Below are 56,539 nucleotides of genomic sequence, written 5' to 3'. Positions count from 1 at the left end.
GCTGCTGCGGGCGGCCCGCGCTGCTGATCAGTTCATCTACGCCGACGTACTGCTCGGCAGGGCTCCCGGGCCAGGGCACCCCAGGCTGACCGGGCTGCTGTGGAGCCTGGGCCTGCGGCACCGATTGCTGCTGCCAGGCCTGGCTGCTCGGGTACTCCGCGTGCTGGTAGGGATCCTGGGGGGCGTAGGGGTCGTGCGCGTAGGTCTGCTCCAGGTACGGGTCGGCTCCGGCCCCGCCGGGCTCCGGGCTGGTCCTGCCGTCACGCGGCCCGCTCATGGCACTCTCTCCGGATTCTCGCCTACTGACAGGTGCCTACCCTCTCAGATCCAGGAGCGGATCCGCAGAGCACGGCAGGTTCAGACGGTGGTTTCTTCTTCCGAGCCGTTGCCCGAGCCGTTGCCTGACCCGTTGTCCGAGCCGCCTGTCGACCCGCCAGCAGGGCCGTTCTCCTCCCCTTGCTCAGGGGTGCTGTCGAAGCTCTGCTGCGCGCTGTTCTTCTTGCGCTTCCAGTACAGCCGCAGGCCGGCCAGCAGGACCAGGAACGCGCCGCCGACGAGCAGCAGAACAACACCGGTGGACACCGACGTGACCTTGACCGTGAAGGAGTAGGACTGGCCGCTTCCGAAAGGCTTGCCGTCCGCCGTGTACAGCTGGGCGACCATCGTGACGGTCCCGTTCGCGCTGGCCTTCACCGGGAAGCGGAAGGTCTTCTTGGTGCCGCCGCCGTCGATGCTGATCCCGGTGACCACCGCGTTCTCGGGCTTGTCGAGGCGCAGTCGCGTCGGCGAGAGCGAGGTCAGGTGCAGTTCCAGCCCGGTCACCTTCTGCTGCAAATTGTTGGTGACGCTGACGGCGACGGTGCCCGATGAGTTGCCGCCGGGGAGGGTCACCGTATTGCCCGGCTTGGGCAGGATGTGCACCGCGTCCAGTTCGCTGCTGAGGTAGCCGACCGTCGATGCCAGGTAGTCACCGGAACCGCTCTGCGTGCGCCACTGGGTGGAAACCGACCGCAGGATGGCGGTGTTGAACGGCGCCTTGAGGCGGGCCGGTTCGGTCAGCACCTTGGCCAGGTCGGCGATGTTCTGCTGCACCGCCAGCACGTCCGGCAGCGAGGGGAGTTCGCTTTTCGCCACCGACTTCGGATAGGTGGACGCGGGCGGGACCTTGGTGGTGACCCCCGGGTCGGGAGTGGCGTTGATCGCCGTGGAAAGGTCCACCGCCTTGGCCCACTTGCCACTGACCGCCTGCTGGAGCGCCTTCAGCAACGTCTCCGCGGTCGCCGCCGAGAGGTTGCGCGGCGGCTCGAGCAGGATGGTTCGCTGCCGGTTGGGCTTCTCCTCGGTGATCTGCAGCGTTTCCGCGAGAAAGCGCTGGGTGGCCGCCGTCTTCTGCGCGGGGGTGCTCAGCTGGCCGGCGAAGATGTCCGCCAGCGTGGCATCGCCGACCAGGGCCGTCATCCCGCCGACCGATCGGGCGGCGTTGGGCGTGTAGTCCAGGTTCTGGGCGTCGGACATGCTGTCACCGCTCACGATGACCGTCCGGTCCCCCATGGACTTGGCCAGGGAGAGGATCGAGCCGTCCAGGTAGCCCTGGTAGGGCCAGGCCACGGTGTGATCCGCGGTCACCTGCAGGCGGTCGAGCCCCAGTTCCTGCGAGGTGCTCAGCAGCGAGGTGAGCGGCTTGGTGCTGCCGGAGCTGTGCGCGATCGACGCGAGGTCGGGGTCACCGTAGGGAAGTGCGACGACCTTCTGCTTCTGCAGGGTGCTCTGCAGCCCGGTGAACCAGCTCTGCGCGGTCTGACTGCCCTTTCCGCTCTGGGTGCACTTGCAGTCCGGCGTCGCGCCCTCGTTGTCGTCCCCGGTGAGCACCTGGTACTTGCCGGTCATCCCCACGACGGTGTTCACCAGGTCGGGATCGATGACCCAGCTCAGATGCAGGGTGCTGGTGTACGCGTTGCCCAGGGCGCTGAGCTGTCCGAGCCGGCCCTCGGGACCCAGGTCGGTGGCCAGTTGATCATCCGTCAGAACGGGCTGTTCGCCGCCCTGGTCGGTGTAGGTCTGCGCCTGCACCTTGGGGGCGGCCACGATCGGCCACAGGGTGGCGATCTGGGTCGGCTTGGCGGTGCCCTTGCTCGGATAGAGGGGCAGGAAGGTACGTGCGGCCCCGAGCGAGTGGAGGTACGCGGCCGAGTTGGTGGTGCCCTCCGCGTCCACCGTGAGCGCGAAGACGCCCTCGTCGGAGCTGAGATGCAGATCCTTGACGGACACCTTGAGAGTGAACGGTGCGCTCGCCCCCGCGGCCAGTGAACCCACGTCCTGGCGGGGCGACTTGAGCTCCAGCCCGTCCACAGAGCTGCGGGCCCCGCGGTCCGCCGTGTCGGCGATCTCGGCTCGGGTCTGCATCGGGTTTCCGGTGGTGCGCAGCCCCAGGTGCAGATCGTGCACCGCACCGGCGCCGGTGTTGGTGACCGCTCCGGAGAGCGTGACGGTGCCGTTCGACTTGGGTGCCGTGGGGCTGACCGTGTTGATGGTCACGGTGACCTGCTGCTTGCTGCTGCTTGCCGCGGGGGCGGCCGCGTCGGCGGCGGGGATCAGCACCGGCCCGCCCAGGACGGTGATGCCCGCGGCCAGCAGAACCGTCCCCGCGGCGCGCCAACGACGCCGACCGTGCTGTGCCGCCTCGCTCACGCGCCCTCGCTGTTCCTCGCTGTGCCCCGTGATTCACCATCTTTGCGTTCTGGCATGGTAACGACGCCGGGACCCGTCCCGTGCCGCTGGGAGCCCCGGATGGGGGCTTGCGAGGCTCTGCGGCCCGTACCCTTGTCTGTCGTGCCGAACGACATTCCTTCCAGCGCCGCTGCCGAGCAGGCCCCCGACCGCGTCCCGCGGGTCGGCGACACCGCCGCCGTCCGCGAGATCCTGCGTGCCTACCCTGTGGCGGAGGAGCTCGGACACCGCTTCCAGCAGGGCGGATTCAAGCTCGCGCTGGTCGGCGGCTCGGTGCGGGACGTCCTTCTGGGCCGTCTCGGCAGTGATCTCGACTTCACCACCGATGCCCGTCCGGAGCAGATCCTCAAGCTGGTGAAGGGCTGGGCGGACGCCGTCTGGGACGTGGGCATCGCGTTCGGGACCATCGGCGCGCGCAAGGGCGAGCTGCAGATCGAGATCACCACCTACCGCTCCGAGGCCTACGACCGCACCTCGCGCAAGCCTGAGGTGTCCTACGGGGACAGCATCGAGGAGGACCTGGTCCGCCGGGACTTCACGGTGAACGCGATGGCTGTGGCTCTGCCCGCCGTCGAGTTCATCGATCCCCACCACGGCCTGCAGGATCTCGCCGCCAGGGTGCTGCGCACGCCCGGAACGCCGGAGCAGTCCTTCGACGACGACCCGCTGCGGATGATGCGCGCTGCCCGCTTCTCGGCTCAGCTCGGCTTCGAGGTGGCCCCCGAGGTCGTGACCGCCATGGCGGAGATGGCCGGCCGGATCGAGATCGTCTCCGCCGAGCGCGTCCAGGCCGAGCTCAACAAGCTGATCCTGTCGCCCCACCCCCGCAGGGGCCTGACCCTGCTGGTCGACACCGGCCTGGCCGAGCACGTCCTGCCGGAGCTCCCCGCGCTGCGGCTGGAGCGTGACGAGCACCACCGGCACAAGGACGTCTACGAGCACACGCTGACGGTGCTGGAGCAGGCCATCGATCTGGAGACCGAGGGGCCCGATCTGACGCTTCGTCTGGCGGCGCTGCTGCATGACATCGGCAAGCCGCGGACCCGTCGGTTCGAGCCGGGCGGTGGCGTCTCGTTCCATCACCACGAGATCGTCGGCGCCAAGCTGACGCGCAAGCGGATGCGGGCGCTCAAGTACTCCAACGAGCTCACCGATGACGTCTCCAAGCTGGTCGAGCTGCACCTGCGCTTCCACGGCTACGGCACCGGCGAGTGGACCGATTCCGCGGTGCGCCGCTATGTGCGCGACGCGGGCCCGCTGCTGGACCGGCTCCACAAGCTGACGCGGTCGGACTGCACCACCCGCAACCGCAAGAAGGCCGCGGCGCTGTCCCGCTCCTACGACGGCCTGGAGCAGCGCATCGCGCAACTCCAGGAGCAGGAGGAACTGGACGCCATCCGCCCGGACCTGAACGGCGATCAGATCATGGCCGTCCTGGGTATCAAGCCCGGGCGGGAGGTCGGCGAGGCCTACCGGTACTTGCTGGAACAGCGCCTGGAGCTCGGGCCGCAGTCTCAGGAGGAGGCGGAGCGGATGCTCAAGGAGTGGTGGGCGGAGCGGCAGAAGTAGCCGACCGCCGTTGCCGCGTACAGCGCTGAGCTGGTCAGCACCAGCGGTGCTGAGCGGCCTGACACGGGCAGCACCAGCGCGCACGCCGCCGCGGCCGTGACCAGCGACACGTTGAACAGGATGTCGTAGAGGACGAAGACACGGCCGCGGTACCCGTCGGCGACGGTGGCCTGGACAGTGGTGTCGACGCTGATCTTGACCCCTTGGGAGACCAGACCCAGCACGAAGGCCGCGATGACGGTCGGCAGGGGTGCGAACAGCAGGCCGAGGACCGGTGTCAGCACGGCCCCGAGGGCGGCGCAGCAGCTGAGCCAGCCGGCGACGCCCAGGCGCCGGGTGGCCCAGGGCGTGATCAGCGCAGCGGCGAAGAATCCGGCGGCGGAGACACCGAGAGCCAGGCCGAGATAGCGCAGCGCGGTGCCCTGGTCATCGGGGGCGGCGAAGCTGTTGCGGCAGAGCATGAGCAGGGTGACCAGCAGCAGCCCATAGCAGAAGCGGCAGATGGTGACCGCCGCGAGGGCGTCGCGGGCTGGCCGGGCCTCGCGGCGCAGGTAGCTGAGGCCGGAGCGCAGGTCCGCCGTGGAATCCGCGAACGTCCGCCGTAGCGCCAGGTGTTGGGGGTGTTCGGGGCCGAGTGCGTCAGGGCCGAGGCGTTGCGCCGTCGCGGCGGAGGCCGCATAGCCCAGCGCGGCGAGCGCGAGAAGTCCGGCGTTGGCCTGGGGCCCGGGGGTCAGGGCGAGCCGCACGACCACCGCGAGACCTGCCCCGACGGTGGTGGCCACGGTTCCGGCCGTCGGTGCCAGGGCGTTGGCGGTGACCAGTGAGCCGGCCGGGACGACATGCGGCGTCCCGGCGGAGAGTCCGGCGAGGACGAAGCGGTTGATCCCGGTGACCACCAGAGCAGCGGCGAAGAAGACCGCGGTGGGCACCCGGGCCAGGACGAGAGCCGCGGTGCCCAGGCAGAGCAGCAGCCTCAGCCCGTTCCCCTGCACCAGCACGTGGCGTCGCCGCCAACGGTCGAGGACGGCTCCGGCGATAGGCCCGAAGAGGGTGAACGGCAGCAGCATGACCGCGAAGGCGGAGGCGATGGCGCCCGGGGTGGCCTGCCGCTCGGGGGAGAAGACGACATAGCTGGCCAGGGCGGCCTGGAACGCTCCGTCGGCGGCCTGGGAGAGCAGTCGGGTGCCCAGCAGGAGGCGAAAGCCTCGGAGCCGCAGGAGCGTTGTGATCACCACGGTGCTAAGCGTGGCATGTTTCACGTGAAACGGTTGACACGCAGGCCGAGGGGGTGCGGGGCGACCTGCCCCGCACCCCCTCGGAGGTGCAGCGTTCAGCGCGGAGCGTGGCTCAGCGCTCGACCTCGCCGCGGATGAACTTCTCGACGTTCTCGCGGGCCTCGTCGTCGAAGTACTGGACCGGCGGGGACTTCATGAAGTAGCTGGAGGCGGAGAGCACCGGGCCGCCGATGCCGCGGTCCTTGGCGATCTTCGCCGCGCGCAGGGCGTCGATGATGACACCGGCGGAGTTCGGGGAGTCCCAGACCTCGAGCTTGTACTCCAGGTTCAGCGGAACGTCACCGAAGGCGCGACCCTCGAGGCGGACGTAGGCCCACTTGCGGTCGTCCAGCCAGGCCACGTAGTCGGACGGGCCGATGTGGACGTTCTTCGCGCCGAGGTCGCGGTCCTTGATCTGCGAGGTGACGGCCTGGGTCTTCGAGATCTTCTTGGACTCGAGGCGGTCGCGCTCGAGCATGTTCTTGAAGTCCATGTTGCCGCCGACGTTCAGCTGCATGGTGCGCTCGAGGATGACACCGCGGTCCTCGAAGAGCTTGGCCATCACGCGGTGCGTGATGGTCGCGCCGACCTGCGACTTGATGTCGTCACCGACGATCGGCACACCGGCCTCGGTGAACTTGTCGGCCCACTCCTTGGTGCCGGCGATGAACACCGGGAGGGCGTTCACGAAGGCCACCTTGGCGTCGATGGCGCACTGGGCGTAGAACTTGGCGGCGTCCTCGGAACCCACGGGGAGGTAGCAGACCAGGACATCGACCTGACGGTCCTTCAGGACCTGCACGACGTCGACCGGCTCCTCGGTCGACTCCTCGATGGTCTCGCGGTAGTACTTGCCGAGACCGTCCAGGGTGTGGCCGCGCTGGACCTGGACGCCGGTGGAGGGGACGTCGCAGATCTTGATGGTGTTGTTCTCCGAGGCGCCGATGGCATCGGCCAGGTCCAGGCCGACCTTCTTGGCGTCCACGTCGAAGGCGGCGACGAACTCCACGTCGCGGACGTGGTAGTCACCGAACTGCACGTGCATCAGACCGGGCACGCGGCTGTTCGGGTCGGCGTCCTTGTAGTACTCGACACCCTGCACCAGCGACGCGGCGCAGTTGCCCACGCCCACGATGGCTACGCGAACCGAACCCATTCCGGTTGCTCCCTAGTGTGTGTTCCGAGGATGCCGCGCCGTGGCGCGGCATCCCTGAATTCTTCGTTGCGGTACGTCAATGCGTGTGCCGGCAGTCCCGCTGCCGCCCGCATACGGCCCGTCCCTCGACACGACTCTGTGACGGGGGTCAGGCTCGGATTCGGCGCCGCCGACTGTCAGCGGCGCTCCGGGCGGTCGGGAGGCCCGCTGGGAGATGTCCCGGTGGGGCCTTGGCCGTCCGAAATCTGTGGGGCGCCGTCCTCGGCGCCGGGGGGTGAGCTGCCTGCCTGCCGCCCGCTCCGGTTGGAGCGCTCGGTCTCGATCAGCTCGTTGAGCCAGCGAACCTCGCGCTCCACCGACTCCAGACCATGCCGCTGGAGTTCGAGGGTGTAGGCGTCGAGGCGCTCGCGGGTGCGGGCCAGGGAGGCGCGCATCCGCTCCATGCGCTCCTCGAGGCGGTTGCGCCGGCCTTCCAGCACGCGCATCCGCACCGCGCGGTCGGTCTGCCCGAAGAAGGCGAAGTGCACGCCGAAGTGCTCGTCCTCCCAGGCGTCGGGCCCGGAGTCGGAGAGCAGTTCCTCGAAGCGCTGCTTGCCCTCGGGGGTCAGCCGGTACACGATCTTGGATCGCTTGCCGTTGAGCGCGGTGGGCGGGATGTACTGCGTGTCGGGGTTGTCCTCCACCAGGTACCCCTGCGCCACCAACCCCTTCAGGCAGGGGTAGAGGGTGCCGTAGGAGAAGGCGCGGAATGAGCCCAACAGCACGTTGAGGCGCTTGCGCAGCTCGTAGCCGTGCATCGGGGCGTCGTGCAGCAGGCCGAGGACAGCGAACTCGAGGATTCCGGAGCGTCTGCTCATGGTCGTCTGCCGCCTCCCTTCCTGCTGCGCCGTTCGCTTCCCACGTCACCGCGCGGCTGCCCGAACCGGGGGCCGATCGGTCTCTCGGTCGAGAGCAGTATGCCACTGCGATGTATCGACTCGATACATCGGGACGATAGGACGCGCGCGTGAATGACGCAAGGGCGACTCCCTGGGCCGGTCGTGGTGGAGCTTTCCTAAGGATTCACAGCGGTTATGTCCCAAATGGGAGTTGACGCCCGCTTAGCTGCCTTACGTCGCTGCGTACTCTGTGCGCTATGCAAAAAGCCGGGAACCGATGTGACGCCTGGGGCGTCGTCGTCCCCGGTGCAATCTGGCCAGACCGGCCGGCGCCTTGGGGGAACAGCACCGTCACCTTCAGGCCGCGAAGCCTGTCCGAGGAGCAGCTGGAAGCATGAGCGAACACCGGCGAAAGCCGCCGCAGAACGCGAGCCGCCAGGAGGGCCTGCCGCCCCGGCGTAGCGCGCGCGCCCACGGTGCCCCGCAGGGGCCCGGCGCCCCGCAGGGCGCGGGGGCCCCTCGCCCCGGCACTGCCGGCGGAACTGCGCAGCAACCGCGCATGACCCGTGCCGAAATGCGGCGCGCTGCTCAGGGCAAGGGCCGCGGCAGTCGGGGCAAGGGCGCTGGTGCCGCCGCACCGGCCGGCCCCAAGCCCAAGCGGTTCATCGACTACCCGCGCTGGGGCAAGACCGGCTTCAAGCGCTGGATTCCCTCCTGGAAGCAGGTGTCCAGCGGCATCCTCGTCGCCGTGGCGGCCCTCTTCGGCCTGGTCGGCTACGCCTATGCGCACGTCCAACTGCCCACGGAGAACGCCGCTCTGAAGATGCAGAGCAACACGTACCTGTGGAAGGACGGCACCCTTCTGGCGCGCCGGGGAACCTACTACCGGGAGAACGTGCCGCTGGACAAGATCCCGCTGGCGGTGCAGAACGACTTCATCGCCGCGGAGAACGAGACCTTCTGGACCGACAAGGGCATCGACCCCCAGGGCATCCTGCGTGCCCTGTACAAGATGGCCCAGGGCGGTGACACCCAGTCGGGCTCGACGATCACCCAGCAGTACATCAAGAACGCCTACCTGGACAGCAACCAGACGTTCACCCGCAAGTTCAACGAGATCCTGCTGTCGATCAAGATCAACCAGACGATGTCGAAGCAGCAGATCCTTGAGGCCTACCTCAACGGCGTCTACTTCGGCCGAGGGGCCTACGGCATCCAGGCCGCCGCCAAGACGTACTACGGCATCGACGCCAAGAGCCTGAACGTCAGTCAGGGTGCCTTCCTGGCCGCACTGGTCAACGGTCCGAGCCTGTACGACCCGTACGGTTCCGACGAGACCGGTACCAATGCCGCGAACAACAAGGCACGGGCCATCGCGCGCTGGCAGTACGTCCTCAACCGGCAGGTCGTCGACAAGATGCAGAGCGCCGCACAGGCCCAGCAGGCGCTCACCGCCAACAAGTTCCCGATGCCCAAGGGTTTCGCCAAGGACAGCAGCAAGTCGGGATACGTCGGCTACCTGGTCGATCTGGCGACCAACAACCTGCTGCGCAGCGGCGTCTCCCGCGCCGACTTGGACAAGGGCGGCTACACGATCTGGACGACCTTCGACAAGAAGGCCATGGACGACATGAAGGCCGCCGTCGACGGCACCTTCAAGGGCAAGCTCGACCCCAAGCGCACGGTGGTCAACACCGTGGACGACAGGGGCACGCCCCAGTACGGCAAGAGCTATCCGGTGGACGCGTGGCTCCATGCGGGCGGCGCTTCCGTCAAGCCCGGTGACGGTGCGGTGACGGCCATCTACGGCGGACCCGACTACCTGAAGCAGCAGTTCGACGACGCGGACAACCCCGGCGTCCTGGTCGGTTCGACCTTCAAGGCCTTCGTGCTCGCCGCTGCCCTCGAGTACGGCGTCCAGTCGAACAACCAGGGAACGGCGTCGCCGGGGACGGGTCTGTCCCTGGACACGCTCTACAACGGCAACAACAAGCTGAAGATTCGTAAGCCTGACGGGACCCTGTGGACGGACAAGAACGGCCCCTGGACCCAGGTCAACGACTCGGGTGAGAACCTCGGCCCGATCAACCTCAAGAAGGCGATGGCCCAGTCCGTCAACACCGTCTACGTCCAGCTGGGCATGGACGTCGGGATGGACAAAGTCAAGCAGGCGGCGATCCAGGCCGGTCTCAGCCCCAGCACCCAGTGGGGTGGCCTCGGCCCGTCCTTCGCCCTGGGCACCTCCACGCCGGGACCGATCCGTCTCGCCGCGGCCTACGCGACCTTCGCCTCCTCCGGTATGGAGGCCGATCCCTACGAGGTCGACCACTACACCGTCAACGGGAAGACCGTCTCGCTGAAGAGCACTCCCAAGCGCGTCTTCAGCCCGGACGTCGCCGACTCGGTGACCACCGCGCTCAAGGCCGTCATCAACGGCGGAACCGGTGAGAAGGCCCGCGCGCTCGGCTGGGACGCGGCCGGCAAGACCGGTACCACCGACTCCAAGCGTTCCGCCTGGTTCGTGGGATACACCAAGACCCTGTCGACGGCGATCGGACTGTGGGACCAGAGCCCTAAGGACCACTCCTTCTGGCCCCTCGTCGGCCTGACCGGCAAAACCAAGATCTACGGTGCCGACTACCCGACCGAGATCTGGACCACCTACATGAAGTCCGTCCTTTCCGGCGAGACCCCGGTGGACCTGCCTGCGGACCCGCACTACGGCGTGGTGCAGAACGAGGCCGGCGTGCGGGCCAGCGCCTCGGCGAGTCCCTCGGCCAGTGCGTCGGCGAGCGCGACGCAGTCGGTCAACCCCAGCCCGACGCCCAGCCTGACCCAGGGGAACGGCAACGGGAACGGCGGTAACGGCAACGGGAACGGCGGCACCGGCACCAGCCCGTCGCCCACCGCATCGACCTGCATCCTCTTCTGCGGCAACGGCGGCGGTAACGGCGGCCACGGCAACGGAGGCGGCACCGGGGGCGGGTCCAGCGGCTCACCGTCCTCCTCTCCCAGTACGTCGAACTCCCCGGCGACCGGGAACTGACGGCTCGGCGGACCGACGCCGGGTCGGCTGAACGGCGCGGCCCCGCTTCGGCGGGGGCCGCGCCGTTCCGCGTGGAACGCCTGGAGTCCGTGGAACGCCTGGAGTCCGCGGGGCGGGTGGAGCGGGTGGAGCGCGTGGAGGCAGTGCCGCGGCAAAGGAACGTACGGCAGGATGTCGGCCATGACGTCGAGCGACCGCACTGACGAGCTCTCCGAGCGCCCCGCCCTGCCCACCCCGCCGCCAGGGGACACCGTTGTCGTCCCGGCGGACGAGGACCCGGTCGCGGCGGCCGCGAGCGAGGTGTTCGGCGGTCCGCCCGGACGCCGGGCGCTGCTGGGCGTCGGCTGGTGGACGGCGGCCCGGGTGCTCGCCGTGTGCACCATCGCGGTCTTCGCCCTGGGCATGGTGCAGAAGGTGCCCTGCTACAACAGCGGCTGGTTCTACGGCGCCACCGCCCAGTACGACCACGCCTGCTACAGCGACATCCCGCACCTGTTCACCTTGCGCGGCATCGCCAACGGCGACTTCCCCTACCTGCACCAGATCCCCGGCGCCTCCGCGGACATGAAGTACCTCGAGTACCCGGTGCTCACCGGCCTGTTCATGTGGATCGCCGGCAAGTTCACCCCGACCACCGGCGGGGACGTGCACCGGGAGCAGATCTTCTGGCTGGTCAACGCCGGCATGCTGCTGGTCTGCGCGGTGATCACGGTGATCGCCCTGTCCCGCACCCATCGCCGCCGTCCCTGGGACGCGCTGCTGTTCGCGCTGGCTCCCGTGCTGGCGCTGGATTCCACCATCAACTGGGACCTGCTCGCGGTCGCGCTGACCGCGGTCGGCATGGCGCTGTGGGCGCGCCGCTCCGTGGCCTGGGCCGGGGTGCTGCTGGGGCTGGCCACCGCGGCCAAGCTGTACCCGGTCTTCCTGTTCGGGCCACTGCTGGTGCTCTGCCTGCGGGCGGGCCGGATGCGGGACTTCGCGCAGGCCTTCGGCGCTGCGGCGCTCGCCTGGCTGGCCGTGGACCTGCCTTTCATGATCGCTAACTTCGACGGCTGGGCCACCTTCTACCGCTTCAGCCAGACCCGCGGCATCGACTACGGCTCCTTCTGGCTGATCCTCAGTCAGAACGGCCTGATCAATCTGGACACCGACACGGTGAACACGCTGATCACGCTGCTGCTGGGGGTCTGCTGCCTGGGCATCGCCTGGCTGGCCCTGGCGGCACCGCGTCGGCCGCGGTTCGCCCAGCTCGCCTTCCTCGTCATCGCGGCCTTCGTACTGACCAACAAGGTCTACTCGCCGCAGTACGTGCTCTGGCTGACCCCGCTGGCGGCTCTCGCTCGACCGCGCTGGCGCGACTTCCTCGTCTGGCAGGCCACCGAGGTCCTGTACTTCCTGGCGATCTGGTACAACCTCGCCTACAACTCGGGCTCCAGCCAGAAGGGCCTGCCCAACGACTGGTACCACGCCGCCATCGCCGTGCACATCCTGGGCACGCTCTACCTGGTGGCCATGATCGTGCGCGACGCGCTGGCCCCGGAGAACGACCCGGTCCGCCTCGACGGTTCCGACGATCCCTCCGGCGGCCCGCTCGACGGTGCGGCTGACGTCCGGGTGCTGGGGCACCGGGGCCACGCCGCCGCCCCCGCACGGTACGGCTTCGACAAGGCGATTGACGGCGCGTCAGAACTGCTGGGGCGCCCCGGGCACGTCCACGATGCGGTCGAACAGGGTGGTGGTGTGGCGTAGCGTCGCCTTGAGCTCGTCGCCCACTGCGGGCGGCGTCACCTCGCCCGGCACCCACAGCATGGAGACCTGCATGTGCGGGGGCTCGGCGAAGGCCAGCTTGGCGCCGTTCCAGCTGAACGGCGAGGCGTTGCGCCCGATGGTGGCCAGGCCCGCGCGGGCCAGGTTCTTGGCCTTCGGGGTGAGCCCGCTGAGGTTCTTCGGGGCCTCCAGGCCGACGCCGTGGGCCGTGCCGCCGGCCACGATCAGCAGGTGGCCGTCCCCGGCGACGCGGTTCTGCCGGTAGCCGAAGCGCTCGCCCTTGACCAGCCGGTGGACCTCCATGACCGTGCCCCGGCAGTCGATCGCCTCGTGGTCGCCCAGCCAGAGCTGGGTGCCGATGCGGGCGCGGAAGCGCACCTCCGGGTACCACGACTGCAGCTGCTCCACCTCGGCCGCCTTGAGGTGGCTGACGAACATGGTGCGTAGCGGCAGCCCGGCGGAACGCAGTTGGTCCACCCAGCGAGCGGTCTCGGCCAGCGGATCGATCCCGTCCGGCCGGTCCATCGGCAGGTGCACAGCGAAGCCCTCGACCCGCACGTCCTCGACCGCGGCACGCAGCTTGACCAGGTCCTCCGGGTGGACGCCGTGGCGGCGCATGCTCGTCATGCACTCAATGACGACCCGCCCGCCGACCAGCCCGCGCACGCCCTCCACCGTGCCGACGGTGCGGATCACCCGGTGCGGCAGCGGCACCGGGTCCTCGCCGATCCGGTAGGGGGTGAGCACCAGCAGGTCGCGGCCGAAGTGGTCCTTCAGCTCGGCGGCCTCGTAGGCGGTGCCGACCGCGAGGATGTCCGAGCCCAGGCGAGTGGCCTCCTCGGCCAGCCGCAGGTTGCGGAAGCCGTAGCCGTTGCCCTTGGCGACCGGTACCAGGCCGGGGAAGCTGCCCAGCACCTTGCGCTGGTGGTCACGCCAGCGGGGGGTGTCCACATACAGGGTGAGCGCCATGCGGGGAGGTCCTTCTTCCTGCGAACTGCTTTGGGGCTGGAGGGATGTGGCGGAGCGTCAGCGGCGCTGCATGTAGATGTCGAGCGCCTTGTGCAGCAGCTTGTTGAGCGGGAAGTCCCACTCGCCCAGGTACTCGGCGGCCTGGCCGCCGGTGCCGACCTTGAACCGGATCAGGCCGAACAGGTGGTCCGACTCGTCCAGGGTGTCGCTGATGCCGCGCAGGTCGTAGACGGTGGCTCCGGCGGCGTAGGCGTCGCGCAGCATCCGCCACTGGATGGCGTTGTTCGGCTGCACCTCGCGCTTGTGCACCGTGGAGGCGCCGTAGGAGTACCAGACGTGCTGCCCCACGGTGATCATGGTCGTGCCCGCCAGCGCGTCGCCCTCGTGGTAGGCCAGGTAGAGGCGCATCCGGTTCGGGTCCTCGGCGGTCAGCGCCTTCCACTGGCGCTGGAAGTAGGAGAGCGGGCGCGGGATGAACTGGTCGCGCTCGGCGGTCTCCAGGTAGAGCTGGTGGAAGACCGGCAACTCGTCGTAGCCGCCCTGGACGATCTGGACGCCGGCCTTCTCGGCCTTCTTGATGTTGCGGCGCCACAGCTGGTTGAAGCCCTTGAGCACGTCGTCCAGCGAGCGGTTGGCCAGCGGCACCTGGAAGACGTAGCGCGGCTGCACGTCGCCGAAGCCGGCGCCGCCGTCCTCGCCCTGCTGCCAGCCCATCCGGCGCAGCCGGTCCGCCGTGTCGATCGCGCGCGGCTCGTACCAGTCGGCCTCGATGTCACGCAGCCGCTTGGCCTCCTTGGCGGCGATGGCGTTCTTGATCGTCTCGGCCTGCCAGCGGCGGATGATCACCGGCGGGCCCATCTTCACCGTGAAGGCGCCCTGCCCCTTCAGGTGGTCCAGCATCGGCCGCAGCCAGCGCTCGAGGTTGGGGTCGAACCAGTCGATCACCGGACCCTCGGGCAGATACGCCAAGTAGCGCTTCACCTTGGGCAGTTGCCGGTAGAGCACCAGGCCGGCGCCGACGATCCGGTCCTGGCCGTCGAACCAGCCGATGGACTCCGACTTCCACTCGGCCTTGACGTCACCCCAGGACGGGACCTGCATGTGGCTGGCGGAGGGCAGGCTGCTGATGAAAGCCAGGTGCTCCTCCCGGCTGATGGTCCTCAGGCGCAGGCTCATAAGGGGGTGCTCCTCGGGCGTGGTTCGCGTCAAGCGCTGAGCCTACTGCCCTGCGGCGCCCACGCCCTAGGCCCGGCTGCCGCGTGTGGACAACCGGGCCCGTGTGGACGAACCGGGAGGAGTAAAGGGAGGTGACGGGGCTCAGATGAGGCCGCCGTGCGCCAGGCCGATGCCGAGGCCGACCGCGGAGGCTCCGCCCGCGATCACGATGATGAACCGTTCCGCCGTGGTCGCGGAGATGTACTGGGCGTAGGCCGCCGTCAGCACGCCGGCCAGGCCGCTCCACGAGGCCACCATGTGCAGCCCGCGGAACGCGCAGGTGGCGATCGAGATGGCGCCGAGGATGAAGGCGATGCCGGTCAGCGTGTTCTGGAGCGGATGGGCGTGGCCGTCCGTGTTGATCAGCGCGGAGACCACGTTGCGCCGGGGGGCAGCGTGGGAGTGGGCCTGGACCTGCGGGTTTCCGGACATGTGAGCCATGGGAACCGCCTCCTCAGTGAGGTCGATCGGTCGCGCACAGTAGTGCGCCCTCTCACCCGATGCGTCCAGATTGAGGCGATTGTGCGGTCGATTTCAAGCCCCCGTTCGGGTGCCTGTAGGCTTGACCGTCTGCACCGGTGCGGGCCCTACCCGCTACCGTTGCCGACGCGTCTTATGACAAACCCTCCTGCCACGGAAAGACCGTGGCCGCTGAGTCCAGAGGAGGTGGGTTCCGCAATGCGTCACTACGAGGTCATGGTGATCCTCGACCCTTCGGTTGAGGAGCGCGCTGTCTCCCCCCTGATCGAGAGCTTCCTGAACGTGGTCCGCCAGGGTGGCGGCAACGTCGAGAAGGTCGACACCTGGGGTCGCCGTCGTCTCGCGTACGAGATCAAGAAGCAGTCCGAGGGCATCTACTCCGTGCTCGACATCAAGGCTGAGCCTGCTGTCGTCAAGGAGCTGGACCGCCAGCTCAACCTGAGCGAGCAGGTGCTCCGCACCAAGGTCCTGCGCCCGGACACGCACTGAGGCAACACCCAAGCGCCTGATGGCTCCCTGCGGGGCCATCGCTGAACGGGCGCTGAAGCACTGTTTGTTCGGAACGACTCCACCGAGAGGTCGATCATGGCAGGCGAGACCGTCATCACCCTCGTCGGCAACCTTGTCGACGACCCCGAGCTGCGTTTCACGCCCTCGGGTGCGGCTGTCGCGAAGTTCCGCATCGCGTCCACTCCCCGCACGTTCGACCGCCAGACCAACGAGTGGAAGGACGGCGAGAGCCTCTTCCTCACGTGCAACGTCTGGCGCCAGCCGGCGGAGAACGTCGCCGAGTCGCTGCAGCGAGGCATGCGCGTGATCGTGCAGGGCCGTCTGCGGCAGCGGTCTTACGAGACCAAGGAAGGCGAGAAGCGGACCGTCTTCGAGGTCGAGGTCGACGAGGTCGGCCCGAGCCTGCGCTCGGCCACCGCGAAGGTCACGCGCGCCCAGCGCTCCGGTGGCCAGGGTGGTGGCGGCGGGTTCGGCGGCGGCTACGGCGGTGGCGGCCAGCAGGGCGGCGGTTGGGGCGGTGGCTCCGGCCAGTCCGGCCCGGCTGACGACCCGTGGGCGTCCAGCGCCCCCGCTGGCGGAGGCCAGCAGGGCGGCGGCTGGGGTGCCCCGGCCGGCGGCGGCTACTCGGACGAGCCCCCGTTCTAGGCGGACAGTGCGCCCGGGTGGGATCGGAACCGGTCCCTCCCACTCAGACTTGATCAACAAAACTGGAGTACACGATGGCGAAGCCGCCCGTGCGCAAGCCGAAGAAGAAGGTTTGCGTCTTCTGCAAGGACAAGATCACCTACGTCGACTACAAGGACACGAACCTGCTCCGCAAGTTCATCTCCGACCGTGGGAAGATCCGTGCCCGCCGGGTCACCGGCAACTGCACCCAGCACCAGCGTGACGTCGCTACCGCTGTGAAGAACAGCCGCGAGGTCGCCCTGCTGCCCTACACCTCGACCGCTCGCTGAATAGGAGGGTGACCGAACCATGAAGATCATCCTCACCAACGAGGTCTCCGGCCTCGGCGCCGCCGGCGACATTGTCGAGGTCAAGGACGGGTACGCCCGCAACTACCTGGTCCCGCGTGGCTTCGCCATCCGCTGGACCAAGGGTGGCCAGAAGGACGTGGACGCGATCCGTCGCGCCCGCAAGATCCACGAGATCCAGACTCTCGAGGCGGCCAACGAGGTCAAGGCCAAGCTCGAGGCTCTGAACGTCAAGCTGTCCGTCCGTGCGGGTGACGCCGGTCGCCTGTTCGGCTCGGTGACCCCGGGCGATGTCGTCGACGCCATCAAGGCCGTCGACGGCCCGGCCGTCGACAAGCGCCGCGTCGAGATCGGCTCGCCGATCAAGACCACCGGCACGCACCAGGTGACCGTCAAGCTGCACGCCGACGTGGCCGCCAAGGTCAACGTCAACGTGGTCGCCGCCTGACGCAGACGCACCGCGTCCGAAGGCCCGGTCCCCCTTCCGTACCAAGGGGGACCGGGCCTTCGCCATGCCAGGGCAGCCCGGCACCCAGGTGCGGCGCTGGGCGCTCGGCGCTCGGCGGGTTCAAGCGTCGGTGGCTCAGACCTCGGCGGGCTCAGGCGCGGACCGCGCCGGTGACCAGCCAGGCCGAGCCGCGCGCCCGGTGCAGCAGGAACAGCATCCGCAGCACCATGCAGAACCCGATCGACAGCCACAGCGCCACCAGGCCGCTGCTGCCGAAGGTCAGCGCCACCGGCGCGTAGCCGGCCAGGGTCCCGAGCATGGCCCAGGCCAGATAGGGGCCGTCCCCCGCGCCCATCAGCACCCCGTCCAGCACGAAGACCACGCCGCAGATCGGCTGCATCAGCCCGGCCACCAGCAGTGCCCGGTCGAGCAGGTGATGGACCGTCAGGTCCGCGGTGAACAGGGGCTCCAGCAGCGGGCGGGCGACCACGAGCAGCAGGCCGAGGACCACGCCGGTACCGACGCCCCACTCCACCATCCGCCGGGTCGCGGCCCGGGTGCCCGAGACGTCGCCCGCCCCCAGGTAGCGGCCGACGATCGCCTGGCCCGCGATGGCGATGGCGTCCAGGGCGAAGGCCAGGAAACTCCAGAGGGTGAGCGCGATCTGATAGGCCGCCATGTCCGCATCGCCCATCCGGGCGGCGACGGCGGTGGCGATGAGCAGTACCGCGCGCAGCGAGAGCGTACGCACCAGGAGCGGAGCGCCCGCGGTGGCACTCGCCCGGATCCCGGCCACGTCCGGTTTCACGCTGGCACCGGTGCTCCGGGCTCCGCGTACGACGACCGCGAGATAGGCGGCCGCCATGCCCCACTGGGAGATCACCGTGCCCAGTGCCGAGCCGGCGATGCCCAGCCCGGCACCGTAGACCAGCACCAGGTTGAGCAGGATGTTCCACGTGAAACCGGCGACCGCGACGACAAGGGGCGTACGGGTGTCCTGGAGCCCCCGCAGCACCCCGGTCGCGGCGAGGACGACCAGCATGGCCGGGATGCCGACCGCGCTGATCCGCAGATAGGTCACGGAGAAGGGGGCCGCGCTGGTCGAGGCGCCGAAGAGACGGGCGAGCTCACCGGCGAGCGGTACCGCGGCGGCGACCACCACCACTGCGATCAGCAGCGCCAGCCAGACTCCGTCGATGCCCTGCTGGATGGCCGCCCGGCGGTCTCCGGAGCCGATGCGGCGGGCCACGGCGGCGGTGGTGGCGTAGGCCAGGAAGACGAAGACGTTGACCAGGGTGGTCAGCAGCGCGGCGGCCACGCCGAGGCCGGCCAGCTGGGCCGTACCCAGATGGCCCACGATCGCCGAATCGGCCATCAGGAACAGCGGCTCGGCGATCAGTGCGCCGAAGGCGGGAATGGCGAGCGAGAGGATCTCGCGGTCATGATCTCGGCGCATGGTCCTACGGTAAGTCATCCACAGGTAATAGGCCTAGGCGGAGCGGGTGCTTACTCACGGGCGCATGCTGCAGCCTTGCGCACACCTTCCGTCAGCTCCACGGCCACCAGCCGGAAGTTTTTCCCGTGCACAGGCGGTGGACGGAGTACCCGCAGGTCAGCGGGTTGACGCTGGGCGGATCTTCGGTTTGTCCACACGTTGTCCCCCGGGCAGTGCACAGGCTGGGGGCAGTTCTCCACAAGCCTGGAGCAGTTGTCCACATGGCCTGTGGATAACCATGTTGGTGCTGAGCCGACGCGGGCCTTAGCGTGGTCGCTCCGCCCACGCGACGCGCCCGCGTGCGGACCCGTTTCGGAAGCCGTGTTGTCACAGCGGTGCCGTAGAAAGAGGAGGCGCACGGAACGGGTACAGGGAGGGCAGTATGACCGGGATCGCGTACGACGACATCCCCCCTCCCCCGGACGACGACTGGGCATCCGGATTCGCCGCCGACACCCCCGGTGACCGCCTTCCCGCCTCCCGTCGCCGCAGCGTTACGGCGACCGCCGAGGACAACCGCGGCAGCAGCGGCGGTGACGACGCCTCCTACGAACGGGTGCCCCCGCAGGACCTCGCCGCGGAGCAGTCCGTGCTCGGCGGCATGCTGCTCTCCAAGGACGCCATCGCCGACGTCGTCGAGGTCCTCAAGCCCGGCGACTACTACCGGCCCGCGCACGAGCTGATCCACAGCGCGATCCTCGACCTCTACGCCCGCGGCGAGCCGGCCGACCCGATCACCGTCGCGAGCGAACTCGTCAAGCGCGGTGAGATCACCCGCGTCGGCGGCCCGGCCTATCTGCACACCCTGGTCAACTCGGTGCCCACCGCGGCCAACGCGGAGTACTACGCCGAGATCGTCCACGAGCGGGCGGTGCTGCGCCGCCTGGTGGAGGCCGGCACCCGGATCGCGCAGATGGGCTACGCCTCCGAGGGCGACGTCGACGAGATCGTGAACCGGGCGCAGGCCGAGATCTACGCCGTCACCGAGCAGCGCACCAACGAGGACTACGCCGTCCTCGGCGAGATCATGGAGGGCGCGCTCGACGAGATCGAGTCCATCGGCTCGCGCAGCGGCCAGATGTCGGGCGTTCCGACCGGTTTCGCGGACCTCGACGCGCTCACGAACGGCCTGCACCCGGGACAGATGATCGTTGTGGCGGCCCGCCCGGCCATGGGCAAGTCCACGCTGGCGTTGGACTTCGCCCGGTCCTGCTCGGTCAAGCACAAGATCCCGAGCGTCTTCTTCTCCCTTGAGATGGGGCGCAACGAGATCGCGATGCGCCTGCTCTCCGCCGAGGCCCGGGTCGCTCTGCACCACATGCGCTCCGGCAACATGACCGACGAGGACTGGACCCGCCTTGCGCGCCGGATGCAGGACCTCAACGACTCCCCCCTCTACATCGACGACTCGCCGAACCTCTCGATGATGGAGATCCGGGCCAAGTGCCGCCGGCTCAAGCAGAGAAACGATTTGCGGCTCGTCGTCATCGACTACCTCCAGCTGATGCAGAGCGGCGGGTCCCGCCGCCCCGAAAGCCGGCAGCAGGAGGTCTCGGAGATGTCCCGCAACCTCAAGCTGCTCGCCAAGGAGCTCGAGCTCCCGGTCATCGCCCTGTCCCAGCTGAACCGTGGCCCGGAGCAGCGGACGGACAAGCGGCCCATGGTCTCCGACCTGCGTGAGAGTGGCAGCATCGAGCAGGACGCGGACATGGTCATCCTGCTGCACCGCGAGGACGCCTACGAGAAGGAGTCCCCGCGTGCGGGTGAGGCGGACCTGATCGTGGCCAAGCACCGCAACGGCCCGACCGCCACCATCACGGTGGCGTTCCAGGGCCACTACTCCCGCTTCGTCGACATGGCGCAGAGCTAGTCCGGCCGGGAGGGAGCCGTGCGGGCCGGGCGCTTGGTCGCGATGGTGCTGCTGCTGCAGAGTCGCGGCCGGATGACGGCCGAGCAGCTGTCGGCGGAGCTGGAGGTCTCCGTCCGCACGGTGTACCGGGATGTCGAGGCGCTCAACGGAGCCGGGGTCCCGGTGTACGGCGATGCCGGGCACGGGGGCGGGTTCCGCCTGCTGGACGGCTACCGGACGCAGTTGACGGGGCTTCAGGCCGAGGAGGCGGAGTCGCTGTTCCTCTCCGGGGCACCGGGTGCCGCGGCGGGGCTCGGGCTGGACCGGGTGCTGGCCGTGGCCCAGCTGAAGCTGGAGGCCGCGCTGCCCGCCCCGCTGCGCGGACGGGCGGGGCGGGTGCGCGAGCGGTTCCACCTCGACGCCCCCGGCTGGTACCGGGAGCAGGACGCGCCCCCGCATCTGGCGGTGGTCGCGGACGCTGTGTGGCAGCAGCGGCGGTTGCGGATGCGCTACCGGCGTTGGGCGGCGCCGCAGGAGGTCGTACGCCAGGTGGAGCCGTACGGGCTCGTGCTCAAGAGCGGCGTCTGGTACCTGGTCGCGGGGGTCGTCGGGGCAGCGGGGGCCGCCGCGCCGGAGGGCGCCGCCGGGGCGGTGCGCACCTACCGGGTCTCGCAGGTGCTGGACGTCCAGGCCGAGGGCGGCTGCTTCGAGCGGCCAGCGGGCTTCGACCTGGCGGCCCACTGGGAGGCGTACCTGGCCGAGTACGACGCCCGGCGGCTGCGGCTGCACGCGGTGCTGAGGCTGCGTCAGGAACTGGTGGCGCGGCTTCCCGACCTCGTCGACGCCGCGGTGGTCCGCGCTGTCGCCGAGTCGGCCGCGGGCGCGGCCGCCGGGGACGCGGATGCCGAGGGGTCGGGAGCCGACGGCTGGGTGACGGTCACGGTGCCGGTGGAGTCGGTGGCGCTGGCGGTGCCGATGGTGCTCGCCTGGGGTGCGGACGCCGAGGTGCTGGGGCCGCCGGAGCTGCGCCAGGCGATGGTCCTGGCCGTGCGGAACCTGGCCGAGCGGTACTCCTGAGCCGGGGCCCGGCGGGCCGGGCCCGGGGAACCGCGGTGCAGCAGCAGAGCGGAGAGGCTGGCGGCGGCGCCGAGAACGGCGAGCAGCGCGAAGCCGTGCCCGGCGTCGGTCCGGTCGGTGACGGTGGCCACGAGCAGCATGGTGAGCACGGTCGCCGCGAGTCCGCCCGCATTGGCGAGACCGAAGGCGCGGCCGGCCGCAGCTGGGTCGGCGGCGGCCATCAGCAGGTTGCGGGAGGCGATGCGGGCCTGGCCGAAGACGAAGGCGCCCAGCGGCACCAGCACGAGCAGACCGGGGACCCCGAACTGGCCTTGTGCCAGCAGGAGCAGACTGCACGTCAGGAAGCCCGCCAGGGCGATGCGCAGGTCGGGAAGCCGACGTGCCGCGAGCCGGTAGGCGACGGCGGCGGCCAGGAATCCGAGGCTGCCCAGGGCGTCGACGGCGCCGAAGAGGGCGGTCCCTCGGTGGAGTTCGGCCAGCACGTAGGTGGGCAGCAGGGCGTTGAAGACGGTGACCACGACGCTGCCCTGGGCGTAGAGCAGGATCAGCCGCGCGAGGCGCGGGGCCGGAGCGGTCGGCGCGGGAGCCGGGTGGGGCGCGGCGTCGTCCGGCGTCGGGGCGGTCCCGGTCGCGGAGGCCCGGCGGCCGAGTCCGGTGACGCAGAGCGCCGACACGGCGAAGGTGGCGGCGTTGAAGACCAGCAGTGGAACGGCACCCACGGCCTGGACGGCGATGCCGCCGACGGTGGCCGAGAGCAGCATGCCGGCCTGGGTGGCCATCTCGTAGCCGCTGTTGAAGCGGCGCAGCGGCTCGCCCCCGGGGATGCGCTCCTTGACGAGGGCGGCGCTGACCGGGAAGAAGAGTGCCGCGATCAGCGCGAGCGCGAAGTTGGCGAGGTAGATGCCGGGTTGGGCGGCTCCGCCGTGGGTGAGCCAGAGCGGGAGGGCGAGGGCGACGGCGGCGCTGAGGCTGTCGCAGGCGATCCACAGGGTGCGCCGGTCGAGTCGGTCGGCGAGCCGGCCGAAGGCGGGGGAGAGCAGCGCCTGCGGCAGGGCAACGGCGACGAAGAGCCAGCCCACGGAGGTCATCGTGTGCTGCTCGCGGACCAGTAGCAGGGCGCCGGCGATGAGTTGGACGTTGTTGCCGAGGGCGGTGGTGAAGGCGGCGGCGACGAGCAGCCTGGCGGTGCGGGCCGGATGGGTCATGGGGTTCAGTCTTCGGAGCTTCCCTGACAACGACTGTCAGGGAAGGGAGCCGGGCCGAGTCAGGAGTGGTCAGGAGCCCGGGAGCGGCTCGCGGTAGCGGGGCCGGAGCGGGACGGCGTCGGGGAGGCAGAGGGGCCGGCCGAGTGCGGCCTGAGGTTCGTCCGGGGCGAGCCGGTCGTGCCGGCTGCTCGCCTGGGGGCGGGGCTGGTGTCGGCGGGGACCTGGACGTGGTGCACGCCCAGCCGTTGTGGGCTGATCGCGCCTTGGCACAGGTGGGTGGAGAGCCGCCGGGGGCGGGTGCGCACGCCACCCGGCTCCTCCGCCAACTCCCTTGCGGCTGGCTGCGAATGGCCTTTCCCACCGGGTCGACCCCCGCCCAGGAGCCGGTTGAGGCGGCCGGGGAAGCGGCGGTGGACGGCTGCCGGTGCACGAGGATGCGGCCGTCGGGCGCGTTTGGCAGCCGCTCGTCCCACCGCGGCGCCGGTAGTGCCGGGCGACGGCCGTGGCCCGGGCGACCAGGCCGATGACCGGTCCCGTGCGGCGACGGGCGTGATCCGCTCGGCCATCCGCCCAGCATGCTGGGGGAATTCGGGATGCGGGGGCGATTCGGCCGAGCCGACAATGGCGCATGCTGAGCGATCACTGGCCCCTGCTGGGGCTGCGTCTGCGCACGGAGCGCCTGGAGCTGCGGCTCCCCCAGGGCGAGGAACTGGCCGAACTCGCGGAGTTGGCGGCGCGCGGGGTGCATCCGCCCGAGCGGATGCCGTTCCTGGTGCCGTGGACGGATCTCGAGCCCGGGGCGCGGGCGCGCTCGGTGGTGCAGCACTTCTGGCGCTGCCAGGGCGAATGGACGCCCGACAGCTGGGACCTGAACCTGGCGGTCTTCGCGGAGGGCCGTGCGGTGGGGCTGCAGAGCATCGGGGCACGGGACTTCGCGGTGCTGCGGGAGGTCGGTACCGGCTCCTGGCTCGGGCTCGACCACCAGGGCCAGGGCATCGGCACGGAGATGCGGGCGGCCGTCCTGGAGTTGGCCTTCGCCGGGCTGGGCGCGGAATACGCGCTCTCCGGCGCGTTCAGCGACAACGCGGCGTCCTTCGCGGTCTCCCGCAAGCTCGGCTATCTCGACGACGGCGTGCACCGGGCGGTGGTCCGCGGCGCCCCGGTGACGGAGCGTCGGCTGCGCCTCCCGCGGGCGCTGTGGCAGGCCCGGCCCCGCCGCCCGCACCTGGTCATCGAGGGGCTGGAACCGTGCTACGACCTCTTCGGCCTGCAGAGTGAGGGATGACGCGCCCTGAGACAGCCCCTTCGCAGTGCGTCGCGGCGCGCTTGCGGGCGCGTGCGCTGCCCCCGCGTCAGGCCGCGCAGCCGGTGTCCTGGAGAACGGGCTCGGCCGGCGAGTGCCGTGCCCGAGCGCGGCGGCGCCATCGGGCACCCTGCCCCACGCCGACCGGTGAACGTCCATTGTCAGTCGGCCGAGGTCTGCCCGCAGAGCAGGGCATCCAGGCCCTGCGGACACTGGGCCGTCACCTGGGTCAGGATGCGGCTCACCGGCATCCCGGCTCGGCTGCGCTCAGGGGTCAGAGGGGCAGCGTGAAGCGGCGGCAGACGTGGACGCGGCGGAATTCGCGGCGCAGTTCCGCCTCCCGTGCAAGCGGGGCGTGAAGGAAGGCGGTGACGGGTCGGAGGCCGGGGCGCGGGCCGGGGACCGCACGGGCCAGCTCCGCCGGGTCGGTGTAGTGGTTCGCGTAGACGTGCACGTAGTGCTCGCTCTCGGCGAAGCCCCGGGCCCGATACCAGGCGAGGGTCTCCGGCTGGTCACGGGTCCAGGCGTCCAGATGATCCGCACCCGCCGCACGGGCGCGGGCGCGCGCGGCGTGGAGGAGCGCGCGGCCGAGGCCTGTGCGCTGATGGTCCGGGTGTACGGCGATGGTCTCGATCGTGGCGAGCGTGCCGTCGATGGCGACGTCGATCACGCCCGTGATCTGCCCGCTGCCCTCGCCGTCCTGCGCCATGACCAGGCTGAAGCCCGGTGGGGCGATGGTCGGCTTGGACGTCAGGACGTCGTCGAAGTAGGGCGTGCTCAGAAAGGCGAGCACCCGGCAGTGGAGCCAGGAGCGCTCGTCGGCAGGCCGGTAGTCGCGGAGCTGCATGGTCGGTGGTCCTTCGGGCGAAGCGGATGGGAACCCAGCGTGTACACGGATGTCGTAGAGCGTCGCGTGCGTCGGCTGCGCTTCGTCGGAGTCACGGGAGGCACCCTGCCCCCTGCCTGACGTGCCGTCAACCGGATTGGCCGGGGCGGGCGCTGGTCACCCGTTCGCGTCGTTCCGCTGGGCCGTCGGCCGGGGTACGGCGGAGGCTGGCGGGCAGGGGCAAGGACGGGTGCGGCGGGCGAGGAGCGGAGCGGCGATGGCTGTCGAGGTGGACGTGTTCACCGGGCCCGAGGGGGCGTACTTCACCACGTCCGCGCTGGTGCACGGGGACTCCGAGGCGATCCTCGTGGACACCCAGCTCACCCGCAGCGCCGGGCGGGAGCTGGCCGAGTGGGTCGCCGGCAAGGCGCGGCGGCTTACCGCGATCATCGTGACCAGCAGCTACGCCGACCACTACTTCGGCACGGAGGAGGTGCTGCGGCTCTTCCCCGGAACGCCCGTCTACGCCGCGCCGGAGGTGATCGAGGCGATCACCCGCACCGGCCTGGGCGAGGTCGCGCGGTGGCAGTGGGTGCTGGGCGACGACATCACGTCCTCCCCCGTCGTGCCCGGCCCGTTGCCCGCGGACACGCTGCCGGTGGACGAGGCCGAGCTGACGGTGCTGCACCTGGGCCGGGGCAGTGCCGTGCACGTCCCGCAGGCGGACACCGTCATCGCGGGAGACCTGGCCTTCAACGGGACCCACGTGTGGACGGCGGACACCGACCCCGCGCAGCGGGCCGACTGGCTCGCGGACCTGGAGGTGCTGCGCGGCCTGGGCACGGCCAAGGTCGTCGCCGGGCACCGGACGCCGGGGCGGGCGGACGACGCGGCGCAGGTGCTCGACTTCACCAGCGGCTACCTGCGTGACTTCGACGCCCGGCTGGCCGAGCACCCGGACGATCCGCAGGCGCTGGTCGACGCCGTCAACGCGACCTACGCCGAGCTGACCCTCCCGGCCCTGCTGCACGCGGGTGCCGAGGCGAACACCGGCCGGCCCGGGAGCGAGCCCCGCGAGGACTGACGCCGACGCCCGCTCCTGGCGCCCGCCCCTGACGCCCGCCCTGACGTCTGGACCTGACGCCTGGACCCCACGCCGACACCGGCGCTGGCCTTGACGTCGGAGTCAAGGTCTACGGTCGGAGCATGCGGATCGGCGAACTGGCCGAGCGCGCCGGGACGACCACCCGGACGCTGCGGTACTACGAGACGCGCGGGCTGCTGCCCGCGCGGCGGACCGGCAACGGCTACCGGCAGTACGACGAGGAGGACCTGCGGCTGCTCGAGCAGATCCGGCTGCTGCAGGACTTCGGCTTCGAGCTGGAGGAGACCCGCCCCTTCGTCGACTGCCTGCGGGCCGGGCACCCGTCCGGCGACGTGTGCCCGGCCTCGCTGGAGGTCTACCGGCGCAAGCTCGCCGAGCTGGACGCCTGTATCGAGCGGCTGCAGCAGGTGCGGGCGCAGGTGGGTGCGCAGCTGCTCCGCGCGGAGCTGGAGCTGGACGCGTCCCAGCCGCCGCAGCCGGTCTGCGAGTTGACGGAGCAGCAGCGGAACAGGAAGGGGAGGGGCTCGGATGGCTGACGTGGATGTGGTGACGGACGCGGACTTCGCGGAGCGGGTGCTGGCCGAGAAGCTGCCGGTGCTGGTGGAGTTCACTGCGGACTGGTGCCCGCCGTGCCGGCAGATGGCACCCGTGCTGGAGGAGTTGGCGCGAGAGCGGGAGGGGCGGCTGCGGGTGGTCCAGCTGGACGTGGACCGCAACCTGGAGACGCAGGCGGCCTACGCGGTGCTGTCGATGCCGACGTTCCTGCTCTTCGAACGCGGCCGGCCGGTGAAGTCGCTCGTGGGCGCACGGGCGAAGCGGCGTCTGGTAAGGGAGTTGGGCCTGCCGGAGGAGTAGCGGCCGCGGACGCGCCGATGCGGTCCCGAGGCCGCCCTCGAACGGCGGCGTGCGGGCGCGCGGCAGAGTAGCGCGTCCGCGACGCGCGCGCCCCATTCTTCACCCTATTTGTCGGATCAGCAGTTTGTCCGTGCCACGCTGCGAAAGGCAGTGGACCCCGCTGACACGACGGGAGAAGAAGCTTCAGGTGGCGATCGGAAGCGCACTCAATTCGAAGAAGCACGGTGACGTCCCGGAGGAGGTCGCGGCCCCGGCCGCGGCCGCCGAAGCGGACACGGCGGCGCTGCCGGAGATCCCCGAGCGGCCCGCGTACCAGCCGAGTGCCCTGCCCGCAGCGGTTCCTGACGATGCGTGGACCCGGGCCTGGGCGGCCGCCCCGGTGGCCCCGGCCGGGGCCCCGCCACTGCTGCCCGCGCCCGGTGCGGTGGTGGCGGTCATGCCCCTGAGCGCGCGTGCGCCGAGGGGGGCCGCGAGGGCCGCGCAGAACCGTTCCGCCGGGGCGGCGCCGGTGCCCCCCGCGACGGCACCGGACCGGGACGACGGGCTGGACCAGGACGGCGAGCGTGACCAGGACGACGGGCTGGACCGGGACGGCGGGTCGGCACAGGCGGACGGGCCGTTGGGGCCACAGCAGGACGCCCCCGCTGCGCCGGAGACGCCCGCCCGACCGCTGCGTCGGAGCGCGGCGGCCGCACGGGCGGCCTCGACCGGACACAAGAAGCAGCGGGCCCGCACGCCCAAGGGGTCCGGTGGCCGGGGCAACTCCGGTTCTGGAAGCGGGCGTTCCGGCACATCGGCAGGGAAGCGGACCGACTCGTCGCGGCGCGGGGGCGCGACGGAGGTTCCACCCCTGACGATGGCCGTGCCGCAGGTGTCCCCGGCCGAGCTCCCGGCCACGTTCTCCGCCCCGGTGCGCACCTTGCCGGGCAACGCGGCGCACACCGCGGCGGGCGTCGCCGCCTCCCGCGGCGCAGTGACCGCGCTGGCTCAGCCCGTTCCGTCCGCCGAGACGGAGCCGGGCACCGCCTGGGCGGCCCCGACGGCGGCCGTCGGGGCCCCGCCCGCTCAGCCCGCGCCCACCGCCGACGCGGCACCGGAGCCAGACTCCGCCCGCCCGGCGAAGGCGGAGGCGGACGCGAAGGCGGAGGCACACGCGAAGGCCGAGGCGGAGGCACACGCGAAGGCCGAGGCGGAGGCACACGCGAAGGCCGGGGCCGGGCTGGGCAGCCCGGTGTCGGTGGGGGCGGGGACCGCCATGCCTCCCGGACGGGAGAAGCGGCGGCGCCGCCCGCTCGGGGTGCTGCCGGGACCGGAGATCGCGCCTGAGGCATCGGGGACCGCCGCCCCCGGCACGCGACCGGACGACGACGGGATCGCCCAACTCGGGCTGACTCCCGTCGCCTTCACCGGTGTCCCGACGCCCGACGCCGTGCTGCCGGGCGGGACCGCGGCCACCGCGGACCCGCAGGCGGGAGTCACGCTGTCCGCGCGGCTGCTCGCGGCGGCCACCGCCCCGCCGCTGCCCGAGCAGCCGCCCCTGCCGGGCCCGCCGCCCACCGACACCGGGCTGCCCAGCCCGGAGGAGATCACGCTGCTGCGCCGCAGCCTCATGGTCGTCGAGCCGGTGGCGGACCGGGCGACCGCGCACTTCTACGCGGTGCTGTTCCTGGCCAGGCCCGAACTGCGGGCGCTGTTCCCGGCAGCCATGGACGTGCAGCGCGACCGGCTGTTCCGGGCCCTGCTCGCGGCAGCCCGCACTGCGGACGACGTGCCCGCGCTCAGCAGCTACCTCTCCCGACTCGCCGTCGTCCACCGCAAGTTCGGCGTGCGCGACGAGCACTACGGCCCCGTGGGCGCCGCCCTGCTCGCCGCGCTGGAACGTTACTGCGGAAGCCGCTGGGACGGGCCGACCCGCCAGGCGTGGGTCCGCCTCTTCGGGCTGATCAGCCGCGTGATGATCGCCGCCGCGGCCGAGGACGCCCGGCACTCGCCGGCCTGGTGGCAGGGCGAGGTGGTCTCCGTGGACCGCCGTACCTCGGACGTCGCCGTGGTCACCGTCCGCACCGACCAGCCCTACCCCTTCCGGGCCGGGCAGCACACGCAACTGGAGGTCCCGTGGTGGCCGCGGGTCTGGCGGCACTACTCGATCGCCAACGCCCCCAACCGCGCCGGGCTGCTCAGCTTCCACGTCAAGGCGGTGCCCGCCGGGTGGGTCAGCAACGCGCTGGTGCTGCACGCCCAGCCGGGGGTGCGGCTCCGACTCGGGCCCCCGCAGGGCGGGATGACGCTGGATCAGGACACCGCCGACCCGCTGCTGCTGGTCGGCGGAGGCACCGGGATCGCGCCGCTGCTGGCGCTGGTCGAGGAACTGGCGGCCCAGGGCGGCACCCGCAAGGTGGAGCTGTTCTACGGAGCCAGGCGCCCCCGCGACCTCTACGCCGCCCCGTACCTGGTGGAGCTGACCCGGCGTCACTCCTGGCTGTCGGTGCGCACCTGCGTCTCCGAGGCCGGCGGCGACGGCGGTCCGCACGTGGACGCGGTCGGGCGGCTGCCCGAGGTGGTGGCCGGCTACGGGCCGTGGGACGGCTACCGCGCCTGCGTCTCCGGGCCGCCGGCGATGGTCCGGCGCACCGTCACGGCGCTGGGGCATGCGGGCGTCCCCGCGGAGCTGGTCCGGCACGACCTGGCGGATCTGCCGGAGGAGTCGACCGCGCTCAGAGGCCGAGGTCGTCGCTGAGCAGGGCGGTGAGCCCCTCGATGTTGGCGGCCAGGTAGGCGCGCAGCGCGGGGGGCACCACGTTGACCGAGGTGACGCCCTCACGGGTGAAGGGGACGCGGACGATCTCGTACTCGCCGTTGGGCTCGTCCACTTCGGGCCCGTGGCGTTTCGCGGGGTCCATCGAGTCCAGTCGGCACAGGAAGAAGTGCTGGACCTTCACCCCGTGCGGGTGTGCGTCCTCGAGGTGGTCGTGGAGGGTGTGCGGGACGGTGTCGACGAAGGCGGGGACGACGTCGACCGCCTTGCCGCCGAGCTCCTCCGCGATCTCCCGGTGCAGCGCGGCGACCACGCTGGTGTCACCGGGTTCTACGCCGCCGCCGGGGGTGATCCAGTACGGCGGCCGGTCGGGCTTGGTGCGCTTGATCAGGACCAGCTCCGGAGTCCCGGTGCTGGTGTCGAGCAGGATGGCGCGTGCGGTGCGCTTGACCACGGGTCGGACAGCCACGTGGTGAGTGTGCCGCGAGCGACCGGTGGTGAAACCCCCGCCGAACGGGGGACGACCGGTCCGTCCCCGGAGGGGGACAAGGCGCCGACACGCAGGGCAAGATGTGGAGCTGTCGCGTCCGAATCGCCTATGCAAGGTGATGAGGCCCGAAGCCCGAAGGGGGGACCACCATTGGCGCAGGCCGAACGGACACCGACGTTGATCGGCTCGGTGCAGCGGGCGCTGCGCCTGCTGGAGGCGGTCGGCCGGCACCGGCAGGGCGCCACGGCCAAGCAGTTGGCGCGCGCCGCCGACCTCCCGCTGCCCACCGCCTACCACCTGCTGCGCACCCTGGCCCACGAGGGATACCTGGTCCGCAGCGCCGGGCTGTACCGGTTGGGCGAGTCGGTCTCCCAGCTGACGGGGCGTCACGAACAAGCGCAGGGGCACGAGGCGATCCAGCGGCTCCTCCACGAACTGCGGGAACAGCTGGGCGCGGCCACCTACTTCGGCGTCTACCGCCACGGGCGGCCGGAGATCGTGGCGCTGTCCGAGACGGCCGCCACTCCCGCGGTGGACGTCTGGGCCGACATCGGGGCCACCGGGCACGCCCACGCGATCGGCCAGTGCCTGCTCGGCCAACTCGACCGGGAGGGACGCCTTGACTACCTGTCACGTCACCGCCCCGAGGCGCTGACACCACGCTCGGTGACGGATCCGTCGGTGCTGCTGCGCCGTTGGGAGGCGCGGCATCCGGGCCGCCCGGTGATGGAATACCAGGAATACGCACCCGGGGTGGTGTGCGCGGCGGTCCCGGTGACGGTCGGCGCGGCTCTGTGCACCGTGGCGCTGTCCCTTCCCGCCGAGCAGGCGCACCGGCTGCCCTCGGCGGCGGAACGGCTGAGCCAGCGGGTGGGGGCGGTGCTGGAGCGCTTCGCTATCACCATCTGAAAAAGTCACTCTTGGTCGGATTGATACGCAAAGCGACCATGGAGACACAGGGGGAAGCGGGGGACCACGGGGACCACGGGGAAGACCGAGGCGAGAGGCGGCGCGATGCAGATGCACAGCTTGGTCAAGGGGCAGCTCGTCATGAACCTACTGGCGTCGGAGGACCTGGCCTTCGAGACCGATGTGCAGCTCTCCTACGACGCTGCCGACCCGTTCGCCGTCAGCCTGACCTTCCACCTGCCGGGGGACCCGCCGGTCACCTGGGTCTTCGGCCGGGAGCTGCTGCTCGACGGGATCAGCCGGCCCAGCGGGGAGGGTGACGTGCGGATCGCCCCGGTGCCCGGCCCGGACGCCGACTTCTGCGACGTCGACATCAAGCTCTGCTCGCCGGGCGGCGCGGCCGTGCTGCGCTCGCCGGCGGTGCCGCTGATCGCCTTCCTCGGACGAACCGACCGTGTGCTCCCGATGGGACAGGAGCACACGGAGGACTCGCTGGACCGGAAGCTGGAGGAGATCCTCGGCGCGGCCTGAGCGGGCCTGAGGCGCCGTCAGTGCCGGTTCAGTCCTCGTCGCGCACCACCAGGTGCATCGCCCAGGCGACGACGGAGATGATCAGCGAGCCGACCAGCGCGGACACGAAGCCGTCGACGTGGAAGTCGAGGTGCAGCCTGCCCGAGGCCCAGGAGGTCAGCCACAGCATCAGCGCGTTGATCACGAAGGTGATCAGACCCAGCGTCAGCACGAAGAGCGGGAACGAGAAGAGCTTCACGATCGGCTTGATCACGAAGTTGACGACGCCGAAGACGAGGGCGACCAGGATCACGGTCAGCGCCTGGTGCCCCCAGCTGCCGTTGGTCAGCGTGATCCCGCTGACCAGCCAGGCGGCGATCCAGATGGCGACCGCGTTGATCAGGGTCTTGAGGACGAACTTCATCATGCGGTGATCGTGGCAGGCGCCCACCGTGCCGGGGAAGACCCGGAAGGTTCGTGTCCCTGTCCTGGTACCGGACTGTTGCGCGAGGCGGCTCCCCGGGACCGCAAGCCGGAGCCCTGCCGGGACGCCCGCCTCCCCGCTTCCGGCGCCGGGCCGCCCGGGGCCGTCTGGTTGGATGGCCGCCATGAAGGTATTCCGCCTGGACGACCTCGACGCCGAGAGGGCCGCGAACGAGGGCGCCTACCTCAGCTTCCTGCGCGAGCCGCACATGTCCGTCGGCCTCTACGCGCTGGACGCGGGCGCCACCGACCCGCAGCAGCCGCACCGGCAGGACGAGGTCTACCTCGTCGTCAGCGGACGCGCCTACCTGACCGTGGGCGAGGAGACCACCACGGTCGGCCGGGGCACGGTGGCCTACGTGCCGGCCGGCGTGCCGCACCGGTTCCACCACATCAGCGAGGACCTGCGGGTGCTCGTCGTCTTCTCACCGCCGGAGAGCTGAGCATGACGTTCACTCAGGAGCTGTGGGCCTCCGCCGAGGAGGTCTACGCGGAGATCCTCGCCCACCCCTTCCTGCGCGGACTCACCGACGGCAGCCTGCCACGTCCGGCCTTCCGCCATTTCGTCCAGCAGGACTCGCACTACCTGCGCGACTACGCCCGGGCCCTGGCGGTCTGCGCGGCCAAGGCGCCGACCGACGCGGACGTGCGGGCCTTCGCGGACGACGCGGTCGGGGCCATCGCCGCCGAGCAGGGCATGCACGCCGAGTTCACGGCGGAGCTGGGCGAGGGCCCGGAGCAGCCGGTTCTGCCGACCACCTTGGCCTACACCAGCTACCTGCTCGCCACCGTCTACTCGGGCTCCTTCGCCGAGGGCCTGGCCGCCGTGCTGCCGTGCTACTGGATCTACGCCCGGGTCGGCGAGGCTTTGCTGGAGAAGTCCTCCCCCGATCCGCTGTACGCACGGTGGATCGCCGCCTACGGCGCCGAGGAGTTCCAGGGCGTCGTCCGCCGGGTGCTGGACCTGGCCGACCGGATCGGGCCGGAGCTCTCCGACAGCGAACGCGCCCGTGCCGCACGGCACTTCGCCACCACCGCGCGGTACGAGTGGATGTTCTGGGACGCCGCCTGGCGCGGCGAGGCCTGGCCCGTCCCGACCGCTGACTGAGGGTCACCCCGAGTCGGCCGGATAAGGGTCTTCTCCGGGTGTTCTCAGGGGCATCAACCCTTCGGGAGCGCGGGGTCCCGCCCGTACGATCGGTGATGTCAGCAAGTGATCCCGAGGGGGAGGACGGACAGCATGAACGAGTTCTGGAAGGCGCTCCCCGGCTGGGGTCGACTCGCGGCCTTGGCGGTCGGTGTGATCCTCGCGCTGTGGATCGTGTTCGCAGTCATCGGAGCCATCATCGGCATCGCCAGCTTCCTCTTCGGCTTCGTCTTCAAGGCCCTGGTCATCGTGGCCCTCGCCGCGGCGGTCGTCGTCCTCGTCAAGAAGGCGACCCGCTAGGGCGTACCCCAGGCCGGTCGGCCGGAGCCCGGAGGCCCCGTCGCAGCGAGCGGCGCGGGCCTCTTCGGTTCCTGACCCTCCGTCAGTGCTTGCGGCGGCGGCCGCCGCGCCGGGCCGGGGGACCGCCGGCCGCGGCCACCGCGGCCGCCAGGGCGGTGGTCAGCGGGACGGAGGCGACCAGGCCGATCGCCCCGACCAGGGTGCGCACGACCTCCTCCGCCACGATCTCGCTGGTCGCCACCGTCCAGACGCCGCGGTGGGACAGCGAGAAGAGCAGCATCAGCGGCAGGCCCGCTCCCGCGTACGCCATCACCAGGGTGTTCACCGTGGACGCGATGTGGTCCCGGCCGATCCGCATGCCCGCCCGGTACAGGGCTCGGGCGCCCATCCCAGGGTCGGCCGCGCGCAGCTCCCAGACGCTGCTGGCCTGGGTCACCGTCACGTCGTTGAGGACGCCCAGCGAGCCGATGATGATGCCCGCCAGCAGCAGGCCGGGAAGCTGGATGCCGGGGAAGAGCGAGTGCACCAGACCGGTCTCGTCACTGGTGTTGCCGGTCAACCGGGTCCAGCCGATGGAGAGTTGGCCGAGCACGCCGATGAGCGCGAGCGAGGCGAGAGTGCCCAGCACCGCCACCGAGGTGCGCGCGGACAGGCCGTGGCAGAGGTACAGCGCGACGAGCATGATCAACCCGCTGCCGACCACCGCCACCTGCAGCGGGTTCTCCCCGTGCAGGATCGCCGGGAGCACGAATACCGACAGCACGCCGAAGCTCACCGCCAGCGCGACCAGCGCGGCCAGCCCGCGCAACCGGCCCACCAGCACCACCAGCAGCGCGAAGACCCCGGCCAGCAGGGCGAGTGGGATACCCCGGTCGGCGTCGCCGATGGTGTACTGCAGGTCGCGCGGGGCGTTCGCCGAGTAGAGCAGCACGACCTTCTCGCCCGCGCTGTAGACCGCGGTCTGATCCGGCGTCATGGTCTGCGTGCTCACCCGGCCGTCGTCCTTGCCCGAGGTCACCCGGAAGGTGACCAGGGTGCAGCCGGCCGTCCCGCCGACGCAGTCCACGGACTTGGTCGCGGTGACCACCCCGCTCGCCGTCGGCTGGTCGAAGCCGAGCCCGGTGGCCGCGTGGTCGGGCAGCCTGCCGGGCCACAGCAGCACCAATCCGGCCAGAACCGCGAGGGCGAACGGCACCAGGACGGCGGCCAGCAGCAGCCGCAGCCGCCGTGGAGCGGGGCTGGCCGGGCCGTGTTCGTGGTGATGGGGGTGGTGGGGCTCGGCCACGGATGTTCCTCTGCGACGGCCGTCGGGTGCGGCTGAACAGTACCCCTGCTCACTTGGCAGCGGGGAGGCCCCCCGCTACGGTGGCGGCATCTCGTTTGCAGACGCGGGAGCTCGGAGCACCGGGCTGAGAGGGCGCTGACAGCTGCGCCGACCGCAGGAACCTGACCGGGTAATGCCGGCGTAGGGAGTAGAGCTCGCATGAGCACGCACGAAGCACAGCAGGAGCAGTCTGTCCGCAGCGCCCGCGACGGCCGGAACGGCTACCCCACCGCGGCCTGGCACAAGGCCTACCAGCAGGGCTCCCGCCCGGACCTTCGGGTGCCCTACCGCGCCGTCCACCTCAGCAACGGTGCGACCGTCCCGCTGTACGACACCTCGGGCCCGTACACCGACCCGGAGTTCGAGGCCGACGTCCGGCGCGGCCTGCCGCCGCTTCGGGACGGATGGATCCGGCAGCGCGGCGATGTCGAGGAGTACGACGGCCGCGCGCCCCGGCCCGAGGACGACGGGTTGCGGCACACCTCGCCGCGCGGCGGCCTGCGCAACCTCGACGCGGTCTTCCCCGGCCGCCCGCGCCGTCCGCTGCGGGCCCAGGAGGGTACCGCGGTCACCCAACTCGCTTATGCCAAGCGTGGGATCGTCACCCCCGAGATGGAGTTCGCGGCGCTGCGGGAGGGGCTTGACCCGGAACTGGTCCGCGCCGAGCTGGCGGCGGGGCGGGCGGTGCTGCCGGTGAACGTCAACCACCCGGAGGCGGAGCCGATGGTCATCGGCGAGCGCTTCCTGGTCAAGGTCAACGCCAACATCGGCAACTCCGCCGTGACCTCCTCGATCGAGGAGGAGGTGGAGAAGATGACCTGGGCGACCCGCTGGGGCGCGGACACCGTCATGGACCTCTCCACCGGCCGCAACATCCACAGCACCCGCGAGTGGATCCTGCGCAACTCCCCCGTGCCGATCGGGACCGTGCCGCTGTACCAGGCGCTGGAGAAGGTGGACGGCCGGGCGGAGGAGCTGAGCTGGGAGGTCTACCGGGACACCGTGCTGGAGCAGTGCGAGCAGGGCGTCGACTACATGACCGTGCACGCCGGCGTGCTGCTGCGCTACGTCCCGCTGACGGCCGGGCGGCGCACCGGCATCGTCTCGCGCGGCGGTTCGATCATGGCGGCGTGGTGCCTGGCGCACCATCAGGAGAACTTCCTCTACACGCACTTCGAGGAGCTGTGCGAACTGCTGCGCGCCTACGACGTCACCTTCTCGCTCGGTGACGGCCTGCGGCCGGGCTCCATCTCCGACGCCAACGACGAGGCGCAGCTGGCCGAGCTGCGCACACTCGGCGAACTCGGCCGGGTGGCACGGGAGCTGGACGTCCAGACGATGATCGAGGGCCCCGGGCACGTCCCGATGCACAAGATCAAGGAGAACATGGACCTGCAGCGGGAGCTGTGCGACGGCGCCCCCTTCTACACCCTGGGCCCGCTGACCACGGACGTCGCCCCCGGCTACGACCACATCACCTCCGGCATCGGCGCGGCGATGATCGCGTGGTGGGGGACGGCGATGCTCTGTTACGTCACCCCGAAGGAGCACCTGGGCCTGCCGGACCGGGATGACGTGAAGACCGGCGTGATCACCTACAAGATCGCCGCGCACGCGGCGGACCTGGCCAAGGGCCACCCCACCGCCCAGGCCTGGGACGACGCCCTGTCCGACGCCCGCTTCGAGTTCCGCTGGGAGGACCAGTTCGACCTGGCCCTCGACCCGGAGACGGCCCGCGCCTTCCACGACGAGACGCTGCCGGCGGAGCCGGCGAAGACGGCGCACTTCTGCTCCATGTGCGGCCCGAAGTTCTGCTCGATGCGGATCTCGCACGACATCCGCGCGCGCAGCGAGCAGGAACAGGGCATGAAGGAGATGTCCGACCGCTTCGCCGCCGAGGGCAACCGCGTCTACCTGCCGGTGGCCGACTGACGCCCCTGCGAGTCCCGCGAGGTGGCGGGATCCCTGCTGTGCGTGCGCGGGATCCCGCCACCTCGGTATGGGTCGGCGGCGTCGCCGGCGACCGGACACCTGAGCACCGACCGGGTGCAGGGCACCCCGCCTGGCCGCCGCCCCCGCCTTCCGGCCCGGAGGATCTCCAGGACGACGACAACCCGTGGTCCACCGGCCCATGGGTACTCCGACTCGCCCGAGCGGTTCGGGGCACGCTGGCCGCGGACCCCGACGCGGAGCTGACCACCGCCGTCTTCCTGTGGATGCGGACAGGAGAACTCCGCCCGGCGACCACCGACGCCATGCTGCCCCGCCCGGCAACTCACCCACCTGGCCCGGCGGGCCCGCGATGCGGACGAGCAATTCCTCTGCCGGATCTGCCCGTGACAGACCCGAGCGTCGGACGGGGAATGTCCGACCCGAGAAGCGGAGGCGAGGATTTCCACAGGCTCTGACCTGCGTAAGGGACATGATGTCCCTTACGAACGTGCCCACTGAGCGGCAGCTCGCGGCTCAGTGGGCAAGTTGTCCACAGCCCTTACCAGCCGGGCCGGTTGAGGCCGTACCGCAGGTGGGTCAGGTCGGTGCCCATCGCGTTGATCACGCGAGCGTGGGCGTCGAGACGCTGGTCGATACCGTCGAGCCGGGATTCGACCGTCGGCTCCTCACGGCTCACCTGGACCTCGCCGTCGATGACCTGGCGCCAGGCCTCGTTCTCCGGGTTGCGGGTGCACGCCTCCCACTCGTCCCAGTGCGGGCCCGGCCCGAGGGGCCGGGTGCGGCGGGGCGGGCTCGCTGTGCGCTGCGCGGGCAGGACTCCGAGGACGATGTCGAGCAGGTGGCTCCGGACCGCCCGGGCGACCTCGCTGTCGCGCAGCAGCATGGCCACGTTGAGTACCGTGCGGCGTTCGTACACCGCGATACCGCGGCCCCTGACGTGCGTGGACCGCAGATTGAGGTCCACGAACCGCGCCATCTCGGGGCCGGTCAGCACTCGGAGCCCGTTGTGCTCCATCTCGTCCCGGTGACGTTGAGTCAGCTTCTTGACGGCCTCGAATTCGACCTCGAAGTAGTCGGCCACCATCTGGGTCGTCACGTACAGCCCGTCCGGCAGCATCAGCAGCACCTTCACCCGGTCCAGGGCTTCGGTGCGGTTGCGGGCGAGGTCGCGCAGCGCGCGCGACTCGACCAGGGCGATCTCAGGAGGCATGGGTGTGCCACCTCTCCGTTCGGAAGTTGCGGGGATGAGCGGGTGGCGCAGGCGGCCTCGTCGGTGGGCCCCGTTGTTCTGCTCGGGTCTGAGCTTTGCCAGGGGCGGCGGGATTCACAGAAAGTTCGAGTCGGCTTCGTCGGCGGGCCTGCGCTCCACACTGCTGAACGATGTCCTGCCGGGCCGGTTACGCCGCCGGAGGTACTTCTCCGACGGTCTGTTTTCCACAGGAGTTTTTCCACAAGGCGCTGGTCTGTGGACAGTCTCCGCGCTTGTCCACAGGCCGGATATTGCTCCTGGGCACCGCCCGGCTCCGCCTACGCTGGGGGCATGAGGATTGGAATTGTGGGTGCCACGGGTCAGGTCGGCGGCGTCATGCGCCGGATTCTCGAGGAGCGCGAGTTCCCCGTCACGGAGCTGCGGCTGTTCGCCTCCGCCCGCTCCGCGGGCAAGACGCTGCCGTGGAAGGGTGGCGAGGTCGTCGTCGAGGACGCCGAGACGGCCGACTGGAGCGGGCTGGACATCGTGCTGTTCTCCGCCGGCGGCGCCACGTCCAAGGCACTCGCGGAGAAGGTCGCCGCGGCCGGGGCCGTGGTGATCGACAACTCCTCGGCCTGGCGCTCGCACCCGGAGGTGCCGCTGGTGGTCTCCGAGGTCAACCCGCACGCGATCAAGGACCGCCCCAAGGGCATCATCGCCAACCCCAACTGCACCACCATGGCCGCCATGCCGGTGCTCAAGCCGCTGCACCAGGAGGCCGGGCTGGAGGCCCTGGTCGTGGCGACCTACCAGGCCGTCTCCGGTGGCGGGCTCGCCGGCGTCGCCGAGCTCCACGAGCAGGCCCGCGCGGTCACCGAGAAGGCCGACCAGCTCGCCTTCGACGGCGGCGCGGTCGAGTACCCTGAGGCGAAGAAGTTCGCCAAGCCGATCGCCTTCAACGTGCTCCCGCTGGCCGGCTCCGTCGTCGACGACGGGGAGAACGAGACCGACGAGGAGAAGAAGCTCCGCAACGAGAGCCGGAAGATCCTGGAGATCCCCGGCCTCAAGGTCTCCGGAACCTGCGTCCGCGTCCCCGTCTTCACCGGGCACAGCCTGCAGATCAACGCCCGCTTCGCCGCCGAGATCACCCCGCAGCGCGCCTACGAGCTGCTGGCCGACGCCCCGGGCGTCGTCGTCTCCGAGGTGCCCACCCCGCTGGAGGCCGCCGGGCAGGATCCGTCCTACGTCGGCCGCATCCGCCGGGACGAGACCGTGGACCACGGCCTGGCCCTCTTCGTCTCCAACGACAACCTGCGCAAGGGCGCCGCGCTCAACGCCGTGCAGATCGCGGAGCTGGTCGCGGCCGAGCTCGACGCCGCGCGCTGAACCGGCGCAGCCCCGAGTGCTTGCTCAACTGTCCGCTTCCTCCCCCTCGTTGGGGAGGAAGCGGGACCGCGGCGCCTCCTCCGGGCCGCGGTAGTTGGGGCTGGTGAAGTCGGGCGAGCTGTAGCGGGGGGCGGTGAAGTAGGGCGCGCCGCCGCGCTTCCCCTCCGGAATCTCCGCACCGCTCCCGTCCGTGATGCCCTCCACCCCGGGGCTGGTGAAGCCGGGGCTGGTGAAGTAGCTGTCCTCGCGCTCCTCCTCCGGGATCTCCTCGCCCTTCGCGTCGGTGATGCCCTCGGCCCCGGGACTGGTGAACCCCGGGCTGCTGAATCCGAGCTTGGCCTTCTCACGCACGAGGCTCACCGGCTTCCTGGGGGCGGGGACAGGGGGTGTCGCGCGGGTGTCGTCGATGCCGAGCTGGCGGTGCAGGTAGGGCAGCAGCGCCTGGTCCCGCAGCGCCGCCCGCCAGGCGGCGCGCGCCGCGAGGAAGTCCTGGAAGAGCTCGGGGTGGTGCTGCTCCGGCACCGCGCCGATGTCCCGGCGCCAGGTCAGCACCAGCCCGATGGTGTCGGCCAGCAGCACGGCCACGCCGACATAGGCCGCCGCCCGTGCCGCCGTGGTGAGTTGGCGGCCCAGCAGCAGGTGCGGGTCGCTCGCGTGGACGGCGGCGCCGATCAGCCACAGTGCCAGCGCGCTCAGCCAGGTCAGCACGGTCGCTATCACCGCGAGCAGCGGCACGAGCCCCGCCTGCTCGGCCGCCGCGAGCGGCGAGTCGGGCTCCGTCCGTTCCCAGTCCTCGGCCGCGGCCGAGCCGGAGGCGCCGGTACGGTGCTGATCCGGGCCGGGCACCGGGGCGCGGGTGCCGTGCAGCTTGTCGCGCAGTTCGACGAAGCGGGCGTACTCCGGGGCGGCCTGCGCGGCGACGAGCGCCATGTCGCGCAGGGCGCGGCTCTGCAGCTGGGCCGGGGTCGGCTCGCCGTCGGCCGCGCGCAGGGCCTGGCGGACGCGCTCGTCCCGGAGCGCCTCCTCCAGCAGTCGTTCGAACTCCGGCCGGTCCTCGGCCTGGAGCGGTGGTGGAGATTCGGCCATCGGTCTCGCTCCCCCGATAGAGGCCGTCTGTGACGGGAGTCTGAGCCGATGGTAGGCGCGGGTGGCGATCCGGTGACAGTCAGTTTCCGGATTTTCCGTGCCGGGTGGGGCTGTTGATGCCGATGGCACATGCCAGCGGCGTGACGTTCCGTCAGTACGCCCCGGCCCCGGTTCAGTTCAGCGGAAGCCTGGCCACCAGCAGGCGGCCGCCCTCACCCTCCATGGTGACGCCGCCGTCCATGGCCACGGCCAGGTCGTCGGCGTAGACCATCGGGCCCAGCACCGGGTTGGCCGGCCGGCCGTCCTCGCCACCCACCTCGCCCAGCAGGTAGGGGATCGGGCTGTGGCCGTGCACGACCCGGCTGCCGCCGTAGGTCTCCAGCAGCTCCCGGGCGGCCAGCGGGCCGGCCTCGCCGCGGAAGCCGAATCGCTTGGTCATCCGGCGGAACGCGTCCCACCACTCGTCCGCGTCGCCGTGCAGCAGCACCTCGTGGATGGCGTCGTTGACCGCATCGACGGAGGTGCCGAACTCCAGGTAGGCGGTGGTGTCCGAGTGAACGAGCAGATGGCCGTCCTCGACGGCCATCGCGGGCAGGCGGGTGAGCCAGGCGACGTGGTGGTCCTCCAGCCGCTCCATGTCGAAGGGCTGGCCCCCGTTCAGCCGCCAGGCGGCGAGGAAGGAGGCGGTGCCCGCGCTGGAGTGCACCGGCTCGTCGCCGAAGCGGTCCGCCCCGAGCAGCAGCAGTTCGTGATTGCCCATCAGGGCCCGGCAGTAGCCGCCGGACGCGGCCGCCTCGGCGGCGAGCCGCATGACGAGGTCGATGACGCCGATGCCGTCCGGCCCGCGGTCGGTGAAGTCCCCGAGGAACCACACTCGGGCCCGGCCCGCGCACCAGTGGCCCTCGGCGTCGATGAGGCCGCTGTGGTGCAGGGCGTCGAGGAGTTCCTGCAGGTAGCCGTGGACGTCACCGATGACGTAGAGCGGGCCCCAACCGTCCGCGGCGGGCGCCGGCGCGGGCGCGCCGCCGGGTGCGGGCGTGGCCAGGGGCGCGCCCAGGTCCATGGTGGGCGGATCGACGGGCGGGGGCGCGGGCGTCGGGGGCGGTACCGGCGAGGCCGCCGGGGCGGTGGGCGGAACGGCCGCGCCCGGGGGGGTGAAGAAGTCGAACCCCGGGGACTCCAGCGGGTGGACGGCAGGTGCACCGGTGTCCGGCTGGTCTGGCCAGGCGTAGGAGTCCACGGGTGTCATGGCGCCCATCGTATAAAGCCTTGCCCTTCCCCAACTAGGTCAACCCCCAACGGGCCCCGCACCGGCGGCTGTGCCGACGGCCGGGGCCCGGCGGGCCGGGCGAGCCGGCTCAGGGTTCGACGGACGGGCGGGGCGGCGGGGTGGTGGTGCGCGGGGCCCGTCTCTGCGACGAGCGCCGGATGATGAGCTCCGTCGGCATCAGCTGGCCTGACGCCGCGTCGGGTCCCGGGTCGCCCCCCTCGATGGCGTCGATGAGCAGGTTGACGACGGTCGTCCCGATCCGACGGGGCTTCAGGGACAGGGTGGTGATGGGCGGTTCGGTCGTCGCGTAGACGTCGCTCTCCGAACAGCACACCAGCATCAGGTCGTCTGGCACCCGCAGCCCGTAGCGGCGGGCGGCCGCGAGCAGGTCGGTGCCGTTGGGGTCGAAGAGGCCGTAGACCGCGTCGGGCCGGTCCGGGCGGGCCAGCAGGCGGTCCGCCGCGATCGCGCCCGCGCAGGGGTCGTGCGCGGGGTAGGCCTCGACGAGCGGCTCCTGCCCGACGGCGGTGCACCACTCCAGGTAGGCCTCGGTGCTGAGCCGGGTGTAGGTGTCCGTGCTGGTCCCCGTGAGCAGGCCGATCCGGCGCGCCCCGCCCTGGGAGAGGTGCTCCAGGATGCCGCGGACCGCGCTGGCGTGGTCGTTGTCCACCCATGCGGTGACGGGGCAGTTGCCCGGCTTGCCGTCGCTGACGACGGGCAGTCCCTGGCGGTAGAGCTCGGCGACCATCGGGTCGTGGTCCGAGGGGTCGATGACGACGGTGCCGTCCAGCGCCACGTTGCTCCACACGTCGTGGCGGGAGCTGGCGGGCAGGACGACGAGGGCGTAGCCGCGGTTGAGCGCGGCCGAGGTGGCCGCGCGGGCCATCTCCGCGAAGTACGCGAACTCGGTGAAGGTGAAGGGCTCCTGGCCGTAAGTGGTCACGGTCAGGCCGATCAGGCCGGACCGTCCGGTACGCAGGGTGCGCGCCGCGGCGGAAGGCCGGTAGCCCAGCCGCTCCGCGACCTCGCGGACCTTGCTGCGGGTCTCGTCGGGCAGGCGTCCCTTGCCGTTCAGGGCGTCGGAGACGGTGGTGATCGACACGCCGGCCGCCGCGGCCACGTCCCTGATCCCCGCGCGCTCCGCCCGGCGGGCATGACTGGTGCGCCGACCGCTGTGATTGGCTGCTGCTGCTGTCATGTCAGGCCGATCGTACGGTTCACTGCGGGCATGTGCGGGCGGTCTGTGCACATTGGCCGGAGATGCCAGAGATACGTTTCTCCATGAGCATTCGTGCGTTTTCTCCATCGCTCCGGTGACCACTTCCACCCGGTCACCTGCGTTTCGTCCAGGCAACACCCTTGCCGGTCGCAGGCCGTGTGCGCAGAGCCTCGCTCCGATGTCACCCGCACGGGTGAGCTTGGGCCGGTCGGCTCGTATGGTGATCCCGAACGGCGACGCAGTGGTGGCGCCGGAGCGCGCGAGGAGGACGAGCACGGTGAGCGGACACGACCAGACCGGCCCCCGGCTGCGGGACGCCCTGCAGGGCATCCCGACCTATAAGCCCGGCAAGCCCGCCCAGGCCGAGGACGGTGCGCCGGCGTTCAAGCTGTCGTCGAACGAGAACCCCTACCCGCCGCTGCCCGGCGTCCTGGACGCCGCGATGGCCGCCGTCCACGAGTTCAACCGCTACCCGGACATGGCCTGCTCCGGCCTGCACGCCGAACTGGCCGACCGCTTCGGCGTGCCGGTCTCCCACATCGCCACCGGCACCGGCTCGGTGGGCGTGGCCCAGCAACTGCTGCAGGCGACCTCCGGTCCCGGCGACGAGGTGATCTTCGCCTGGCGCTCCTTCGAGGCGTACCCGATCATCACCAGGATCAGCGGCGCCACGGCGGTCCCGGTGCCGCTGGACGCCGACGAGGTGCACGACCTCGACGCGATGCTGGCCGCGGTGACCGAGCGGACCCGGCTGATCTTCGTCTGCAACCCGAACAACCCCACCGGGACGGTGGTCCGGAAGGACGCGCTGGTGCGCTTCCTGGACGCGGTCCCGAAGGACGTGCTGGTGGTGCTGGACGAGGCCTACAACGAGTTCGTGCGGGACGAGGCGTGCCCCGACGGCATCGAGCTCTACCGGGACCGGCCCAACGTGGCGGTGCTGCGCACCTTCTCCAAGGCCTACGGCCTGGCCGGCCTGCGGGTCGGCTTCGCCGTGGCGCACGAGCCCGTGGCGGCGGCGCTGCGGCAGACGGCGGTGCCGTTCGGCGTCAGCCAGATCGCCCAGGAGGCGGCGATCGCGTCGCTCCGCGCGGAGGACGAACTCCTGGGCCGCGTGGGCGCGTTGGTCGGGGAGCGGAACCGGGTCGTGGCCGCGCTCCGGGCGCAGGGCTGGACGGTGCCGGAGACCCAGGCCAACTTCGTCTGGCTGAGGCTGGGCGAGCGGACCACGGATTTCGCCGCCGCGTGCGAGGCCTCCGGCGTGACGGTGCGCCCCTTCGCCGGCGAGGGCGTGCGCGTGACGATCGGCGAGACGGAAGCCAACGACCTCTTCGTCCGGACCGCGGAACTCTTCCGCAAGGAGCTGTAGTTGCGCTTCCCGGCGTGGGTGCGGCCTCGGCGGACGCCGGCCGGTGACGGATGCGCCGCCCCGGGCCGGAGCCCGGGGCGGCGCGCGGTCGTGCGGAGCGGTCAGGCGCTGGGGCTCGCCGAGGCGGAGGGGGAGGCCGCCGGCCGGGACGGCAGCAGCGCCTTGCAGATCGCGTAGGCCTGGGCCGTCTTGGGGTCCGCGGTGTTGACGGCCCGGAGCCGGGTGTCCGCGGGCAGGGTCACCCCGTGGTCCTTCATGCAGCTGGTGAACGCGGCCAACGCGGTGCTGCCGATGGTCCCGCCGCCACCGAAGCGGCCCTGTGGGCGGAGCGAGGCGCAGGCCTGCATGGCTGCGGCCATGGTCGGGTCCGCCGAGGCGCCCGGACCGCCGAAGCCCCCGAAGCCGCCCCCGAACCCGCCGCTGGGCCGACCGCTCGGGCGGCCGCTGGGGAAGCCGCTGGGGCGGGCGCGCATCGAGGGCAGCGTCACGCCGTGCCGGCTCAGGCAGTCGCGGTAGTCGGTGAAGGCCGCGGCACCGGATGCGGCCGGGGCCGCGGAACCCGTGGACGACGCAGCCGGGGCCGAACCGCTCGAGGACGAGCAGCCGGACAGCAGCAGGGCGCCGAGGCCGAGCGCGCCCACGGCGCAGGCGGTACGGGTGCTGAGTCTGGTCATGGGGAGAAGGAACCGCACGGTGGTGCGGGCTGGCTGCGTGCTTTCCGGGAACTTCCTGGGAGTTGCTCGCAGCTCCGGCAAGGATTCCTCTTACGCTGCGGACAGTTCGGCACGCTATGGGGGTGGATGCCCGCTGTGCGCTGCCAGTGAAGTCCCAGGGTGCTCCCAGTGCCCTGGAGGTCCGGGCCGCCAGGGTGTGCGCCATGAAGGTGCTTCCACGACGGCGCAGGACCGTCCTGCTGAACTGCCTGCTCGCCGCCGCCCTCGCGACGGGGGCCGGAGTGGCGTACGCGACGGTCGGGGAGAGCAGCGCGAGCGGCAAGTCGGCCGGCACGCGCACCGCGACCGTGCAGCGCGGCACGGTGACCGCGACCGTCTCCGGCTCCGGCTCGCTGGTCTCCCCCAGCGACGCCGCACTGAACTTCACCACCGGCGGCACGCTGACCGAGGTGGACGTCAAAGCAGGGGACCACGTGACGGCCGGCGAGGTGCTGGCGAAGGTCGACCCCACGTCCGCGCAGCAGACCCTGGACCAGGCCGAGGCCCAACTGACCTCCGCGGAAGCGAATCTGACGGCCGTGGAGAACGGCGAGAGCACCAGCCAGTCGGGCGGCGCCCAGAACAGCCAGAGCAGCCAGAACGGCGGCGGCAGCCAGGGCAGCGGCACGGGAAATGGCAACTCCGGCGGGAGCGGCGGCACTCCCCGGTCGTCGCAGCCCAGTGCGCAGCCCTCGGCCTCGGCCTCGCCGCGTCCCAGCGCGAGCGCCGACGCCCCTCCCAGGCCCAGCGCGTCCGCCGACGCGAGCGCGTCGGCCACGGCCACCCGGACCCCGCACGCGGTGAACGCCGCCTGGATCCAGGCCGCCTCGGCCACCCCCTCGGTCAACGCCGCGCAGCTGGCGCAGGCGCAGGCCCAGCTGGTGTCGGCGCAGAACGCGGTGACCGCCGCGCAGAAGGCGGTGGACGGGACCGTGCTCAGGGCGAGCGTCTCGGGGACCGTGGCCTCCGTCGGGGGCAAGGTCGGTGACACCGTGTCGGGTTCGGGAGGCTCGGGTTCGGGAGGCTCGGGTTCGGGAGGCTCGTCCTCGGGCAGCGGCAACGGGGGCTCGGGCGGCTCGACCGGCACCGGTTCCGGCTCGCTCTCCGGCTTCGTGGTGATCACGAACCCGACCGGGATGGAGGTCACCGCCGACTTCTCCGAGTCCGACGCGCTCAAGCTGAAGTCCGGCCAGGCCGCCACGGTGACCCTGAACGCGGACACCAGCAGGACGCTCAACGCCAAGCTGGTATCCGTCAGTTCGCTCCCGGTGTCCAGCTCCGGCGGGGGCGGCTCGTCCTCCAGCGCGGTGCAGTACGCCGCCACGCTGCAGCTCACCGGCGACACGAGCGATCTGCGCACCGGGCTCAGCGCCAGCGTGCAGGTGACCACCGGCGAGGCGGACAACGCCCTCTGGGTGCCCACCAGCGCGGTCACCGGGACCGGCGGCAACGCCTCGGTGACCGTGGTCGACGCGAACGGCACCACGCATCGGCAGCAGGTGACCACGGGCGTGCAGGGCGACACGGAGGTGCAGATCGTCTCCGGGTTGACGGAGGGTCAGCGGGTCCAGCTCACCCTGGTGGCCAGCAGCGGGAACAACGGCTTCCCGGCGGGCGGTTTCCCGGGCCTCGGCGGTGGCGGGTTCACCGGCGGAGGCCGGCTGCGGACCGGCACCGGCGGGGGAGGCCGGGGATGACCCCGACTCCGGTCATCGCGGCACGGCGCCTGGTCAAGTCCTACGGCGCCGGCGATGCCGCCGTGCACGCCCTGAAGGGCGTCGACCTGACCGTCCAGCCGGGCGATTTCGTGGCCATCATGGGCAGTTCGGGTTCGGGGAAGTCGACGTTGATGAACATCCTGGGGTGCCTGGATGTGCCGACGAGCGGACGGTACCTGCTGGACGGCGTGGACGTCGGACATTCGGACGAGCATCAGTTGTCGTTGGTGCGCAACCGCAAGATCGGGTTCATCTTCCAGTCGTTCAACCTGGTGCCGCGGACGACGGCGGTGGCGCAGGTGGAGTTGCCGCTCGCGTATGCGGGGGTGCGGGGCAGGGAGCGCAGGCGGCGGGCGTTGGCGGCGTTGACGCTGGTGGGGCTGGCGGACCGGGCGGATCACAAACCGAACGAGTTGTCGGGCGGTCAGCAGCAACGGGTGGCTGTGGCACGGGCGTTGGTGACGTCTCCGGCGATGCTGCTGGCGGACGAACCGACCGGAAACCTCGACACGCAGAGCACCGACGACGTGCTGGGGATCATGGACCGGTTGAACGCGTCCGGCCGTACCGTCGTGATCATCACGCACGAGGACGAGGTCGCCCGCCACGCCAAGCGGGTCATCCGCCTGGTGGACGGCCTGATCACGGAGGACGTGCGCCATGCCCCGGCCTCCGGGCTGCCGCCCGCGCTGCTCGACCCGGAGGGCTTCGCCGCCCACAGCCTGCATGCGATGGGCCGAGCCCGGACGGGGGGAGTGCTGCGGTGAACCCCCTTGAGACCCTGCGTTTCGCCTTCGGCGGGATCGCGGCCAACAAGGTCCGCTCGGGACTGACCATGCTGGGCATCCTGATCGGCGTGGCGGCGGTCATCCTGCTGCTCGCGGTGGGCAACGGCTCGTCCCAGGCGGTCAAGGACTCCATCGACGCCCTGGGCACCAACGCGCTCACCGTCAGCGCGGGCGCCGGCTTCGGCGCCAACTCCACGGCGACCAGCACCAAGCCGCTGACGCTGGACGACGCCAAGGCGCTGGCGGACCAGTCCCAGGCGCCCGACATCAAGGGCGTCGCGCCCGAGGTGACCACCTCGCAGACGGCGCTGTACGAGGGCACCTCGCACAGCGTCGGCTCGGTGGTCGGCACCTACCCGGCCTACTTCGAGGCGTCGAACAGCAAGGTGGCCACGGGCGACTACTTCAGCGACGACGACGTGTTGGACTCCCGCAAGGTGGCGGTGATCGGCTCGACGACGGCAACCGACCTGTTCGGGGCGGTGGACCCGGTGGGCAAGCGGATCACCCTCGGCGGCACGCCGTTCACGGTCGTCGGCGTCCTGAAGACCAAGGGCGGCACCGGGTTCCAGGACCCGGACGACGTGATCGTGGCCCCGCTGCCGACCGTGCAGAACGCGTTCACCGGCTTCGGATCGCTCAACCAGATCCTGGTCGAGGCGGCCTCGGCGGACGCGACGACGGCCGCGCAGAACGAGATCACCACGATCCTGATGGGCCGGCACGGCATCCGCTCGGTCTCCGCGGTCGACTTCCGGGTGAGCAGCCAGAGCACGCTGCTGAGCACGCGGTCGTCCACGACGCAGACGTTCACGGTGCTGCTGGGCGCGGTGGCGGCGATCTCGCTGCTGGTCGGCGGCATCGGGATCACCAACATCATGCTGGTGACCGTCACCGAGCGGACCCGGGAGATCGGCATCCGCAAGGCGCTGGGCGCGCCGCGCGGGGTGATCCTGGGTCAGTTCCTGGCCGAGGCCACGCTGTTGTCGCTGATCGGAGCGGGCCTGGGGGTGGTGGCGGCGCTGGTCGGGGCGCGCTTCACGATCGTCGGCATCAAGCCGGTGGTGATCCCGGCGTCGGTCTGGGCGGCGTTCGGGATCGCGGTGGCGATCGGCCTGTTCTTCGGCAGCTACCCCGCGGGGCGGGCCTCCCGGCTGAGCCCGATCGAGGCGCTGCGTCATGAGTGACCGTCAGGGAGGCGGGGAGATGGAACTGGTGCAGGACCCGGAGGAGATCCTGGCCCGCGCGCCCGAGGGCGCGGAGGACATCGCGGACGAGCTGGCGGCTCCACCGCGCCGGAAGCTGCCCTGGCTGACCCTGGTGCTGGCGGCCGGGGTGATCGCCGCCGGCGGCTTCATCGGGGGTGTCGAGGTCCAGAAGAGCCAGGGTGGCGGCAGCGCGACCGCCCCTGGGGTGGGTGCGTTCCGCACCGGGGCCGGGGGTTTTGCCGCCGGCGGTGCCGGCTTCGCCCGGGGAGGCGCGGGCGCGGGCTCCGGCTCGGGCCTTGTGGGCGGCGGCGGTACGGACACCGTGGGGACGGTGAAGCTGGTGGACGGCAGCACGGTCTACGTGTCCACGGCGGACGGCAACATCGTGAAGGTGACCACCAACGGTTCCACGAAGGTCCGCATCGCCAAGTCCGCGAAGGTCTCCGACCTCCAGCCCGGCCAGCAGGTCACCGTCGCCGGCACCCAGGACTCCTCCGGCTCGCTCACCGCCACCACCCTCACCGGCTAGGGCCCCGCAGGGGCCCTCCGGGGGGCTCCGTGGTGGCGCTGCACCGGGCGTACGAGCTCGCCCGGCGTCTTCCCGCGGACGCCCCCGACCACTCCCCACCCTCCGGGCAGGAGGTGCCCCACCGCGACAGCCCACCACTCGGAGAGGTTCGACCCCGTGTGTGGGACGGAGCTCCGGGAGGCGGTGGGCTGGTCGCGCAGTTCCTCGCGCCCCCGAAGGGGCCCCTGAAGGGGACTCATCGGATCCTCAGAAACGGGCGTTAGCCTGCCGCCGCCCACCACACTGCGACCTTCACGGGGGCGACCCGCCAATGGACACTGCCGAAGCACGACTCCTGGTCGTCGACGACGAACCCAACATCCGCGAACTGCTCTCGGCCTCACTCCGGTTCGCGGGCTTCCAAGTCGCCTCCGCGGCCAACGCCGCGGACGCCCTGCGGCAGGTCGCCGCCCAGCGGCCGGACCTCGTCGTGCTCGACGTCATGCTGCCCGATGCAGACGGCTTCTCCCTGGTCAAGCGGTTGCGGGAGGAGCCCGACCAGGACCGGCTGCCGGTCATCTTCCTCACCGCCAAGGACGGCGTCGAGGACAAGATCAGCGGGCTGACCGCGGGCGGCGACGACTACGTCACCAAACCGTTCAGCCTTGAGGAGCTGATCGCCCGGATCCGGGCGATCCTGCGCCGCACCGGCGGCCCCGCCGAGGACGGGCGGCTGGTGGTGGGGGACCTGGAACTGGATCCCGTGGGCCACCAGGTGCTGCGCGGCGGGGTCCCGGTCTCGCTCTCGCCCACCGAGTTCAAGCTGCTGGAGTACCTGATGGCCAACACCGGGCGGGTCGTCTCCAAGATGCAGATCCTCGACCACGTCTGGGCCTACGACTTCGGCGGCGATCTCAGCATCGTCGAGTCCTACATCTCCTACCTGCGCCGGAAGATGGACAACGGCGCCGAGGGTGCGCCCAAGCTGATCCACACCGTCCGCGGCATCGGCTATGTCCTCCGCCGCCCGGCTGCTTAGCGCCGCCTCCCGCGCGCGCGAGGGCTGGCCCCAGGGCGTCCTCGGGGGCCTTCGACGCTTGGCCGCGCCTGCGGCCCGCGTGGCCGACCGGATGTCGCTGCGGGCCCGGCTGGTCGTGCTGACCGTGGTCCTGGCCGTGATCGGACTGACCGTCAGCGACGCGCTGGTGCTGTCGACCGTGCGCGGTCAGCTGGAGCACCGGGTGGACCAGCAGCTGCTCCGCTTCGGCCAGCGGTTCGTCGACGGACCGATGCCCGGCCGACTGCTGGGCGGCCAGCCGCACTCGGGCAGTGTCTTCCTGCCGAGCCAGTACGTGCTCACCACCTTCTCCCCGGACGGGAGTTACGCGCCGCTGCTGCGCTCGCCGGTGACGGCGGGCGATCCGCAGCCGCAGCTGCCCCGGCTCAGCCCCGCGCAGCTGCGGCAGCGGCTGGCCCGTCCGTTCACCGTCCCGGCCGACCACGGCGGCGGCAGCTGGCCCCTGCTGCTGCTGGCCGCCGCCGGCTCCGACCCCGACAACGCCGGGTCCGCCTCCCTCGACGGCGGCGGCCTGGTCGTGGCGACCTCGCTGGACGACACCGACGCCACGGTCAGCCGGCTCTCGGACGGCTTCCTCGGGATCGGACTGGCCGTCATCGCCGCCCTGGCCCTTGCCGGTTGGCTCGCGGTCTGGGCGGGGCTGCGCCCGCTGCGGCGGATCGGGACCACGGCCGAGGAGATCGCGGACCGGCTGCCGCTGTCCCACCGCCTGCCGGAGGCGTCGGGGCGCACGGAGATCGGCAGCCTCGCCCGGTCGCTGAACTCGATGCTGGCCCAGATCGAGTCCGCCTTCGCGGCCCGCGCCGAGTCGGAGGGCCGGATGCGACGCTTCGTCGCCGACGCCAGCCACGAGCTGCGCACCCCGTTGGCGGGCATCCGCGGCTTCGCCGAGCTCTACCGGATGGGGGCGCTGCGGGAGGAGGCGGACGTCAAGCGCACCATGGCCCGGATCGAGAGCGAGGCGGTCCGGATGGGCGGGCTGGTGGAGGACCTGCTCACCCTGGCCCGGGCCGACGAGCAGCGTCCGCTGCAGCTCGCGCCCATGGACCTGCGCACCCTGGCGGCGGACGCCCTGCACGACACCACGGCGCTCGATCCCTCACGACCCGTCAGCCTGACCGGTCCCGGCGGCGCTTCGGTCGCCGGGGCCGCCTTCGTGCTGGGCGACGAGGCGAGGCTGCGCCAGGTGGTCACCAACCTGGTCGGCAACGCGGTCACGCACACGCCGACCGGGACGGCGGTCCGGATCGGGGTGGGCACGCGGGAGGACGGCCGGGCGGTCATCGAAGTGGCGGACGAGGGGCCCGGCCTGACGGCGGAGCAGGCGGAGCGGGTCTTCGAGCGCTTCTACCGGGTGGACGCCTCGCGCTCGCGCCAGGACGGCGGGGGAGCGGGACTCGGTCTCGCCATCGTCGCGGCGCTGACGCAGGCGCACGGCGGAGCTGTGGAGTTGGACACATCGCCGGGGGCCGGCTGCGTCTTCCGGATACTGCTGCCGAGCGCCTGACGCTCCGTCATACGGCCCGCCGCAGGCGGCGGACAAGCGCCTACCTGGTCTGTTCGGGTGCGCACGCTTGTCCGAAGCGGCGCTTTGGCCGTTCCCGGCGGCCCGCCATGCTGGGCCCACCACACCCCACCCCCTGCACCGAGCCCGACGGGGATGTGCACATAATGCTCTCGTGAATGTGTTCACATTCACAAGTGCACACAGTGTCGTGTCATGTCAGGACATGCAGCAGGTTCAAGGCAAAAGGTGCGTTGATAGTCATGGTTGTCGTCGAGGAGAGGATCTGACGTGGATCTGGCGCTCGCTCACGAGACGGTGGCGCGCTGGCAGTTCGGTGTCACCACGGTGTACCACTTCCTCTTCGTGCCGCTGACGATCAGCCTGGCGGCGCTGACCGCCGGCCTGCAGACCGCGTGGGTCCGCACGAACCGGGAGAAGTACTTCAGGGCCACGAAGTTCTGGGGCAAGCTCTTCCTGATCAACATCGCCATGGGCGTGGTGACCGGCATCGTGCAGGAGTTCCAGTTCGGCATGAACTGGTCCGACTACTCGCGCTTCGTCGGCGACATCTTCGGCGCGCCGCTGGCGATGGAGGCGCTGATCGCCTTCTTCTTCGAGTCCACCTTCATCGGGCTGTGGATCTTCGGCTGGGACCGGCTCCCCCGCAGGATCCACCTGGCCTGCATCTGGATGGTGGCCATCGGCACGGTGCTCTCCGCCTACTTCATCCTGGCCGCCAACTCCTGGATGCAGCACCCGGTCGGCTACAAGGTGGTCAACGGGCGGGCGCAGCTCACCGACATCGGCAAGGTGCTCTTCCAGAACACCACCCTGGTCGTCGTCTTCCACACGCTCACCGCCGCGTTCCTCACCGGCGCCGCCTTCATGGTCGGCATCGCCGCCTATCAGCTGCGCCGCAGCAGCCGGCAGCCAGCCGAGGAACGGGACCGGGTCAAGGTCGCCTCGATGCGCACCTCGCTGCGGCTCGGCCTGGTCGTCGCGCTGCTGGCCGGCCTCGGCGCCGCCGTCAGCGGTGACGCGCTGGGCAAGGTGATGTTCGAGCAGCAGCCGATGAAGATGGCCGCGGCCGAGGCGCTGTGGGACGGTCAGTCGCCCGCGCCCTTCTCGATCTTCGCGGTCGGAGACGTCTCCAAGGGCCACAACAGCGTCGAGGTCACGGTTCCCGGCCTGCTCTCCTTCCTGGCCAAGGGCAACTTCTCCGACGAGGTGCCCGGCATCAACGACACCAACGCGGCGGAGAAGGCCAAGTACGGCGACCTGGCCCGCAACGCGGACTACCGCCCCAACATCCCGACCACCTTCTGGGCCTTCCGCTGGATGATCGGCTTCGGGATGACCTCCTTCGTCATCGGCGCGGCCGGCCTGTGGCTGACCCGCCGCCGGTTCTGGCTCGCGCCCGAGTTCCGCCGGGACGGCGACGAGGTCCCGCTGCTGATGCTGACCAGGACCAAGCCGCTCAGCCCGTTCCTGGACAAGTGGGCCTGGCGGCTGGCCGTCTGGACCATGGGCTTCCCGCTGATCGCCAACTCCTGGGGCTGGATCTTCACCGAGATGGGCCGTCAGCCGTGGGCCGTCTACGGCCTGATGACCACCGCCTCGGCCGTCTCCCCCAGCGTCTCCGTCGGCGAGCAGGTCACCTCGCTCACCGTGTTCACCGTGCTCTACGGCATCCTCGCGGTCGTCGAGGTCAAGCTGCTGGTCAAGTACGCCAAGGCCGGTCCCACCGACGAGCAGCCGCCCACCCGCGACCCGCGGCTGCGCCCGCCCGGCGGCGGAGCCGACGCCGACGCCGACGCCGACAAGCCGCTCGCCTTCGCGTACTGAGGAGCCGTCACATGCACCTGCACGACTTCTGGTTCCTGCTGATCGCGGTCCTGTGGACCGGCTACTTCTTCCTGGAGGGCTTCGACTTCGGCGTCGGCATCCTCACCAGGCTGCTGGCCCGCGACGAGCGGGAGCGGCGGGTCCTGATCAACACCATCGGCCCGGTCTGGGACGGCAACGAGGTCTGGCTGCTCACCGCGGGCGGCGCGACCTTCGCCGCCTTCCCCAACTGGTACGCCACCCTGTTCAGCGGTTTCTACCTGCCGCTACTGCTCATCCTGGTCTGCCTGATCGTGCGCGGCGTCGCCTTCGAGTACCGGGGCAAGCGGGACGACGAGCGCTGGCGCCGCAACTGGGGGACGGCCATCTTCTGGTGCTCGCTGCTCCCCGCCTTCCTGTGGGGCGTCGCCTTCGGCAACATCGTCCGCGGCGTGAAGATCGACCAGCACATGGAGTACGCCGGCGACGTCTGGGACCTGCTCAACCCCTACGCCCTCCTCGGCGGCCTGGTCACCCTGGTCCTGTTCACCTTCCACGGAGCCGTGTTCACCGCGCTGAAGACGCTCGGCGACATCCGTGAGCGGGCCCGGCGGACGGCGCTCGGACTCGGCGCGCTGACCGCGGTGCTGGCCCTGGGCTTCCTGAGCTGGACCCAGGCGGACCACGGGGACGCCTGGAGCCTGGCAGCGATGATCGTGGCCGTGGCGGCGCTGCTCGGCGCCCTCGGCTGCAACCAACTCGGGCGCGAGGGCTGGGCGTTCGTCCTGTCCGGAGTGACGATCGTGGCCGCGGTCGCGATGCTGTTCCTCTCGCTCTACCCGGACGTCATGCCCTCGACCCTGAACCCGGCCTGGTCGCTGACCGTCTCCAACGCCTCAGCCTCGCCGTACACCCTGAAGATCATGACCTGGGTGGCCGGCATCATGACCCCCGTGGTGCTGCTCTACCAGGGCTGGACCTACTGGGTCTTCCGGCGCCGGATCGGCGTCCAGAACATCCCCGCGTGACCGCAGTATCGGATGGTGCCTGACCCATGAAGCCCGTCGACCCCCGCCTGCTCCGGTACGCCGGAGCCACCCGCTGGTTCCTCGCCGCGAGCGTGGCGCTGGGGGTGGCCGGGGCCGCCCTGGTCATCGCCCAGGCGCTGCTGATCGCGAGGATCGTGGTCGGCGCCTTCCAGCACGGCGAGGGACTGTCCGGCACGGCGTGGCCCCTCGGCCTGCTGGCGGCGGTCTCGGTGGGCCGGGGCCTGGTCTCCTGGCTCACCGAGCTGGCCGCGCACCGGGCCTCGGCCTCGGTCAAGTCCACGCTGCGGCGTCAGCTGCTGGCCCGGGCGGGCGAGTTGGGCCCGGGCTGGGTCGCCGCGCAGCGCAGCGGTGAGCTGGTCGCCCTGGCCACCCGGGGCGTGGACGCGCTGGACGACTACTTCGCCCGCTACCTGCCCCAGCTGGTGCTGGCGGTGGTGGTCCCGGTCGCGGTGCTCGGCCGCATCGTCACGGCCGACTGGCTCTCGGCGGCCGTCATCGCCGGGACGCTGCCCCTGATCCCGCTGTTCATGGTGCTGATCGGATGGGCCACGCAGAACCGGATGGACCGTCAGTGGGCGCTGCTGGGCCGGCTCTCCCACCACTTCCTCGACGTGGTGGCCGGCCTGCCCACGCTGAAGGTCTTCGGCCGGGCCAAGGCCCAGGCCGAGGCGGTGCGCCGGATCACCGACCAGTACCGGCGGGCGACGCTGCGGACGCTGCGGATCGCGTTCGTCTCCTCCTTCGCGCTGGAACTGCTGTCGACGCTGTCGGTAGCCCTGGTGGCGGTGGCGATCGGCATGCGGCTGGTGCGCGGCGAACTCGACCTGTCCACGGGGCTGGTGGTGCTGGTCCTGGCCCCGGAGGCGTACCTGCCGATCCGGCAGGTGGGCACGCACTACCACGCGAGCGTGGAGGGACTGGCCGCGGCGGACCGGATCTTCGCGGTCCTGGAGACGCCCGCGCCCGCGCGCGGCACGGCCGCGGTTCCGGCGGGCCCGTCCCTGGTCCTCGCGGGGCTGACGACCGGTCACGAGTCCCCCGTGGTCGAGGACTTCTCGCTGACGGTCTCTCCCGGCGAGATCGTCGCGCTGACCGGCCCGTCGGGCGTCGGCAAGTCCACCCTGCTCGACACGGTGCTGGGCTTCGTCCGCCCGAGCGCCGGGACGGTCTCCATCGGCGGCGTCGGCCTGGCGGACGCGGACCCGGCGGCCTGGCACGCCCGGATCGCCTGGGTCCCGCAGCGCCCCTACCTCTTCGCGGGCACGGTCGCCGACAACGTCCGGTTGGCCGCGCCGGAGGCCTCGGCGCGGCAGGTCCGGACGGCGCTGGAGGCCGCCCATGCCTGGGACTTCGTCGCCGCACTCCCCCAGGGCCAGGACACGGTGCTCGGCGAGAACGGCCAGGGCCTGTCGGCGGGACAGCGCCAGCGGATCGCCCTGGCCCGTGCGGTCCTGGCCGACCGCCCGATCGTCCTGCTCGACGAGCCCACGGCCAACCTGGACGGCGACAGCGAGGCCGCGATCGTCGCCGCGGTCCGCGCCCTGGCGCGTGACCGCGCCGTCCTGCTGACGGCCCACCGCCCGGCGCTCGCCGCGCTGGCGACCCGGGTGGTGCCCCTCCGCCCACGCCCCACCCCAGCCACGCCGACGCAGGCCCGGTGCCCTGAGGGGCCCTCGGCCACCCGCGTGCTGACGCGGGTCCCGGCCCCCGAAGCTGCGGATGACTCCCTCCCCGCGCCGCTGGACGCGCAGCGCCCGGGCACGGGGCCGGTGCGCACCCACGTCTCGGGTCGGGCCGTGCCCGGGCCGACGGAGGTCAACGGGCTGGTGGACACGGGCGGTTCACGCGTGACGCCCTCCCGCTCGGCGGGTGCATCCGCGGGCGTGGGCACGGGCGGTTCGGGCCCTGGGCTGGTGCAGGCTGACGTCTCGGGTCGGGCCGTGCCCGGGCCGACGCAGGTCAACGGGCTGGTGGGCACGGGCGGTTCACGCGGGACGCCCTCCCGCTCGGCGGGTGCATCCGCGGGCG

49 protein-coding genes, 1 pseudogene and 1 riboswitch (1 of these 51 cut by a window edge) are annotated in these 56,539 nt (G+C 71.3%); of the genes and pseudogenes, 31 read left to right on the top strand and 19 right to left on the bottom strand.

Annotation, left to right across the window (positions count from 1 at the left end):
* Positions 1-277 carry the 5' portion of a murein biosynthesis integral membrane protein MurJ gene (gene murJ / locus ACFP3V_RS09700; protein WP_380581978.1) on the bottom strand. It extends 2,012 nt beyond the left edge of the window, so 277 of the gene's 2,289 nt are visible here — the first part of the coding sequence; its start codon is at positions 275-277; the stop codon falls past the left edge of the window.
* 80 nt (positions 278-357) lie between these two features.
* Positions 358-2,688: a DUF6049 family protein gene (locus tag ACFP3V_RS09695; protein WP_380581975.1), complete on the bottom strand. Its 2,331-nt coding sequence runs from the start codon at positions 2,686-2,688 to the stop codon at positions 358-360.
* 141 nt (positions 2,689-2,829) lie between these two features.
* Here ACFP3V_RS09695 and ACFP3V_RS09690 point away from each other — a divergent pair, with 141 nt between their 5' ends.
* Complete coding sequence (locus ACFP3V_RS09690) at positions 2,830-4,296, top strand: CCA tRNA nucleotidyltransferase (protein WP_380581973.1); 1,467 nt, start codon at positions 2,830-2,832, stop codon at positions 4,294-4,296.
* Here the strand turns inward: ACFP3V_RS09690 and ACFP3V_RS09685 are convergent.
* The 3 genes from ACFP3V_RS09685 to ACFP3V_RS09675 all read right to left on the bottom strand — a co-directional run bounded on the left by ACFP3V_RS09685 (position 4,242) and on the right by ACFP3V_RS09675 (position 7,583).
* Positions 4,242-5,531, bottom strand: coding sequence for an MFS transporter (locus ACFP3V_RS09685; protein ID WP_380581970.1), 1,290 nt, complete (start codon positions 5,529-5,531; stop codon positions 4,242-4,244). The genes ACFP3V_RS09690 and ACFP3V_RS09685 overlap by 55 nt on opposite strands.
* Positions 5,532-5,643: 112 nt before the next feature.
* Positions 5,644-6,726: an inositol-3-phosphate synthase gene (locus ACFP3V_RS09680; protein WP_380581968.1), complete on the bottom strand. Its 1,083-nt coding sequence runs from the start codon at positions 6,724-6,726 to the stop codon at positions 5,644-5,646.
* 176 nt (positions 6,727-6,902) lie between these two features.
* On the bottom strand, positions 6,903-7,583 hold the full coding sequence (locus tag ACFP3V_RS09675; protein ID WP_380581966.1) for a PadR family transcriptional regulator: 681 nt from the start codon (positions 7,581-7,583) through the stop codon (positions 6,903-6,905).
* A 580-nt stretch (positions 7,584-8,163) separates the two neighbouring features.
* Here ACFP3V_RS09675 and ACFP3V_RS09670 point away from each other — a divergent pair.
* Positions 8,164-10,650 carry a transglycosylase domain-containing protein gene (locus ACFP3V_RS09670; protein ID WP_380581964.1) on the top strand — a complete coding sequence of 829 codons (2,487 nt, stop codon included), beginning with the start codon at positions 8,164-8,166 and terminating at the stop codon, positions 10,648-10,650.
* Between the two features lie 180 nt (positions 10,651-10,830).
* Positions 10,831-12,399 (top strand): glycosyltransferase family 87 protein, encoded by a 1,569-nt coding sequence (locus tag ACFP3V_RS09665; protein WP_380581962.1) that lies wholly within the window; start codon positions 10,831-10,833, stop codon positions 12,397-12,399.
* On the opposite strand, the gene ACFP3V_RS09660 is transcribed toward ACFP3V_RS09665, so the two are convergent.
* From ACFP3V_RS09660 to ACFP3V_RS09650, 3 genes are all read right to left on the bottom strand, one after another.
* Complete coding sequence (locus tag ACFP3V_RS09660; protein ID WP_380581960.1) at positions 12,334-13,386, bottom strand: alanine racemase; 1,053 nt, start codon at positions 13,384-13,386, stop codon at positions 12,334-12,336. The two genes, ACFP3V_RS09665 and ACFP3V_RS09660, sit on opposite strands and share 66 nt — an antisense overlap.
* 57 nt (positions 13,387-13,443) lie before the next feature.
* Positions 13,444-14,562, bottom strand: a complete 1,119-nt coding sequence (locus tag ACFP3V_RS09655; protein ID WP_380581958.1) for a lipid II:glycine glycyltransferase FemX — start codon at positions 14,560-14,562, stop codon at positions 13,444-13,446.
* 141 nt (positions 14,563-14,703) lie between these two features.
* Positions 14,704-15,042, bottom strand: coding sequence for a hypothetical protein (locus tag ACFP3V_RS09650; protein ID WP_380581956.1), 339 nt, complete (start codon positions 15,040-15,042; stop codon positions 14,704-14,706).
* 237 nt (positions 15,043-15,279) lie between these two features.
* Between ACFP3V_RS09650 and rpsF the strand changes: the two genes are divergently transcribed.
* The 4 genes from rpsF (at position 15,280) to rplI (ending at position 17,013) form a co-directional block, all read left to right on the top strand.
* Positions 15,280-15,570 (top strand): 30S ribosomal protein S6, encoded by a 291-nt coding sequence (gene rpsF, locus ACFP3V_RS09645; protein WP_380581954.1) that lies wholly within the window; start codon positions 15,280-15,282, stop codon positions 15,568-15,570.
* Between the two features lie 96 nt (positions 15,571-15,666).
* On the top strand, positions 15,667-16,236 hold the full coding sequence (locus ACFP3V_RS09640) for a single-stranded DNA-binding protein (protein WP_380581952.1): 570 nt from the start codon (positions 15,667-15,669) through the stop codon (positions 16,234-16,236).
* A 74-nt stretch (positions 16,237-16,310) separates the two neighbouring features.
* Positions 16,311-16,547 (top strand): 30S ribosomal protein S18, encoded by a 237-nt coding sequence (rpsR, locus tag ACFP3V_RS09635; protein WP_030254746.1) that lies wholly within the window; start codon positions 16,311-16,313, stop codon positions 16,545-16,547.
* A gap of 19 nt (positions 16,548-16,566) precedes the next feature.
* A complete protein-coding gene (gene rplI / locus ACFP3V_RS09630) occupies positions 16,567-17,013 on the top strand; it encodes a 50S ribosomal protein L9 (RefSeq protein ID WP_380581950.1) in 447 nt (148 codons plus the stop codon).
* Positions 17,014-17,164: 151 nt separating this feature from the next.
* Here rplI and ACFP3V_RS09625 read toward each other — a convergent pair whose 3' ends face one another.
* Positions 17,165-18,487 carry an MATE family efflux transporter gene (locus ACFP3V_RS09625; RefSeq protein WP_380581948.1) on the bottom strand — a complete coding sequence of 441 codons (1,323 nt, stop codon included), beginning with the start codon at positions 18,485-18,487 and terminating at the stop codon, positions 17,165-17,167.
* A 403-nt stretch (positions 18,488-18,890) separates the two neighbouring features.
* Between ACFP3V_RS09625 and dnaB the strand changes: the two genes are divergently transcribed.
* Entirely contained in the window at positions 18,891-20,378 is a 1,488-nt protein-coding gene (dnaB, locus tag ACFP3V_RS09620) for a replicative DNA helicase (RefSeq protein WP_380581946.1), read from the top strand.
* A gap of 18 nt (positions 20,379-20,396) precedes the next feature.
* Positions 20,397-21,434 (top strand): helix-turn-helix transcriptional regulator, encoded by a 1,038-nt coding sequence (locus ACFP3V_RS09615; RefSeq protein WP_380581944.1) that lies wholly within the window; start codon positions 20,397-20,399, stop codon positions 21,432-21,434.
* Positions 21,435-21,658: 224 nt separating this feature from the next.
* Here ACFP3V_RS09615 and ACFP3V_RS09610 read toward each other — a convergent pair.
* Positions 21,659-22,639, bottom strand: a pseudogene (locus tag ACFP3V_RS09610) (MFS transporter); the annotation flags it as partial.
* A 628-nt stretch (positions 22,640-23,267) separates the two neighbouring features.
* On the opposite strand from ACFP3V_RS09610, the gene ACFP3V_RS09605 reads away from it, so the two are divergent.
* A complete protein-coding gene (locus ACFP3V_RS09605) occupies positions 23,268-23,924 on the top strand; it encodes a GNAT family N-acetyltransferase (RefSeq protein WP_380581942.1) in 657 nt (218 codons plus the stop codon).
* 292 nt (positions 23,925-24,216) lie between these two features.
* Here the strand turns inward: ACFP3V_RS09605 and ACFP3V_RS09600 are convergent, their stop codons facing one another.
* Positions 24,217-24,789, bottom strand: coding sequence for a GNAT family N-acetyltransferase (locus ACFP3V_RS09600; RefSeq protein WP_380581940.1), 573 nt, complete (start codon positions 24,787-24,789; stop codon positions 24,217-24,219).
* 256 nt (positions 24,790-25,045) lie between these two features.
* Here ACFP3V_RS09600 and ACFP3V_RS09595 point away from each other — a divergent pair, with 256 nt between their 5' ends.
* The 4 genes from ACFP3V_RS09595 to ACFP3V_RS09580 all read left to right on the top strand — a co-directional run bounded on the left by ACFP3V_RS09595 (position 25,046) and on the right by ACFP3V_RS09580 (position 29,465).
* Entirely contained in the window at positions 25,046-25,852 is an 807-nt protein-coding gene (locus ACFP3V_RS09595; RefSeq protein WP_380581937.1) for an MBL fold metallo-hydrolase, read from the top strand.
* Between the two features lie 122 nt (positions 25,853-25,974).
* The gene (locus ACFP3V_RS09590) at positions 25,975-26,409 is read left to right on the top strand and encodes a MerR family transcriptional regulator (RefSeq protein ID WP_380581935.1); all 435 of its coding nucleotides are present in this window, start codon (positions 25,975-25,977) and stop codon (positions 26,407-26,409) included.
* Positions 26,402-26,728, top strand: coding sequence for a thioredoxin family protein (locus tag ACFP3V_RS09585; protein WP_380581933.1), 327 nt, complete (start codon positions 26,402-26,404; stop codon positions 26,726-26,728). The genes ACFP3V_RS09590 and ACFP3V_RS09585 overlap by 8 nt, the downstream gene beginning before the upstream one ends.
* A 187-nt stretch (positions 26,729-26,915) precedes the next feature.
* Complete coding sequence (locus ACFP3V_RS09580) at positions 26,916-29,465, top strand: globin domain-containing protein (RefSeq protein WP_380581931.1); 2,550 nt, start codon at positions 26,916-26,918, stop codon at positions 29,463-29,465.
* Here the strand turns inward: ACFP3V_RS09580 and ACFP3V_RS09575 are convergent.
* Positions 29,443-29,952: an NUDIX hydrolase gene (locus ACFP3V_RS09575; protein WP_380581929.1), complete on the bottom strand. Its 510-nt coding sequence runs from the start codon at positions 29,950-29,952 to the stop codon at positions 29,443-29,445. The genes ACFP3V_RS09580 and ACFP3V_RS09575 overlap by 23 nt on opposite strands.
* Before the next feature lie 171 nt (positions 29,953-30,123).
* Between ACFP3V_RS09575 and ACFP3V_RS09570 the strand changes: the two genes are divergently transcribed.
* Positions 30,124-30,882 carry an IclR family transcriptional regulator gene (locus tag ACFP3V_RS09570; RefSeq protein WP_380581927.1) on the top strand — a complete coding sequence of 253 codons (759 nt, stop codon included), beginning with the start codon at positions 30,124-30,126 and terminating at the stop codon, positions 30,880-30,882.
* A gap of 111 nt (positions 30,883-30,993) precedes the next feature.
* Complete coding sequence (locus ACFP3V_RS09565; RefSeq protein ID WP_380582037.1) at positions 30,994-31,413, top strand: SsgA family sporulation/cell division regulator; 420 nt, start codon at positions 30,994-30,996, stop codon at positions 31,411-31,413.
* A gap of 28 nt (positions 31,414-31,441) precedes the next feature.
* Here the strand turns inward: ACFP3V_RS09565 and ACFP3V_RS09560 are convergent, their stop codons facing one another.
* Positions 31,442-31,819 (bottom strand): phage holin family protein, encoded by a 378-nt coding sequence (locus ACFP3V_RS09560; protein ID WP_380581925.1) that lies wholly within the window; start codon positions 31,817-31,819, stop codon positions 31,442-31,444.
* 181 nt (positions 31,820-32,000) lie between these two features.
* Here ACFP3V_RS09560 and ACFP3V_RS09555 point away from each other — a divergent pair, with 181 nt between their 5' ends.
* The 3 genes from ACFP3V_RS09555 to ACFP3V_RS09545 all read left to right on the top strand — a co-directional run bounded on the left by ACFP3V_RS09555 (position 32,001) and on the right by ACFP3V_RS09545 (position 33,322).
* Positions 32,001-32,318, top strand: a complete 318-nt coding sequence (locus ACFP3V_RS09555; RefSeq protein ID WP_380581923.1) for a cupin domain-containing protein — start codon at positions 32,001-32,003, stop codon at positions 32,316-32,318.
* Positions 32,319-32,320: 2 nt separating this feature from the next.
* On the top strand, positions 32,321-32,983 hold the full coding sequence (gene tenA / locus ACFP3V_RS09550) for a thiaminase II (protein ID WP_380581921.1): 663 nt from the start codon (positions 32,321-32,323) through the stop codon (positions 32,981-32,983).
* A gap of 132 nt (positions 32,984-33,115) precedes the next feature.
* Positions 33,116-33,322, top strand: a complete 207-nt coding sequence (locus ACFP3V_RS09545; protein WP_380581919.1) for a hypothetical protein — start codon at positions 33,116-33,118, stop codon at positions 33,320-33,322.
* A gap of 82 nt (positions 33,323-33,404) precedes the next feature.
* Here the strand turns inward: ACFP3V_RS09545 and ACFP3V_RS09540 are convergent, their stop codons facing one another.
* A complete protein-coding gene (locus ACFP3V_RS09540) occupies positions 33,405-34,667 on the bottom strand; it encodes a YibE/F family protein (RefSeq protein WP_380582035.1) in 1,263 nt (420 codons plus the stop codon).
* 33 nt (positions 34,668-34,700) lie between these two features.
* Positions 34,701-34,811: riboswitch (TPP riboswitch) on the top strand.
* On the opposite strand from ACFP3V_RS09540, the gene thiC reads away from it, so the two are divergent.
* Positions 34,806-36,578: a phosphomethylpyrimidine synthase ThiC gene (thiC, locus tag ACFP3V_RS09535; RefSeq protein WP_380581917.1), complete on the top strand. Its 1,773-nt coding sequence runs from the start codon at positions 34,806-34,808 to the stop codon at positions 36,576-36,578. Its footprint overlaps the riboswitch before it by 6 nt.
* A gap of 559 nt (positions 36,579-37,137) precedes the next feature.
* On the opposite strand, the gene ACFP3V_RS09530 is transcribed toward thiC, so the two are convergent.
* Positions 37,138-37,809 (bottom strand): hypothetical protein, encoded by a 672-nt coding sequence (locus ACFP3V_RS09530; protein WP_380581915.1) that lies wholly within the window; start codon positions 37,807-37,809, stop codon positions 37,138-37,140.
* Positions 37,810-38,139: 330 nt separating this feature from the next.
* Between ACFP3V_RS09530 and ACFP3V_RS09525 the strand changes: the two genes are divergently transcribed.
* Entirely contained in the window at positions 38,140-39,174 is a 1,035-nt protein-coding gene (locus ACFP3V_RS09525) for an aspartate-semialdehyde dehydrogenase (RefSeq protein WP_380581913.1), read from the top strand.
* 24 nt (positions 39,175-39,198) lie between these two features.
* Here ACFP3V_RS09525 and ACFP3V_RS09520 read toward each other — a convergent pair whose 3' ends face one another.
* The 3 genes from ACFP3V_RS09520 to ACFP3V_RS09510 form a co-directional block, all read right to left on the bottom strand.
* A complete protein-coding gene (locus tag ACFP3V_RS09520; protein WP_380581911.1) occupies positions 39,199-40,260 on the bottom strand; it encodes a hypothetical protein in 1,062 nt (353 codons plus the stop codon).
* A 172-nt stretch (positions 40,261-40,432) separates the two neighbouring features.
* Positions 40,433-41,509 (bottom strand): metallophosphoesterase, encoded by a 1,077-nt coding sequence (locus ACFP3V_RS09515; RefSeq protein WP_380581909.1) that lies wholly within the window; start codon positions 41,507-41,509, stop codon positions 40,433-40,435.
* Positions 41,510-41,618: 109 nt separating this feature from the next.
* Positions 41,619-42,728, bottom strand: a complete 1,110-nt coding sequence (locus ACFP3V_RS09510) for a LacI family DNA-binding transcriptional regulator (RefSeq protein WP_380581907.1) — start codon at positions 42,726-42,728, stop codon at positions 41,619-41,621.
* A 298-nt stretch (positions 42,729-43,026) separates the two neighbouring features.
* Here ACFP3V_RS09510 and hisC point away from each other — a divergent pair, with 298 nt between their 5' ends.
* The gene (gene hisC, locus ACFP3V_RS09505) at positions 43,027-44,118 is read left to right on the top strand and encodes a histidinol-phosphate transaminase (protein ID WP_380581905.1); all 1,092 of its coding nucleotides are present in this window, start codon (positions 43,027-43,029) and stop codon (positions 44,116-44,118) included.
* 101 nt (positions 44,119-44,219) lie between these two features.
* Here hisC and ACFP3V_RS09500 read toward each other — a convergent pair whose 3' ends face one another.
* Positions 44,220-44,792 carry a hypothetical protein gene (locus ACFP3V_RS09500; protein ID WP_380581903.1) on the bottom strand — a complete coding sequence of 191 codons (573 nt, stop codon included), beginning with the start codon at positions 44,790-44,792 and terminating at the stop codon, positions 44,220-44,222.
* Positions 44,793-44,995: 203 nt separating this feature from the next.
* Here ACFP3V_RS09500 and ACFP3V_RS09495 point away from each other — a divergent pair, with 203 nt between their 5' ends.
* The 9 genes from ACFP3V_RS09495 to cydD form a co-directional block, all read left to right on the top strand.
* The gene (locus ACFP3V_RS09495) at positions 44,996-46,528 is read left to right on the top strand and encodes an efflux RND transporter periplasmic adaptor subunit (protein WP_380581901.1); all 1,533 of its coding nucleotides are present in this window, start codon (positions 44,996-44,998) and stop codon (positions 46,526-46,528) included.
* A complete protein-coding gene (locus ACFP3V_RS09490) occupies positions 46,525-47,316 on the top strand; it encodes an ABC transporter ATP-binding protein (RefSeq protein WP_380581899.1) in 792 nt (263 codons plus the stop codon). Before ACFP3V_RS09495 ends, ACFP3V_RS09490 begins: the two co-directional genes overlap by 4 nt.
* Positions 47,313-48,524 (top strand): ABC transporter permease, encoded by a 1,212-nt coding sequence (locus ACFP3V_RS09485; RefSeq protein ID WP_380581897.1) that lies wholly within the window; start codon positions 47,313-47,315, stop codon positions 48,522-48,524. The genes ACFP3V_RS09490 and ACFP3V_RS09485 overlap by 4 nt, the downstream gene beginning before the upstream one ends.
* On the top strand, positions 48,517-49,074 hold the full coding sequence (locus ACFP3V_RS09480) for a DUF5666 domain-containing protein (RefSeq protein ID WP_380581895.1): 558 nt from the start codon (positions 48,517-48,519) through the stop codon (positions 49,072-49,074). Before ACFP3V_RS09485 ends, ACFP3V_RS09480 begins: the two co-directional genes overlap by 8 nt.
* 310 nt (positions 49,075-49,384) lie before the next feature.
* Entirely contained in the window at positions 49,385-50,092 is a 708-nt protein-coding gene (locus ACFP3V_RS09475; RefSeq protein WP_380581893.1) for a response regulator transcription factor, read from the top strand.
* A 58-nt stretch (positions 50,093-50,150) separates the two neighbouring features.
* Entirely contained in the window at positions 50,151-51,638 is a 1,488-nt protein-coding gene (locus tag ACFP3V_RS09470) for a sensor histidine kinase (protein WP_380581891.1), read from the top strand.
* 288 nt (positions 51,639-51,926) lie between these two features.
* Positions 51,927-53,483 carry a cytochrome ubiquinol oxidase subunit I gene (locus ACFP3V_RS09465; protein ID WP_380581889.1) on the top strand — a complete coding sequence of 519 codons (1,557 nt, stop codon included), beginning with the start codon at positions 51,927-51,929 and terminating at the stop codon, positions 53,481-53,483.
* An 11-nt stretch (positions 53,484-53,494) separates the two neighbouring features.
* Positions 53,495-54,490, top strand: coding sequence for a cytochrome d ubiquinol oxidase subunit II (gene cydB, locus ACFP3V_RS09460; RefSeq protein ID WP_380581887.1), 996 nt, complete (start codon positions 53,495-53,497; stop codon positions 54,488-54,490).
* A gap of 26 nt (positions 54,491-54,516) precedes the next feature.
* Positions 54,517-56,539, top strand: a 2,023-nt coding sequence (gene cydD / locus ACFP3V_RS09455) for a thiol reductant ABC exporter subunit CydD (RefSeq protein ID WP_380581885.1), incomplete at its 3' end; no start/stop codon positions are given.

The organism is Streptacidiphilus monticola (genome assembly GCF_042658505.1).
Lineage (GTDB): Bacteria > Actinomycetota > Actinomycetes > Streptomycetales > Streptomycetaceae > Streptacidiphilus > Streptacidiphilus monticola.
The sequence above is the reverse complement of the archived record's forward strand: the minus strand, read 5'-3'. Positions and strand labels throughout refer to the sequence as shown.

What these genes read in the sequence shown, in the direction of transcription:
- ACFP3V_RS09680 (WP_380581968.1), bottom strand. Translation starts at nt 6,726, where the DNA reads ATGGGTTCGGTTCGCGTAGCCATCGTGGGCGTGGGCAACTGCGCCGCG.
- ACFP3V_RS09675 (WP_380581966.1), bottom strand. Translation starts at nt 7,583, where the DNA reads ATGAGCAGACGCTCCGGAATCCTCGAGTTCGCTGTCCTCGGCCTGCTG.
- ACFP3V_RS09670 (WP_380581964.1), top strand. Translation starts at nt 8,164, where the DNA reads ATGACCCGTGCCGAAATGCGGCGCGCTGCTCAGGGCAAGGGCCGCGGC.
- ACFP3V_RS09665 (WP_380581962.1), top strand. Translation starts at nt 10,831, where the DNA reads ATGACGTCGAGCGACCGCACTGACGAGCTCTCCGAGCGCCCCGCCCTG.
- ACFP3V_RS09660 (WP_380581960.1), bottom strand. Translation starts at nt 13,386, where the DNA reads ATGGCGCTCACCCTGTATGTGGACACCCCCCGCTGGCGTGACCACCAG.
- ACFP3V_RS09655 (WP_380581958.1), bottom strand. Translation starts at nt 14,562, where the DNA reads ATGAGCCTGCGCCTGAGGACCATCAGCCGGGAGGAGCACCTGGCTTTC.
- ACFP3V_RS09650 (WP_380581956.1), bottom strand. Translation starts at nt 15,042, where the DNA reads ATGGCTCACATGTCCGGAAACCCGCAGGTCCAGGCCCACTCCCACGCT.
- rpsF (WP_380581954.1), top strand. Translation starts at nt 15,280, where the DNA reads ATGCGTCACTACGAGGTCATGGTGATCCTCGACCCTTCGGTTGAGGAG.
- ACFP3V_RS09640 (WP_380581952.1), top strand. Translation starts at nt 15,667, where the DNA reads ATGGCAGGCGAGACCGTCATCACCCTCGTCGGCAACCTTGTCGACGAC.
- rpsR (WP_030254746.1), top strand. Translation starts at nt 16,311, where the DNA reads ATGGCGAAGCCGCCCGTGCGCAAGCCGAAGAAGAAGGTTTGCGTCTTC.
- rplI (WP_380581950.1), top strand. Translation starts at nt 16,567, where the DNA reads ATGAAGATCATCCTCACCAACGAGGTCTCCGGCCTCGGCGCCGCCGGC.
- ACFP3V_RS09625 (WP_380581948.1), bottom strand. Translation starts at nt 18,487, where the DNA reads ATGACTTACCGTAGGACCATGCGCCGAGATCATGACCGCGAGATCCTC.
- dnaB (WP_380581946.1), top strand. Translation starts at nt 18,891, where the DNA reads ATGACCGGGATCGCGTACGACGACATCCCCCCTCCCCCGGACGACGAC.
- ACFP3V_RS09605 (WP_380581942.1), top strand. Translation starts at nt 23,268, where the DNA reads ATGCTGAGCGATCACTGGCCCCTGCTGGGGCTGCGTCTGCGCACGGAG.
- ACFP3V_RS09600 (WP_380581940.1), bottom strand. Translation starts at nt 24,789, where the DNA reads ATGCAGCTCCGCGACTACCGGCCTGCCGACGAGCGCTCCTGGCTCCAC.
- ACFP3V_RS09595 (WP_380581937.1), top strand. Translation starts at nt 25,046, where the DNA reads ATGGCTGTCGAGGTGGACGTGTTCACCGGGCCCGAGGGGGCGTACTTC.
- ACFP3V_RS09590 (WP_380581935.1), top strand. Translation starts at nt 25,975, where the DNA reads ATGCGGATCGGCGAACTGGCCGAGCGCGCCGGGACGACCACCCGGACG.
- ACFP3V_RS09585 (WP_380581933.1), top strand. Translation starts at nt 26,402, where the DNA reads ATGGCTGACGTGGATGTGGTGACGGACGCGGACTTCGCGGAGCGGGTG.
- ACFP3V_RS09565 (WP_380582037.1), top strand. Translation starts at nt 30,994, where the DNA reads ATGCACAGCTTGGTCAAGGGGCAGCTCGTCATGAACCTACTGGCGTCG.
- ACFP3V_RS09560 (WP_380581925.1), bottom strand. Translation starts at nt 31,819, where the DNA reads ATGATGAAGTTCGTCCTCAAGACCCTGATCAACGCGGTCGCCATCTGG.
- ACFP3V_RS09555 (WP_380581923.1), top strand. Translation starts at nt 32,001, where the DNA reads ATGAAGGTATTCCGCCTGGACGACCTCGACGCCGAGAGGGCCGCGAAC.
- tenA (WP_380581921.1), top strand. Translation starts at nt 32,321, where the DNA reads ATGACGTTCACTCAGGAGCTGTGGGCCTCCGCCGAGGAGGTCTACGCG.
- ACFP3V_RS09545 (WP_380581919.1), top strand. Translation starts at nt 33,116, where the DNA reads ATGAACGAGTTCTGGAAGGCGCTCCCCGGCTGGGGTCGACTCGCGGCC.
- thiC (WP_380581917.1), top strand. Translation starts at nt 34,806, where the DNA reads ATGAGCACGCACGAAGCACAGCAGGAGCAGTCTGTCCGCAGCGCCCGC.
- ACFP3V_RS09530 (WP_380581915.1), bottom strand. Translation starts at nt 37,809, where the DNA reads ATGCCTCCTGAGATCGCCCTGGTCGAGTCGCGCGCGCTGCGCGACCTC.
- ACFP3V_RS09525 (WP_380581913.1), top strand. Translation starts at nt 38,140, where the DNA reads ATGAGGATTGGAATTGTGGGTGCCACGGGTCAGGTCGGCGGCGTCATG.
- ACFP3V_RS09520 (WP_380581911.1), bottom strand. Translation starts at nt 40,260, where the DNA reads ATGGCCGAATCTCCACCACCGCTCCAGGCCGAGGACCGGCCGGAGTTC.
- ACFP3V_RS09515 (WP_380581909.1), bottom strand. Translation starts at nt 41,509, where the DNA reads ATGACACCCGTGGACTCCTACGCCTGGCCAGACCAGCCGGACACCGGT.
- ACFP3V_RS09510 (WP_380581907.1), bottom strand. Translation starts at nt 42,728, where the DNA reads ATGACAGCAGCAGCAGCCAATCACAGCGGTCGGCGCACCAGTCATGCC.
- ACFP3V_RS09500 (WP_380581903.1), bottom strand. Translation starts at nt 44,792, where the DNA reads ATGACCAGACTCAGCACCCGTACCGCCTGCGCCGTGGGCGCGCTCGGC.
- ACFP3V_RS09495 (WP_380581901.1), top strand. Translation starts at nt 44,996, where the DNA reads ATGAAGGTGCTTCCACGACGGCGCAGGACCGTCCTGCTGAACTGCCTG.
- ACFP3V_RS09490 (WP_380581899.1), top strand. Translation starts at nt 46,525, where the DNA reads ATGACCCCGACTCCGGTCATCGCGGCACGGCGCCTGGTCAAGTCCTAC.
- ACFP3V_RS09480 (WP_380581895.1), top strand. Translation starts at nt 48,517, where the DNA reads ATGAGTGACCGTCAGGGAGGCGGGGAGATGGAACTGGTGCAGGACCCG.
- ACFP3V_RS09475 (WP_380581893.1), top strand. Translation starts at nt 49,385, where the DNA reads ATGGACACTGCCGAAGCACGACTCCTGGTCGTCGACGACGAACCCAAC.
- cydB (WP_380581887.1), top strand. Translation starts at nt 53,495, where the DNA reads ATGCACCTGCACGACTTCTGGTTCCTGCTGATCGCGGTCCTGTGGACC.